This is a genomic window from Companilactobacillus musae, from assembly GCF_003967595.1.
GTDB classification, from domain to species: Bacteria; Bacillota; Bacilli; order Lactobacillales; family Lactobacillaceae; genus Companilactobacillus; species Companilactobacillus musae.
In genome coordinates, this window is record NZ_BIFW01000005.1 from 173,015 (window position 1) to 217,115 (window position 44,101).

Below are 44,101 nucleotides of genomic sequence, written 5' to 3' on the forward strand. Positions count from 1 at the left end.
TCAGGATCGAATTAATAAATTATCGACCACTTTTCTAGTTGCCAGAATTGATGACCAAGTAGCGGGTTTTGTTGTAGGACCAGCAACGAAAGAAAACTACGTTGAAGACTGGATGTACGAAAACACTCCAGATAATTTGCCTGAAGGTGGCAATCAAATAATCTTTACAATTGCAGTGGATCCTAAATATCGAGGACATAGTATTGGTAGTAAATTGCTAGATGCGATTGAACAAAATGCGCGAAAACACCAACGTGAGAGTATTTCTTTGACTAGTTTGGATAGAAACGTACCATTTTATTTAAAAAATGGCTTTGAAAATAAAGGAGTCGCCGATTCTGAACATGCTGATGAAACTTGGTATAATTTGGTTAAGAAATTGGATTAATTATGTCTAACCATAAGCTTTTTATTGAAACTAAGATAAAGTAAAGATTATAATTGATTAGAAGTGTATTAAAAAAAGATTAAAGGGGAACTTATGACTGAAATAACACGTTTTTATGATAAATTTCAACCAAGCCGCTACGATGTCTTTTTAGATATCAATCGTGGTACAAAACAATTTTCTGGTAAGACAGTCATTGATGGTGAAGCTAAAGTACCATCAATTTCAATTCACCAAAAGTATTTGAACATTGAATCTGTTCAAGCTGATGGTAAAGATGTTCCATTCACAACTGATAATGCTAATGACGCAATCAATATTGATTTGCCACAAGCTGGTGAAACAACTTTAACAATTACATATAATGCTAAATTGACTGACTCAATGATGGGTATTTATCCTTCATATTACGAAGTTAATGGTGAAAAGAAACAAATTATTGGAACACAGTTTGAAACAACTTTTGCTCGTCAAGCTTTTCCATGTGTTGATGAACCTGAAGCTAAGGCTAAATTTGACATGGCTATCAAGTTTGATGAAAAACCAGGCGAAACTATTTTAGCTAATATGCCTGAAATCAGAACTGAAAATGGTATTCACTATTTTGATACTACTGTTCGCATGTCAACTTACTTAATTGCCTTTGCATTTGGTGATCTTCAAAGCAAGATCACTAAAACTAAGAGTGGTGTTGAAGTTGGTGTCTTCGCTACTAAAGCTCACAAAGCTAACGAATTAGACTTTGCTTTGGACATTGCTAAACGAGCTATTGAATTTTATGAAGACTTCTATCAAACACCATATCCACTTCCACATTCATGGCAATTGGCACTTCCTGATTTCTCAGCTGGTGCTATGGAAAACTGGGGTCTTGTTACATATCGTGAAGCATATTTGATGGTTGATCCTGACAATACAGCTCTTGATACAAAACAATTAGTTGCCACAGTTATTACTCATGAATTAGCTCACCAATGGTTCGGTGATTTGGTAACTATGAAGTGGTGGGATAATCTCTGGTTGAACGAAAGTTTCGCTAACATGATGGAATATGTTGCAGTTGATGCTATTGAACCAGACTGGCACATTTGGGAAATGTTCCAAACATCAGATGTTCCAGCTGCCTTGCAACGTGATGCAACTGATGGTGTTCAATCGGTTCACGTTCAAGTTAATAATCCTGCTGAAATCGATGCTTTGTTTGATTCAGCTATCGTTTATGCCAAGGGTGCTCGTATGTTAGTTATGGTTCGTGCCTTATTAGGTGACGATAACTTACGTGCTGGTTTGAAGAAGTACTTTGAAGCTCACAAGTATGGCAATGCTGAAGGGGACGACCTTTGGAACGCTTTAGGCGATGCTTCTGGTATTGATGTTGGTTCAATTATGCATTCATGGTTGGAACAACCTGGTTATCCAGTCGTTTCAGCTAGTGTAGTTGATGGCAAGATTCAGTTGTCACAAAAGCAGTTCTTCATCGGTGCTGGTAAAGATGAAGGTCGTCTATGGCAAATTCCTTTGAACAGTAACTATGGTGCTGTTCCTAAGATTATGTCTGAAAAGACAATTACCGTTGGTGATTATGCTGAATTGCACAATGATGCCAAAGTTCCATTCTGCTTAAATGAAGGTAATAATTCTCACTTCATCGTTAAATATGATGAAACTTTATTAAATGATATATTGGATAACATTGATTCAATCAGTGCTATTTCACAATTAGGAATTATTCAAGATCTTCGTCTTTTGGCTGATGCACATGAAATTTCATATGCAGCTATTGTTCCATTATTGACAAGAGTCGCAAATAGTCACTCTAATGTTGTCAATGCAGCTTTGTATCGTGTTGCCAATAATTTGAAGAAGTTCGTAAAGTCTGGTTCTGATGAAGAAAAGGCTTTACGTGAATTCTTTGATAAATTGAGTGCTGCCCAAGTAGAACGCTTAGGCTGGACTGCAAAAGATGGCGAATCAAATGATGATCAATTAACTCGTCCATATGTTTTGAATGCAGCTTTGTATGCTAGAAATTCTAAAGCCATTAGTGATGCGCATGACTTGTTTAACGCTAATAAGGATAATTTAGCTGGATTACCTGCTGATATTCGTTTACTTGTTTTGAGAAATGAAGTAAAGAATTACGGTAGTGTTGAGTTGTTCGACAATCTTTTAGCAGATTATGTTAAGTCATCAGATCCAAGTTATAAGTCCGACCTATCAGTTGCTATCACAAGCACACCTAAGTCAGAATTGATTGCAAAATTAGTAAGACAATTTGAAAATTCGGATGTTATCAAGCCTCAAGATCTACGTTCATGGTATCGTGGCACTTTGGCCAACGACAATGCTCAACAGGCAGCCTGGGACTGGATCAGAAATGATTGGTCATGGCTTGAAGATACCGTTGGTGGTGATATGGAATTCTCAACATATATCACAGTTACATCAATGATTTTCCATACACCAGAACGTTTAGCTGAATTTAAGGCCTTCTTTGAACCAAAGATCAATACACCCGGATTAACTCGTGAGATCAAGATGGACATTAAGATTGTTGAAACTAATGTTAAATTGATTGAAGACGAAAAAGATGCTGTTAATAAAGCTATCGCCGAGAATAAATAGGTTATCTTAAAAATTAAATTTAGAGATTAAATAATCCCCTTATAGTAGCCATTTTTATGGTCACTGTAAGGGGATTTTTTATGGAATAAGAAAATGACAAAAAAAGGAAGAAAACGTAATCACTTTCGGGTGACAATATTAGCCTAAAAATATTAGAATATAAATTAATAAATCAAAAATATATTCGAACTATTTTCAAAATAGAAAACAAAAAATATCTATAGATGAAATTATAAAGAATATTACAGATACTATAATGTATGTATGGACAGGTTAATATTTTAATTATGTTGGGAGTGATTTCTATTATGAAAAAGTGGACGCTATATGCTGGATTCATGCTATGTAGTTTATTACTAGTTATTTCTTTTAGTGTACACAAGACCTATGCTGCTACTGTAGAACAAACAGATATAGGTACAGTATTGAGTAATAATGCCGCTAACGATAGAACCGTTCCAACTGGGTTGAATAATATTGGCCAATGGTTTGTAGTGCCATCACTTACAAATAATAATGCTACTGTAATAAATGCTAATGAAGATAAAAATAAAAGTAACTCAGATGTTATTGCTCTAACACAGCTTAAAAAAACTCATTCAGTTGGTGCAATTTGGGCCGACCGTAGTCAAAGTGATCAAGATAATCGTAATTATATTGATATTGATAAAAGACAAACAATGTCAATGTGGATGTACTTTGGGGGAAGCAGAAGAAGCAACGTAGTAGCTCCTGATCCCGGTGATGGGATGGCTTTTGTATTGCAAAATGTAGGAACAAAAGCTTTTACTACTTTGCCATCTAATAATGTTAATGTTGGTGAAGCTGTAGGTGTTTGGGGTGAAACAAATAATAAGGCAGATACGGCAGAAACAATTGCCAAAAGAGCCATTCAAAATAGCTGGGCTTTAGAATTCGATACTTATCCTAATGGGAATGGTAGTGGGCAAGATAGTAATTTTGATACAGATTTAAATTCAACATACTATAACCATATTGCATATAATTATCCTGCCTTAGCATCTACTTATAGACAAACTAGCAATGGTGCAGCTATGAATCATAAAGGAGTTCAAGGATTGAAATTGGCTGATGACTATTGGCATCACTTATCTTTAATCTGGCATCCGGCAAGTGGTGGAAATAGCGCATACATAGAGTTTCACTTTAATGATAAAACCCTCAGTGGGGAACCTCAAACTGGTATTAGTGAGAATATCCCGATTGATATAAGTAATTTTAATCTTACAAATGGCGAACACAAATTATATTGGGGATTTACAGGTTCAACCGGAGATAGTGCTGAAAATAACTTAATTGTTTTTGAGTCTATTCCAGCAATGGTAGAAGCAGATGCAACTTCAACTATCATTGATGAATCAGCTGGGGATCATATTCTATCTGATCCAACGACTGATGAACCTAATTCTAATGTTGTTCATGAAGGCGATAGTGTCAGTGTTAATTATGATTTGAACTATGTCAGCGGATCAAAACCATGGCAAAAGATTGCTGCCGATATCAAATTGCCTGATAAGATCAATTACAATAGTGCAGTTATTACTTATACTGATAAATCAGGTAACAAATCAACTGAAAATATTGATGAGTTTAATGGTATGACGAATAACGAAATCACTCATACTCTAGCTAAAGCTTTGTACAAAGACGATATTACTTCGGCTAATATTAAGTTTGAAGGTACAGTCAATAGTGGTACGACTGCTACAACAACTAATGTAGCATCAGAACATGCTAGTTTCCGAGGCGATGTGTTGGACAAAGATGTTATGACTACAGCCTTTGTTATCAAACAAGCTAATAAGATGACTTTAACTAAGGAAAGCTCTGATCCAACGATTGGTTTTAGTGCAATAACTAATCTTCAAGGAAAAGTTTCATACAGTGATACTTCAACTACGGTTGATCCTTCTAAATTGAGTGTTGTCGCCAAAGTAAATGACGGTAATGTTACTAAGGTCGACATGAATACGATTGCTAGTGGTGCTACATTCTCATTGCCAATGTCGACTGATTTATTCAGTGACTTGCATGAAGGCACAAATACGGTAACACTATATGTTTACAACAAGGATGACTACAATACTTCTAATACCATTACTTATACAGTAACGGTTCAAAGTACTTTACAAGTAAAGGCTAATCCCACAAGTAGTTTCAATAGCGTGCAAGCTGTTAAGGCAAACCGCTTAATTTCAAGAGCAAACGACTGGTCCGTTGACGTTGTTGATGGTCGAGCTAAAGGTAGCAAGTGGAACTTGTTTGCTGAAGCCACACCAGTCACAAACGGAAGTAAGACTTGGAATGGTGGATTGGTTTACGTTAAGTCAGGAGAAAGTGAACAATCTTTGACTAATAATAAAATTAATATTGATAACGGAACTAAGAGTCAAGATGGTCAGCAAACCTTTGATGTTGACGATAGTTGGACAAAAGATACAGGTGTTTTATTGAGACAAAGTTCTCTAGAGAATACCGGAACATATCATTCGACTATTACTTGGACAGCCCAAGATAGTTTATAAAATATTTTTAATTACCAAGTAATAAAGAATCTCCGTGCAGTGACTATTAAAATGGTTGCTACATGGGGATTTTTTTATGCCAAAAAGTAATTATTAATATTTTTATGTTTACTTGTAAAGATGTATAATGGTAAGCATTGATTTTTTTGATTCAGGAAATTATAAAGAGGTAACTTGTTGGCAAAAAAGCTAAGATTTATTTTGGTAATACTATTTTTTACTATAATTGGAATGTTAAGTGTTTTTCAGAGTACAGAAGTTAAGGCAAATCAAATTGATGCGTTGAGCGAAGCAACGGATGGTTTAAATACAACACCAGATAACATAGGGCTTGATCCAAATCTTTTTACGTTTGGCGATTTTTCTGACTATGGAACTAAAAATATGGCTGTTATGCAAGATGAGAACGGTCGAACAACAGGGAGTTCACTAAAAAAGGCTATTAGAATGACTTATTTTAAAAGTGAAAAGGCGGCTATTTGGTCTAATGTGGCTGGTGGAAATTATGTTGATATTAGAAAAAAGCAAACTTTATCGTTGTGGGTATATTTCGGACCCAAGAAACATAAGACTTTGGGTGATGGCTTTGGTGATGGTATGGCCTTTGTTTTACAAAATTCACCTGCGGGTGTAAAAGCTTTTTCTAACAAGAATGGAGCCATTGGTGGTGGTGAAACTCTAGGTGTCTGGGGGATTGATAACGATGGTGGCGTTAAAGATCCGGCCAAGATAGCTAGTACAGCTATTCAAAATAGTTGGGCTTTGGAATTTGATACCAATTCCAATAATTCAGCTGATCCTGGAGCAGCCAATTCATTTGACGTAGGTAATTCTAGCCAGCAACATATTGCTTACGGATATCCTGGGTATAGTGGTACTTATACGGCAATTAACCCTTTTCTTTCTTCTCAAACATATTTTAAAATGAATCATCAAGGGTTTAATCCGGTAACGTTTAATGATGGACAGTGGCATCATTTGACATTAACATGGAATCCTTTAACCTTTAAAATCACTTATATGTTTAATGATAAGAACCCAGATGGATCAAAGGGTACGAATCCCGTCGTATCAACTTCAAGTAAAGTAGAAGCTGATAGTTTTGGTGGTCACGATAGTATGCCGGATAATAAGTTACGCTGGGGATTTACTTCAACGACAGGGGATTCTTATGAAGCCAATTTAATCGCTTTTGAATCCATCCCTTCTTCAGTAGAAGCCGATATTGATTCTGACATTGAAGATACGACACAGAACAAGACAATTAAAACTGATAGTACGGATAAATCCGTTAATTCAAACGATAATTTAAATATTAATTATAATTTGAAATATGATAGTGGTAAGGATAAATGGGATGGAATCGAGGCTAATTTAACATTGCCAGATAAGATTACCTATACGAACGGTGATTCTAATCAGGTTATCGGTAAAGTGACATATGACGATGGTAGTGCCGACGAACCTATTTATGCTAGTGAACTATCAGGTAATACTGTTAAGCATACTTTGGCAAAAGGTCTATTTACTACAACGCCGACAAATGCCAAAATTACGATTTACGGTAAGGCAAATAATGTTAATTCTGATACAGCGATAGACTCTGTGCGCTCGAACTTTAAAAGCGAAGTATTGATTCAAGACGCTGATACACCAGACTTTACTATCAAGAAGAGTAAGCCAATCAATTTGAGTATTGATCAAAGTAATATTACGGTTAAATCTAGTGAAGATGCTAATATCACTGGTAAAGTGGCTTATATCGATGGCAGTACAGTAACTAATGCGGATGTAAATGTACACGCTACTTTGAATGGCACAGCAATGGATACTTTCCCATTAAGTCAGAATAGTACTGCGAGTGGACAACTTAATTTAACTATTCCTTCTGCTAAGTTAACGCAGGAAAAGAACACTTTAACGGTTTATGTTGAAGATAAAAATGGTAATGTTTCTACTAGTTCCACAGTTTTAATAACCAAAAGTGGTGGCTTAAACTTAAAAGTAGATGATTATTCTTTTGGAGCTATTAACCAAGCAACAAGTTCAATGTTAGTTCCCCGTAGCGGCTTGTGGAATATCATTGTTAATGACAGTCGAGAGGATGACATTAAGTCGCCTTGGTATTTGTCGGTAACAACTTCAGGATTATACAATGGGAGTAATCCTTTTAAAGGTAATGTAATTTATCGTAATTCTAATGGAGTGGAAAATATTATTTCTAATGAGAAATCAGCAATGATTGCCAGTGGTCACAAAACACAAAGTGGTAATCAATCTACCAATGTTGGTCAATCTTGGAATGATGCAGAAGGAATTATGCTTCGAACAAGTGGATTTAATACTCAGGGACTTTACTCTGGTAAAATGAATTGGACTTTGTCAGATACGATTTAATGTTTAAAAATATTGTACTTCGTAACAAATTAGTAACTATAGATAAACAAAAAAAGACTCGAGATCATAGCTATGAGGGCTAGACGATTTCGAGTCTTTTTCTGAATCACATATACTACTACCTAAGATAGAGTAATACAAATTATTAGCCTTTTGTTAGACGTTGCGTCTACTTAAAAGATGGAAATAAAAAAACTCTTCAAGTTGAAATAATTCAGTTTGAAGAGTTTTTCTTTATACTAGTTACTATCACCAAAGATTTGAATAATGCTCATGAACAAGTTAACGAAATCAAGTACTAAACTGACTGAAGCTACTAAGGCAATTGCACCTAAGCTTTCTGAATCAGAATAGTTTTGATAAATACGCTTAATATTTTGTGAGTCAAAAGCAATGTAAAACAAGAATAGGATAATGACGGCGGCACTCGTTAGCATTAATAATGGAGTACTATGGAAAATCAATCCGTTGATAACTTCAACAACGATGATAGCAATTAAACCAGTGAATAAGGTTCTGCTCCAAGTTGTAAGATCCTTCTTAGTTACAAAACCGATTACGGCTGAAATAACGAATGCACCAGCAGTAACAGTCAATGTTTGAACGATGCTTCTAGCTGAGTACATGTAGAAAATTGGAACACCGATAACTGATAGGGTAACGATGAATCCGACGTAACTCAAAAAGGTTAAAAAGTATGACTTTGTTGCCAAACGGCTACATATACTAATGAATGCGAAGGGAATACCGATCATTAGGATCATTGAAATGATACGATGTTGTGCCATTCCTTGGAAAATCACCATGGAAAGAGCTTGATTATTAGCAATTGCTTGAACGCTGATGGTCCAAAGAGCAATACCTAATCCCGTGTAGAGATAAACTAGGGATGTGAACTTTGCCAAACCAGCAGATTTTACTTTATCTATAGTTTGCATTAAATTCCTCCTCAATTATTAACTATATAATAATTGTACAATAGAATAACATTTTTAGACGTTTTAAGGAAATAGTAAGGAGATAAGAAATGGGACAAAGACATGATTTACGTTGCAGTAAATGTGGCTATGAGATTGATGCCATGCTAGGAATTGGAATGTTGTATTCACCAGAAAATATTTTTACTGGTCAGACTCCATTATTGAATGAACTAGTAGATGATCAGTTGACGGTAAAAGAGGCTTTGAAGAGAGTTAAGTTAGGAGAAACGATTGCCGATGATTATGGTCATGCTTTGTATGCGTGTCCGAAAGATTTTTATTTATTTGAGAAATTTTATTTCAAGGTTGGATCATTTGAGCCAAAATATCATTGTCAGTATTGTGATACAGTTTTAGAACAAGTGACTTTTGCTAAGGGAACTGCCGGAACAACGAAATTGAAATTCATTGGGCAAGATAAATTTTGGCAATGTCCACGATGTGGTAATGATGCCATGGTTGAAACTGCATTTGAAAATTGGGATTAAGGGAGAATAGTTGATGGAAAACTTTGCAACATATAATGAGGAGATTGATGAGTTACCGATTATTATTGATTTACCTCACAGCGGAGAAATGATTCCAGATGATATAAAAAAGAAAATGAATCCAGAGTTACCTTTGCCAAATGTAGATTGGTTTTTACCTGATTTATATGATTTTTTGGTACAAAACGGTGTGACAACATTGGAAAATAATCTCCATCGCTATATTGCTGATCCTAATCGTTATGCAGAAATGGTTAATTTAGATGGGGATTATCGCCACGAAGTAGTTTATAGTCGTACGACTTTTGGAAAAGATATTTATCGAAATAATTTATCGGCAAATGAGATACAACAACGTATTCAAACTTTTTATGAACCATACCATCAGCAGTTACAAAGCCTGATTGATAAAAAATTGCAAAAATTTGAGAAAATCTATTTGTTCGATTTACATAGTTTTGCTCAATATCCACACGAAGAGGACTTACCGGTAGCGGATGTAGTTTTGGGCAATAAATCAGATCAAACTTCTACTATCAAATTACGTGAACTTTTAACTGAACAATTTCAAAATAAAGGTTATAGTGTTTCGAATAATTATCCGTTTTCAGGTGGCTACATTACGCAACATTATGGAAAAAATCCTCGAGTAGAGGCAATTCAAATTGAGTTAGCATATCATATGTACATCGAAAATCGTTATTTTGGCGAAGAAGAATTAACTGGTGTGGATGTGGGGACATTTACGACTGCTAAGAATAGTTTGCAAAGTATTTTCCTATCATTATTAAATTATTTAAATTAATGACCACTTAGTTTCTTAAATAGACCACTTAGGCAAATAAGCTATACAAGTTATATAACGATGTGGTGTAATACTTTTAGCGAAGGGGGCGGCAGTGTGAAGGTGAAATTGGAACTTGATTCGAAATATTCAGAAACAGAAGTTGTTGTTAAGGCAGCTCAAAAAAATGCTGAAGTAATTGAAATTTTGAACAAGTTAAATGGAATGAAGAATCAATTCAATCACTTGAATGGTTATCTTGGAGAAACAGTTTATACTTTGGAACTCAAAGATATATTATTTTTTGAAACCAATGATCGAAATGTATATGCTCACACTGCCAATAATGCCTTTTTGATCCATTATCGTTTATATGAGTTGGAAAAGAATTTGCCGGATAACTTTCTGCGTATTTCTAAATCCTCAATTTTGAATGTAGATGAAATTTTATCTTTATCTAGGTCAGTAACGGGCAATCTAGTTAAATTTAAAAATACTTATAAGCAAATCTATGTTTCGAGACGATTTTGGAAGGCTTTAAAAAATAAATTGGATCAAAGGAAGTTATAAAAATGCGGAATAGAAATGGAATTTTCTGGGGGCTATTTTTGTTATTGAGTGCCGGTATTTTGATTGTCAGTCAATTACATTTGATTACATATCAATTTAGTTTTTGGACCATAGTTGCGACAATATTTTTAGTGGCTGTGCTGATTAAGAGTTTGGTTTACTTTGCGGTATCGGGGACAGTTTTTTCGTTAGCCTTTTTAGGAATCTTATACGCTAAGCCATTGGGAATAACGGCACTTGTACCTTGGACAATTTTAGGAGCAGCGTTACTGATCTCAATTGGGTTGTCGATGATCTTTCGTCCCTTATTGGCCAAACATCGTCCATGGATGCGAAAATATTATCATTATGATTGGCATAAGGCTGATTATAACGGTCCAGATGTTAAAACAGTTGATGATCCAGACGTTGTGGTATCAGTAAAAATGGGCAACAGTATCAGATATGTGGAATCAGATGATTTTAAGAACGCTGACGTTTCGGTAAATATGGGTGAAGCAAAGGTTTATTTTGAAAATGTAGTTGTGCAAGATACGGCTAATATTCATGTTGATGTATCGCTTGGCAATATTGAACTATTTCTTCCTCAAAACTGGAATATTGTTAAAGGTATCAATAATCATATGGGAAATATTTCTGAAGTAGGTGTTAGAAGATTGGACGATAATAGTCCTACTGTGACCATTTCAGGATTGGTATCTTTGGGTAATTTGAAGATTACTTATATTTAGATGAAATTTTAATTGCCGTCTTCCGCAACAAAGCTGATTGGGCTGGAACGTAGTGGGCACGAATTTGAACCGATTGAAGTTCCCAATAGTTTCAAATCTCGGCCTTCTACGCCATATAAGGATTTTAAGGGTTACGTTGCTAAAGAGAGTCAGCAGAACCCAGAAGAATATTTTGAAGACGTAGGTATGTACTATCAACATATAATTCAAACGAATCAGAATGTTTTAGCAAAAGAAATCAGAAATTTGCAGCAAGAAAGTGATTTTGATAAAAAATGGACTGATTATAAAGCTAAAAAGACTGAAAACAATCCATTGCGTAAACAATATTATCTATTTTCCTACTATTATTATTTGCTTCGTGATGGAGGTAGTAAAATAGATTTTTATCGAAATTTGCGAAATCAACCGATTGATTATTTTGATAATTTAAAAACCTGTGATTTAGAGCTGTTTCCATATCGAACTGAAAATGCAAAAGGAATTCATTTTCAAAAAGGAAAGTCATTTAAAGATTTAGCATCTTCAAGATATGTTGCTTCACTTATCATAGATCGAGTTTTTGATTTTTCGACTAGTGAGAAACCAGTTTTTATTTTTAGATCGTATAATCAATGGTCAAAAGTTATCATGGAAGTTTTGCGTAGAAGAGCAGAAGTAAATGAGAATGAAGGAGTTGATGAGGAAGAATTGATTGATCAATATAATTTGTTGACAGATTATTTTTATGAATTTACTTCAAATCAGAATGGGGCCATTACTGAAAAAAATATTCATAAAGTTATGAAACTGGGTGAATATGATGAGATTAGAAATTGTATACGATTAGAAAATCAAGAATGAAAAATACTAGGGACTTTAGGATTTATACAATAAAAGAGCCAGAAATCGTAATGATTTCTGACTCTTTTATTAATATATTTTTACAGGGAAGGAACTAAATATTATAGTAAGTGAATACCATTTTCATCACACTTTTTACGTAAGTCTTCAGGCCAAACTGCAGCTTGAACTTCACCGACGTGAGCTTTACCTAGTAGCAACATGCAGAGACGTGATTGTCCGATACCACCACCGATTGTATAAGGAAGTTTGCCAGCTAAAAGCATCTTGTGGAATGGTAGTGAAGCACGATCTTCAGCGTGAGCCATCTTTAGTTGTTCTTTCATTGATTCTTCAGAAACACGAATACCCATACTTGAAATTTCAAGGGCGTGTTGTAAAGGTTCATACCAGAACAAGATATCACCGTTTAGTTTCCAGTCATCGTAATCAGGGGCACGACCGTCATGACGTTTACCACTCTTCATGGGTCCACCGATTTGCATTAAGAAGACAGCACCGTATTCTTTACAGATAGCATCTTCACGTTCTTTAGGTGTCTTATCAGGCCATCTGTCTTCTAGTTCTTGAGTTGTAACGAAGTGAATTTCATCAGGTAAGTGATGAACAGCCTTAGGGAACTTGTACCAAACTTCATGTTCCATATGTTTGATAACTTTGAAGATTTGTTTAACAGTACTTTCCAAAGTTTCAGTTGTACGTTCATCTTTAGCAATGATTTTTTCCCAATCCCATTGGTCAACGTAGATTGAGTGAATGTTATCAAGATCTTCATCTTTTCTGATAGCGTTCATGTTTGTGTAGATACCTTCGTGCATTCCAAAGTCATAACGTTTCAAAGCAAGACGTTTCCATTTAGCTAATGAGTGAACAATTTCGATTGTTTCGCCAGGAATACCCTTCATAGTGAAGGAAACAGGTGATTCAACACCATTAAGGTTATCATTCAAACCAGTACCTTTTTCGACCATCATTGGTGCTGATAGACGAGATAGGTTTAATTCTTTACCAAATTCATCTTGAAAAGTTTCACGGATGTATTGGATAGCCTTTTGTGTTTCTTTAACAGATAGTTTTGGATCGTAGTCCTTAGGTATAATCAAGTCCATAATAATTCTCTCCTTAGTTCCTCTAGCGACTTTGGTCGTTTAGGTATTTTCTTTATGAATGCAAAATAAAAAAGTCTTTCATCTCAGTTATTAAATTAATAATAACTGGGACGAAAGACTTTTCGCGGTACCACCCAAGTTGCCTATATAAAAATAGACCACCTCAACAAGAGCACTGACATGCTCCACCGATGGTAACGTACCGGTTAACGTCTGAACTTACTTTGACCGAAGTCATTTGAGCCAGAAACATAAGAAAGTGTTATTCAGAAATTCCATTTACTAATTGGGTTCTCACCATTCCCAACTCACTGTTAGTGTGGAAAAACTTACTCTTCTTTCTTGTCGTTTTTATCTTGTGACACTTATATTAGCATGTTTTTCAAAAAAGTAAATAATAAAATTTGATTTTTATTAATTTTGGCATTATTTATTAAAACGCCTTTAATGTAGAAACTGTGTAAAAAAATTATAAAAATATGTGTCTTAAAGTATTAATTGATATAGTCTTGAGTCTCGATCAGGGTAGGGATATGAAGCATTGAAATCCTTACTTGAGACTTGTTTAAAACCGTTTTTTTCATAGAAATAATGTGAACGAGTTTCATTTTCCGGCGTATCAAGGACGATTCTTTGAAAGGACTTTTGTTTAGCAAAGGTCAATAATTCTTGGTAAAGTTTTGCACCCAAATGATTAGGCTTTCCTCGATAGTCAGGATAAGTAAAGAGTTTCTTTAAAACAGCAGTTTTAGAATCCAAGGGAAGTAGGGCAATACTACCGACCACATGATTATTTTCGAGAGCAATCCAGAAGTCGCCACCTTTTTGTTGATAGTAAGTATCAATTTGAAAAATATCATTCTGTTCATACATCTTGATATTTAATTTGGCTTCGATATTTTGACAGTAATTAATTAGATCAACTAATTCGGCAAGGTATTGGGGATTATTTTGATAAGAGATTATTTGCATGGTGTTCCTCATTTTATAAACGTTTAATAAAAAGTTTTTACTCAAGCTCGGTTACAGTATAAATTTGCCGTCCTCCGCAACAAAGAAAATTGGGCTGGAACGTAGTGGGCACGAATTTGAACCAATTGAAGTTCACAATTGTTTCAAATATCGGCCTTTATCTAAGTGACTTCGTCACTAAGATAAATTTCACTACTGAGCCCATTTTCTTTGTTGCTCCGGACTAGTGTATTGCTTCGTCTATTAATTATTTTTAAATCCAACTATAAAAAATTCAGAGTATTTATTTGATTATATGAAATTAAAAAAGTTGTAACCGAACTTGAGTAAGGACTAATTAAAGTTTACCGACATTTTATCTATATGTATAATTGATAATGTAAATACTAATTATCAAAATATTTGATAATGTATCAATGATGGGAAACCAGTTAGATATGGATTGTAAAAATTTTGATTGAAATGGGGGAAATATCATGGACCAACAAGGTCTTACTGTAGGTACTTTTGAAGCTAGTATAAATAAAAAAAATGTCAATTTGACGGAGAAGAAAATTAATCCATACTATAAAAAAGGATTCAAGATAAAAGAACGTTATTTATTAACTTGGAATCAAAAATTACATTTGAATGATACTGTTAAAATAAAGTTTCATCCAAGTGTAAAAATTGATTTCTTAGAATTTGATGCGGATGAGTATGAACAATACATATGTTATGAAGATCAAAAACATAATTTTATTATGACTATTTGTGTAAAGGTTGGTCATGATACGGAAGATAAAGACTTACTTGAGTATGGTGGATTAGGTGTAGGTGATTGGGGGACAGAGATAGAAGTAGCACTAAAAGATCAGGAAACTTTGGATCAGGTCGCAAAGGGAATAGGCATCGCTTGGACCCAGTATGAAAATCTTAGTGAAGAAAGATATTCGTCATTGTTAGCACATGTTGATTTTGCCAGTGAATGCCAATAATAGATAGGAAAGATGTCATGGAAATTCGCGAATTACAAACATTTAAGGTTATTTATGAAACAAGAAACTTTTCTAAAGCTGCTGAAATATTAGGCTATACGCAGTCGACGGTTTCAATGCAGATAAAGAATTTGGAAAATGAATTAGGAACTAAACTATTTGAATATAAGAATCGGCAAGTGAATGTTACTGCTGCTGCGATGCAATTGTTGCCTTTGATAAATAAAACTTTGGAGAGTTTTTCTGATATTAAAGAATGGAATCAATCTGGTGAAACAGGAGTCTTGAAAATTGCGGCTCCTGAATCGTTGACCATTTCTTTAGTAGCGCCAATGCTGCCTAAGTTTAAAGAACAATTTCCTCAAGTAGAAATTCAATTACAGAATGCGACATGTTTATATAATGAAGAAGCCTTGTTAAATGGGGAAGTCGATGTTGCCTTTATGATGTGGCCTAGTCGTCCTAGTAAAAAATTGATTGATCATGATCTTGGAGAACAGGAAATGGTTTTAGTTAGTTCGCGTAAACAAACTTTTCAACAAATATTAAATGATCAACAGGTTAATTTTATAATCAATGAGCCGGAATGCAGTTATCGTCATCAGTTTGAAACTGCAGTTTGGGAACAACATCAACGTCAATTTAAAACAATAAGTTTACCAAGTATTGCGGCAATTAAAGCTACTGTTGCAAATGGATTAGGTTTTAGTTATCTTCCATTAAATATGGTTCAGTCAGAAGTTGATTGTGGGGAATTATATATTATTAAAACTGATATCGTTAATCATGTTCATGGACATTTGTTAACGAGAAGTTATAAGGATAAATCTATGTTAATATCTAATTTCGTTAATCTATTCAATTAATAAAGGCATATATATTGAACTTTTATAGAAAGTAATAAAATGATTTATTTCCTGAATTCCTTTAAGATTGTATAAAATCGAGAGGGGACAAGGAGATGAAATGGAAAAAGAAGCTATTAATTGGGGCTTTAGTGAATGTTATTTTGATGGTTATAACTTTAAATATTAATCAGGATAATTTTAATAAGGATTCTGACACTCAAAATATAATTTCTAAACTTGTCCCTGATAATTTAACGGTTAAGGCCGAAGTGACACCATACCATCAACCTACATCCGATCCAATAATATTATTATTTATTTGGTTAACATCCGGTTATAATTTACAACCAGAAAATCAATATACGTACGTCAACAACCCTAAAACTATGTATACAGATTCAGGAAGATCAGTGGTGGACGCTCTTTTAGGATTATTGTCAACGCCACATTATACGTGGTATCAATCGACTGATGGAAAAAATTGGACGCAAATGTCGCAAACGACCAAAGAACTTACAGTGACTCCCAGTAAAGTGGGGACGATTTATTATCAACAGATGACCCGCTGGTATGGGTTAATACCAGGATTATTGGATACAATTGTTTATTCCAAAGTAGCATTTGTAACAGCTTTCCCTAGTCCGATTGAGGCAACTTCTTTGGACGTGATAGCTGAAAGTAATTATTTGTATAATAATCAATCCAGTGTAGACACGACTTATGTTGTAGGAACACCAACACCATACAATGCAACTGGAAATATTACCTGGAAAGTAAACGATACTAGTTTAGCAACAGTTGATACTAGAACAGGTTTGGTGACTGCCAATACAACCGGAAAATCTGGAACAGTAAGGGTAACTGGAACTATGACTAATAGCAATGGAACTAGTGTTAGTAATTATGTGGACATAAAAATTGGTGGGGGATTGGATGATCAAACGGTAGATGAGGGTCAAAAAGCAACTTTTGAGGTTCAAGGGAATTTCGGTGAACCGCCAACAAATGTGGTCTGGCATAAAGTCGATGCTGCTAATAAAGACACGGTGGTAACTAATAGCAGTAGCAATAAATTAATATATACAACACCAAATACAGTTTACGCTACTGATAATGGAACCAAGTATTATGCGGTATTGACGATTACTAGTGGTGATAGTACTACTACTGTAACTACCAATAGAGCTAACTTGAGCGTTAGAAAAAATGTTCTACCATCTTTGACGATTAATAATACGATTTTTAATAATAGTTATGATGATCACAATATTAGTAATACGCTTATTAATAATGTTTCAGAGAACGATCAGGTAAGCTATAAAGTAGATTTGAGCGATAGTAATATTAACTCCTCAATGTCAAAAGTGGATATAAGTTTTAAGCTACCGGCTACTTCAATAATTAACAATCTAAAATTAAATGGGCAGGATTTTGCAGATTATAGTTATACTTCAGATAGCAATGGCAAAAGTTCAACTTTGGTTGTGAAGAATATTAATTTTTCTACTATTAAGAAATATTCCTTAGAGGTGAACTCAACTATTGGGGAAAATGATGATCCGTTGTTTTCTACAACAACTACTGTAGTAGGTTATGATGCTAATAATAGTGTAATTGGTAATTATAATGTCGGTGAATTGACTATGAATTTTGCTGCCAACAGTATTAGTATGAAAGCCCAAGATTGGGACTATGGAAGTATCAATTCATATAATTCTAAGATTTTGTTAGATAGAAAAAAGATTGAAAATGATCATTTAGAAGTAACTGATAATCGTCGTGAGAAAAAAGCTCTAAAATTATATTTAGCACAAAGTAATCCGTTTAAGTCAGGTGAAAATGTATTGCCTTCAGAAATGAGATATTACCAAAAAGATGGAGGCTATAGTGTTCTTGATAGTACTGGAACTTTAGTTTCTGAAACTATTGAGGGCCAAACCTTAGGTTCAATAATGTGGTCAGATGATGAGGGACCAAAATTGTTTATTATGGATGGAATTTCTCAGGCTGGTAATTATAGTACAACTTTGGAGTGGTCATTAGTGGAATCAATTTAATTAAAATAAGCGCCTATAAGAGATCTGATATGTGTATCAGGATTTCTTATAGGCGCTTATTTTTACGTTTAAATTTTCTTGAGATCAGTGAATCAATAAGTATATGAAATTAATTAATAGTTTTCCACCATACAAAATAATGATGACACCACAAACTAAATTGATGATACGTAAGATTTTTGCGTTAAATTTATCTTTGAATTTGGAAACAATCAAACTTAAGAGAATAAACCATAATGCGGAAGCAATTCCTACACCTGCAATAAATATCGGATAACTATAAGTAGGTAAGGTAACTTGAAACGCTCCTAACATCATTGAACCGTCGATGATTGCTTGAGGATTGAACCAGATAACGACAAATGCTGATGAAATGGTTTTTAGAAGTGTCATTTCAGTGTCGGTTCCACTAATATCAGTCGTTTGGGATCGTAGTAGATTGATGCCCATATAAATTACAATTAAACTTCCGACCAAAAGAATCACTAATTGTAACCACTCAAATTTTTTCATGATGGCGCCGATACCGAAGAAACAGGCAAAAGCTAAAGTGACATCGAAAAAAGTAATAATAAGAGCGGTTAAAAATGACTTACGTTTTGTTTGCGTTAGAGCAGCGTTGATGACAAATAAATTTGCCAAACCGATTGGAGCATCGTATGCAATTCCCATTGTTAATCCTTGTAGAAAAAATCCCATGATAATAATTCCCCTTTAATAGTCTCAAATTAAACTGAAAGAATTAGTCTTCTGTCAAAAAACGGTACAATCCCAAGTCAACTTCATGTTCCAATCGCAAAACAAATTCAACTAGCTTAGTTGGCTTTCCATCAACATTTTCTTCCATAATATCCTTTGCACTAAGAACACGGGCAGATCCAAGGTAGTAGAAATCTTTACCATCAATTCTGTCATCGTTAGATTTTCGCACGAATAATTGGATCATCCCGAATTCTTTGTGATTGAGAATTTCACTCTCCACTGTGCTAGAAGTGGAACGACCACTTTTGGAGAACAAAGGTAAGGTCGAACGGTCCAAAAAAGTATTTTTATAAACCATCTTATTTTGAATTTTTTCAGTCTTCTTTAATGATATAAAGACAGGGAGAAAACGTCCGTCATCTCGCAATCCGTAACCACCAATATTGATGTAATTGGGCTCATGTTTCCAATTTAACATCTTAATAATATCGGGACGATAATACTTTTCACCAATAGTAAATCTATTGTGATAGGTATCTGGATTCTGAGATATATTCCAAAGATTAGCGTCAAGTGCATCTTCAAAATAGATTTTAAATATCGGTGATTGTAGGAATTGTTGGAATTCAGAAGTGAATTTCCAGCTGTGTTCATCATGGTTGATCAATACCATTTGACCATACTTCTTTTGTTTTACTTTAGAAAAGTAAGTGAAATCTAGTACGGATGCCACGTTATCCAGAGTTTCCCCATCACAGAAAATCTTCTGATCTTTCAGTTCTGATAAAATTTCATCATCGGTCAAGGTTTGCTTATCTAACAGTTGCTTTAATACCCAAGCTTCTACCGGACGTTTAGATACAGTGATTTCTGCAGAAATGAATTTCAAAAATGAGTGCTGTTTCTCTGTAATTGAATTTGAAAAATCATCTTCAAATTTATTTTGCATATCATAAAGGGTCTCAAATTTATCGATTATATCGGGAACGTCAATACTGCCCATTTTGGCAAAATCCAATAGCATTGGCATACGAAGACCAATCTTATCTTTGAGACTTTGATAAGCAGCCTTGAAACGTTTCATATCATTCAAACGAGCCTTTGAGACAGAATCTAGAATTCTCTTGCGAGCGACTTCCTCAAAATGAATCGTTGAAACGCCGGAGATACTGGGACTAATGATTTGTTGGCGAATTTTTTCTTTATTATTAGTGTGCGAACGGTCAAATGCCATGGGAATCATATAATTCTCGTCATAATTACCGATAAAGTCTAAAATCGTAACATATTCTTTATTGGCAAATTTACGTAGACCACGTCCTAATTGTTGTAAAAATATGATGCTGGATTTGGTTGGACGCATCATAACAATTTGATTGAGAATCGGAATATCGACACCTTCATTAAAAATATCAACGGTTATGATATATTGCAGTTCACCCTTAGTTAATCGGTGAACTGCTTTTTCACGTGCCTCAACCGTGTCTTCGGCGGAAACAAATTGTGCCGTGATGCCTTTGTTCGTAAGCTTTGCAGCTAGTTCACGTCCTTCAGCAATTCGACTGACGAAAATCAAACCATGAACGGCATCATTTCTAGGACCATAGTAATTAGTTTTAGCGATTATATAATTGACCCGTTCGTCAGATATCAGGTATTTCAAACTAGTTTTATCATCAATTACTTCGCCGTCCTTTTCGTAATCAGTGACACCAATATAGTGAAAAGGCGTCAGCAGGTCATGATCTAATGAATCTAATAGTGAAATTTCATAAGCTAGATTATAATCAAAGTATTCGTAAACATTGGTTCCATCGGTTCGTTCAGGAGTGGCAGTCATTCCTAGCATAAATTGCGGTTTGTAAAAGTTCATCAACCGTTGATACATGGTCTCTTTTTCGTCAAGATTGTTTTGACCAACTCGATGAGCCTCATCAATAATAATGTAGTCGAAAGCATCGGCACCTAGTTGTTCGCAAATTGATTTTTTAGAAACCATGTTGATTGTGGCAAAAAGATAGCGAGCATTTAAATTCTTTTGATTACCACTAAGAATGCCATAATCACTATCAGGTCCACCTAAAATTTCTTGAAAACTGGACATAGCTTTGCGCAGGATTTGTTCTCGATGGACGACAAATAACAGCCGTTTAGGTTGGAATTGTTGAACATCAAATGCTGCCAAATAAGTTTTTCCAGTTCCAGTTGCCGCAACGACCAATCCTTTTTTAGCATGTTGAACATCTCGGAGATGTTTTAGGGCTTGCAAAGCAGGTTCTTGCATTTGGTTAGGAATAATTTGACCTAGTTTATTAGTTCTCTTCTTTTTGGAAGTTGGGTAGTTTGGCTGCCAATCGCTACGATATTCGTCGATCCACGATTTAGTCAAAGGAGTTGCTTGTTGCCAAAGGTTGTCTAACTCACTTTTGACGTTGCAAACTATTTCGCCACGATCAGTTGAAGTTACCCGTAGATTCCATTCAAAGTTCTTCTTCAAAGCATTCTGAGTTAAATTGGCGCTACCAATTACCAAGCTTTGATAGTCGTCGTGGTTAAAATAGTATGCTTTAGTGTGGAAACCATCTTGGTCTAAAATTCTGACATCAAGATTAGGAATCTGTAGTAGATCCTCAAAAACGCCAGGATTGTTAAAGCCAAGATAGGTTGAAGTGATGAGTTTTCCATGAACACCACGGGTGGCAATGTCAGCAAGCGTGCTCTTGAGATCCAACAGTCCACCCGAAGTGACAAAAGCTACTGCAATCGTAAATGAAGTTGCATTACGCAATTCGTCTTCTAATGTTTCGAGAACCGTGCCGTTTTGATTGGTTACCAACGCTGGTTGATAACGTGATAGTGATTGAATTGAGTTGTCAATAAAACCAAAGTTTATGCCTTGGTTGATTTCGTGATTAATATTCATAAGGTACTTCCGTTGGTAATTGATTTGATGTGATTAGTATAACAGAAGTAAAATCGAGAAAAATCATGGAGATTTTTACAATCTTAATCCATGTTTTTTATTTGAGAAAAATGCTTGATAACAGATTATTGATACGATTTAATAGCAGACTACCTCCTTGAAAAAAATGAATTTTTGAATAAATTCTATATCATATTAATCAGTTTAAGGATTTTTCAGCACAATCAATCGTAAAATTTGAATCGACCTAATTGAATTATTTTTGCCGGTAGTCTAAATAATTTGTGATCTTAGAGTTTTTGAATTTGCTAGCGACTTTCCAGTTTATACACTTTGTATTATTTTGGAATTTAAAGTACTCAACATAGTTCTAGGAGAATCTACTTGAAATTTGTTACTATTTCTGATTATTTCTCACTTAAAAAGTATGACAAAACTGAGCAATATTTTTTTCTTGTTAAAAAATTTAATGTCGAATCATTTTATAGAAAATTAGTTACAGAATTATTTTCATAAATTATTCATGAAGATAGTAGAATTATAAAGTCAGAATTATAAAATCCAAAAAATCGTCAAAAATTTCTAAAGTAAAGATACTATAGAAATTTCTGGCGATTTTAGGAAGTAACAAGATGTGAATAATTTTTTTTAGGGCTGTGAGTACATTCCATTTAATATATTAGAGCAAATCTTTTTTGCTAAAAGTGAAGGTACTGCATTTCCAATTTGCTGAAAAGCAGCAGTTCTAGAATTTTCGAAGAAGTAATTATCTGGGAAGGTTTGAATTCTTGCAGCTTCCCTAACAGTTATGGACCTGTTTTGTTTAACGTCGGGATGAATATAGTAATGACCATCCTTAGCAATGTGAGCAACCACAGTATGTGATTGGCTATTGCCATTAATGGCTTTAAATCTATCTAAGAATATTTGGGTTTTCTTATGAGTTTTTAAACGGGATGGCAAATCTGAATACTTTATATTTTTTCCATCCAATTTTGCCGAAGCAACTATTTTATATATTTCTAAATCAGTTTTGTTATTTGGTCTAGAAATATTTTGGGATAGAGGTGTTGATGTATTTCTAATATGTTTTTTCACAAATTCTACAGGAGCAATATCTGAATAATTATTATTTATTTCTCCGGCAGACATGGTAGGTAAATCTTTGAAAAGCATATTTACTGTTGGCGGAGACGCTTTGAACTTTTGAAAATTTTCAAAAAAATTGAAATCAAAATGTTTCTTATGACCAAAAATGAATAATCGTTGTCTTTTTTGAGGAATACCATATTCAGAAGCATCTATAATCTTATGATCAACAATGTAGGGTGAGGTACTATTGATAGTTTCAAATTCTTTTAAGATTTTTGGTAGCAATTTTTTACCATCTAAATCCCTGAATGATTGAAGCCCTTTTACATTTTCTAAGATAAAGAAGTCCGGGTCGTACTTCTTTAAAAATTTTATATAGTGCTTGTATAAATATATACGAACATCATCGTTTTTCTTCTTTTCATTTTGAGCTCTTCCAATTGTTGAATAAGCTTGACATGGAGGACCTCCAATAATACCCTGTATTTTTTTTTGATCTATTTTTTTATCAATATTTTTAAAAATAATTGGAATAGTTTTATCTGAAATTTCTTCATTTATGGTTCTGTTTAGTATTGAAGAAGGTATATTTTTTAATAAATCTGTAAAACTAATATTATTAGTCAAGTAACTATTATAAATTTGTATTTTTTTATGTTTTTTTAAATAATAATAAGAATCTCTTAGTTGCAAAGTTTTGCAAGCATTCTTATCCATTTCAACATGAGCAATAATATTTGTTTGTGGAGATCTAAAGCCTTCGGTCAATCCTCCTCCACCTGAAAAAAGGTCAATTATGTTTATAGTCATGATTTTACCTCTGAACAATTATACCAGGTATTTGTCTTAAGTGATATTTTTTATGCCAAATTAGATTATTTAGTTTCTCAAAATAATTATTGTTAGAAACAAATAATTCCTTGATTTAAGAATCGGAATTCAAGGTATACTTTAATTAGAAAATGGTCAATAAATGAGGAAACATATATGAATAATAGTAATGAATTAATTTCTACAAATGAACCATTTGGAACTCTTACCAGAAGTGATAAAAAAGATATTGCTCAAATATATTCTGATAGGAATAGCAATCAATTATTTCATAATTATTTGTGCTTTGGAAATGAAAACATAAAAGAGCTATTTTTACAAATATGCCTGATGACAATTGAAGATAATATTTCAGAAAGTGATAATAGGAAGCTATCATCTTTAAAAAAAGGTATGTTTTTAAAAAAAGTTAATGCCTCAGAAAATGAAATACCCTACTTTAAATTTAAGGGACTAACTGAAGACACTGTTCAATTGGAAAAATTATATGAAGATAAAAAGGATAAATACGATGTTTCTTATATGAAAAATAAGGCTGAGCAAATACTAAAACCAATTGAATTATATGAAAATCGTTTACAAAATAGATATAATGCTGCTTCTGTTGAAAATTATCGAAAAAATTTGGCTAGTGTGTTATCAATTAAAATACAGAGCTATTGGAATACAAAAAAGAGTGTGATTCTTGTTCCAAATAAATTAATCAAAAATGTAGTTAAGTTTGAATTTGATTTTCGAGGAAAAAAATATAAATTAGGACAGTTGTGCAATTGTTGGCGCATAGATGATAATGGAGATCTAAATAAGATGCCTTATTCTAATGGTTATGAGTATCCAAGTGTTATTTTAGCCAGTAATTTAGAAGGGATTCAAAATTATTTGTATAGCCAAAAAAATGCTAAAAATGTTTCTGTTTATGTATTAGGTGATAATTGGTATAGAAATAATAATGAATATGAATTTAGAAGTTTAATAGATCTTTGCAAGAATAGATTCAAACTGAATGTAATTTCTAATATGTACTCTAGTTTTGAATCAAAACATTTAGATCTTTTTAATTATGAATCTGTAGTTAAAATTTTTGAAAATAATAAAAATATAACTAAATATGGTCTAAGGGCCATTAGATGTAATGATCAATTAAAACAATTATTAATGGAATTGAGTGAAATAAGTGATTACATCGATTCCAATCCAAGGTATTTGGGCCTATCTGTTCAATTGAAACAAATTGTTGGATTATTATATGGACAAGTAGATAAGAATTCTGATTTTATTAATCGAAAAATTCAAGAGATTGATTATTTGAGTAGTGATTTGAATTTTAAAAATGGTGATAAATTAAATGAAATACTATTAAAGCTTTTAAATAATAGATATGGTAGTCAAGCAAAAAAAGAAATAAAGAAAATCATTTCAAATAATAATAGTAAAATCTTGATGGTAGTGCATGATGATCTCTTGGGAGAAGCGAATAAAGAATATACACAATATAAGAATGTAGATTGCGTTTCAATTAAAAGTAAACCAAGTAATATTTCAAACTATGACAAAATAGTTTTGATTTCACCATATACTAAGGACAGACGGAGATGGATGTATTCAAAACTAAATTGTGAGTTTTGTTTTATAATTCCAGAAATCAACGTGGAATTTTGGAAAAGAGCCTTAAAAAAAGATAAAAGAATAATAACTAAAATTAGTAAAGTAACAGAGAATTCAGACTATTCTGATCAAGAATTGGATAGGATAGAAGAGCTTTTAATGAATATTTCCTTTTATGAAAAAAAGAAAAATAAGAATGAATCTGAATATCATTTAGATAAGATAGATGAGAATTTCTATTCAAGTATAAAAGAATCAGAGCAAATTCATTCGGCGACTTCAGAAGTAGATACATCAAATACAGTTTCTGTCAGTTATAAAGTAAAATTGATTTCTGGTAAAGAAATTCTGGGAACCGAGTACGGTACCATTTACAAAATGGAAAATGATGGAAGATGTAAGAAAGTGTTAATATCCAATTTGTCGGTAAATGATAGAATTCTAGATTTTTCAATACCTTATTCGGATGAAGTATATAGGTTTAAGTTAAAAAGAAAAATGAAAAAGTACAAGAATGAAAGCTTTCATAATATACAGAATATTCAAGACATGGATTTTTACTGGAAACATGAGTTAATTGAATATGTGAAAGAGAGAAATTTATCAACATTTCAAATCAAGGAAACTTTTGATAAATTAGGATATGACAAAAAAACCATTGGCTTTTATAGTGCATGGCTAGATTTGAATAGAATACCGATAGCACCAAGAGAACCCGATTTTATTAAATATATTGGATTATTAATAAATAATGATGAATTATTAAAGAAGTACGAAAATTATTACAAAGCCAGCAAAGAAGTAAGAAGTAAACTTCGGGAAAAAAGAGAAGAAAAAAGAGACATCTTTGAAGGTTACACATTAAAAGAAATACAAGAAAGTAAAGTTAAAAGTTATACAGATAGAGTTAGAAATATAGAGAATCTAACCGACTCTGCTGAAATTGTAGATAGAAATGATGCAAACAGAATTATTTAAATGGGGGGATTAAAGTAGATATGAAGAAGTATGAGAATCAATATCAAATAAGATCTAAATTTAACGATTCGATAAAAAGAAAAATTCTCGGTCCGGGTTCCGAGAATATTAGTTTTTTCGACGATTATGAAATAATAACGGAAAATCCTGAAAGTAGGTATACTACGGGGATACTTTATCCGATGGGGAAAAGCCATGATTTATCTGGCGAAGTTGATAGTGTTGCGTATCCTGATGAAGAATCGACCAATGTGGACAATAGTTTTTTGCCATCGTCTATAGGAATGACTTTCTATTGCTTAATGAAAAATAGTAAGTTAAAAGTTAATATAAATTCATCTTATTACGAAACAGAAAATAATCCAAAACTAAAATTAAATGATGATCAATTTCATTTAATTGAAAATGCAATTAATGATTCTGAAATAAAAAAATATTTTAATTTCGACATAGATGGAAAAACTATTCAGTTTGTGGATGATTTTGTAAATGAAGGAGGAGAAGAAGAAAAAAATAAAAAAATATATGAAATTCTTAATACTAGTTTGAAATCCTTGGGAGTTGACAACTCCAAAACTGAATTAAGTTCAGTTATTGATAGTCTAATTAAAATTTTAAATAATATTCAATATAACAATAAAAAAATGTATTGTAGAATACCTTTAAATGATAGTTTAAATATTGAATTTACTGGAAGTATACTTAGGACTAAAGTTTTTAAGGGAGATCTCAGCGAAAGTACTTCTATGGAATTATTTGCTAAAAGGCAAAAAATAGAGAATCTTAATGGCGAAGTGATTTATGCTGTAACCCTTGTGTTAAGAAATCTTAGTAAAGGAAAAAGAGCAAAATCTTTTTTCCAAACGCAAATTGAGGTACCAAGTCAAGATTGTATTGACTTTAAATCATCAGAAGATATAGATATAAAGCAAATTAGTAAAATGGCTTATGATGATAAAATGAATTTGTTTTTATATAAACGCAAAAAAACCTACGTCTTTGGTAAAGGTATTTCTGCTGAATGGATTATTAGTAATAATAAGATTCAATATGTTAGAACAACTTACCTTCCAAAATATGAAGTATTACCTATGTCATTTGACATTCCCACTTTGAAAGATGACATTCTACAAGCAGACTCTTATATTGAAGGAAATAATGATTCAGATATTTTCAAGAGATTAGAGGCTTTTACGGATGAATATAAAAAATGGATAGATAATATATCAACTATTGAAGTTGACGAAGAATTTGATTCTTTGAAGAATGATAATATAAAAAAATGTATCGAATGTTTTAAGAGAATGAAGTTGTCCATTGAATATTTAAAAAATAATTCTAAGGCTCTTAGAGCTTTTAAATTAGCTAATGAAGCAATGATACTACAGAGAAATAATGATGTGAAAAAAAACGATGCTGAAATGAAGGTAAATTGTTTTAAGAAACACGACTATACATCAATGCGTGAAAATTTTAAGTGGAGGCCCTTTCAATTGGCGTTTATATTAGATTCGTTAGAATCGGTATTAAATGACAAAAGTAAAGATAGAAAAAAATTAAATCTTATTTGGGTAAGTACAGGTGGTGGAAAAACTGAAGCGTATTTATTTGCCATTGCATTAACTATTATATTTAGAAGACTAGCACATCCTAGCAGTTATCATGGAGTGAATGCCATTATGAGATATACGTTGAGACTACTAACGGCTCAACAATTTGAGCGAGCCTCTAAATTGATAGTTTCCTTAGAATTTATGAGAAGACAATACGAAAAATTACAAATAAATGATTTAGGTACAGAGGAAATAAGCATCGGCCTTTGGATAGGACAAAGTACTGAGTACACGTTAAAGGGTGCTAAAAAAACATTAAAAAAAATGATGGATTCAAATTCTGTTTTAAGTGCAAAGAAAAAAAATAAATTTCAAGTACTAAATTGTCCTTGGTGTGGATACAGTTTAATTCCAAAGAAGGAAAATTTGGATTTGTCTAGAGAATGGGGATATTATCCTATAGGAACTAGAAAGCCAAAATATAATCTTTGCTGTGTGAATAAAAATTGTGAATTTTATGGTGCCTATAATCCTCAAAATGGATTACCTGTATTTGTTGTTGATGAAACAGTATATAAAAAGAGACCAAGCTTATTGTTTGGGACTGTAGACAAATTTGCACAAGCACCATTAAAAGAAGAAGTGCAGAATCTTTTTGGATCTGATGATGTCAAAAAGTATAGGAGACCTGATTTGGTAATACAGGATGAATTGCACCTGATTTCTGGACCATTGGGAAGTATTGTTGGATTGTATGAAGCGGGATTTGATTATATTTTTAAGAAAAATTCTAATAACTTAGGGCCAAAATATATTGCGTCTACGGCAACAATCAAAAATGCTGATGATCAAGTTAAAAATATTTTTAATAGAAAAGTAGTGCAATTTCCTCCTTCAGGTATAGATGCTTCGGATAACTTTTTTGTTAAAGAACAATCAAAAGATGAAGCATATGGTAGAAAATACATAGGAGTTATGGCAACAGGTAAAACTCAAGTTACCGCAGAAGTAAGATTAATGTCTGCAATGTTACAAGCATCTAAAGAATTGAACGTTAGTGACGAAGAAAAAGATATTTATTGGACTACGACTGGATATTTCAACAGTATAAGGGAACTTGGAAAAGCAGCAGGACTTATCAGTGATGATGTTAGAGAATATTTGAAGAGACTAGAAAAACAGACGGGGGTAAGTGCACGATATTTATCTTCAGATGGTAGTAAGAATGTAGAGCTAACTTCTAGAGTCGAAAGTAGTGATATTCCAGAAATATTGAAACGACTAAAAAGTAAATATAGTTCTGATATTAAAAGTAATAAATCAATTGATACATTAATTGCCTCTAACATGTTGTCAGTTGGAATTGATATAGATAGATTGAACTCCATGTTTGTTGTGGGACAGCCCAAACTAAATTCTGAATATATTCAGGCCACTAGTCGTGTTGGAAGAAAATCGCTTGGTAATGTATTTACATTATACAATTCAACAAGAAGTAGAGACCGTTCACACTATGAAACATTCCAGTCTTATCATCAAAATCTTTACAAATTTGTTGAGTCAAGTAGTGTGACGCCTTATTCTGCACCAGCTTTAAAAAAAGCTGTGGCTGCAGTAATTGTAATGATGTTACGAAATACGGTAGAAGATCTATCAGGAGATTCTTCTGCTATAGAAGTTAGTGATAAAGAATTACTTGGTATAAAAAATGAAATACTTGAAATAATAAAAAAATCTTCAGATGCAGATTTGTATATAAAAGATGCCGATAAAATAATTTCGAATTTTATAAATAAATGGAAATATCTGCGTGATATAACAAAAGAAAAAGAAGGAAATTTATTTTATTATAAAAATAGTACTGAAACGGCAAAAATGGAAAATAATGATAAAGATAGTATTTTATTAAAATCTTTTGAGGATCATAATGAAATAAATAATTCTGATAAGGTAACTAATGTTATGAATTCCATGAGAAATGTAGAAAATAGCTCTTATTTATCAAAAAATGAATAGCGGGAGCAAAAGATTATGGTAAAAAATGAATTTCAAATTAGACAATCTCAATTAATAACTCCATTTGGAATTGGATCACTTGTAAATGTTAATAATCAATCCTTGATGATTAAGGATTCTCAATTTTGGAATTTTGATAATTGTAAAATATTTCATGATATTAGACTAGAAAAAGTAATGAATTCAAATGGGTTCATTGAACCGCCGGTAATGGATAATGAATCTTATGGCAGTGAATCTTATGTTCCATGTGTTAATTTCCCACAATGGTATTTTTCACCTACTGATCACCAGTTAAAAAGATATCGTGCATGGAAAGAATTGGCGGGAACAGGAAATGAAAATTCATTTAAATATTGGCCATTTAAAAAAAATTCTAAGAGAAGAAGAGTTGAGTTAATACCCGTTAGAATTATATGTGTATGTCCTAAAGGACATGTTCAGGATTTTCCATGGATAGAATGGGTCCATCAGAATGATGATCCTCAGAATGACAACCATGAATTGGAATTATACAGTACTGGGTATAGCGGTGGAATTGATGATTTATCTGTTAAATGTACTACTTGTAATAAAAAAAGAAGTCTTAGAGGTATATTTTCAGATAAATTTAATAAAAAACTGGAACAAATGCATGTTAGCTGTAATGGAAAGTATTTGTGGAAAAAAGATGATATTGGTAGTGAATGCAAAGAGCCATTAACCGCTATATTGAAGAATGCATCTAATTTTTATTTTCCAAATATTTCTGTTTCGGTAAATATTCCTTTCGAGAATGATGAAACAATTGAAATTATAAAAAATGACGAAGATTTCAAAGTAGTAATGGATAAAGTCCATAAAAAAAATCTATCAAAAAGTGAAGCTAGTGAAAAACTAGATATGTTTTTGGAAGATATAGCATCACGAGTTGGAAAATCGAAGGACAAAGTCGTAGATGTAATTTTTGACAATATTCTTAATGAATCTGAAAGTAATGATATTTCTGATCAGATTATGGATTATCGCAGAGCTGAATTTGAAGTCTTATCTGGAAAACGTGATTTTGATAAAGAATCTGGAAGATTAAATATATTAGAATATGACGATCATGATTTAAAAGGTAATGGTTTTGACTATTCTAATATCATTTCAGGGGTCACATTGGTAAAACAACTGGAAGTTGTTAATGTACTACGTAGTTTTAGTAGAATAAGATCAACTGATACTGATTCTATGAAAGAGAACTTAGAAACAACTGGAGATGAAGCTGAAGTAAAAGAAGTTTCTTTAAAGAGAGTTCAAACTGATGGTAAGTACGTTGGCATGAGATTTTTAGGGGAAGGAATATTTATTTCTTTCAAAAAAGAATCTATTAATAAATGGGCAAATAAAGTAAAAAATACGAATATTGGTAAGAATATATATAATAAAAAAGTTAGATTTGAAGATGATAGAAAATATTTGAATCCTTCCTATTACATGATTCATACGTTTTCACATATTCTAATTAAAGAATTAAATAATTCATGTGGATATTCTTCTTCCGCGTTGAAGGAAAGACTCTATTTTTCAGAAAGTGAAGGAGAAGAAATGTATGGAATATTAATATATACTTCTAGTTCGGATTCTGAAGGTACCTTAGGCGGTTTGGTTAAACAAGGTTCGCCAGTGACTAACTCTTGTTGTAATTGAGCAATCATTAATTTTTGGCGGTTACTTTTTTGTGCTTCATAGTCGATCTGCAAGTTATTGAGTAATTCGGATTTTTGTTTGAAATCTGAATTCAACTTATCCAAATCTATTTTAGTTTTATCAACTTGCTTTTTTAAAGTATTTTGGGAGTTTTCAAGTGGAGATAAAGCATCAATCGTAGAATCTCGTTCGAGAATTAAATTATCCTTTTTAGTTTGTAACTCATCTAAGGAAACTACTTTTTGACTTTTCTCATCGATATCTTTTTGAAGTTTATTGATTGCTTCAGTTTCTGATTGAATCGTTTGTTTTAGAGAGTCTAGTTGAGGTTTTAATTGGTTCAAATCAGTTTTGATTTTTTCTACACGTTGAACTTTTGGAATCAGAATAGATAGGTCTTTAGACTGTTGTTGCTGATTTTTAAAGTCATCAGTTTTAGAAGTTAGTTGATTGATTTTTTCTTTAGCTGAATCATATTTTTGCTGTGCTTCAGTCAATTTGTCAGTTGCTACTTGCTGATTTTGTAAGATATCTTTTTGTGAATTGTTAGCTTTATCAAGGTCTCTGACGATATCTTTTAAAGGTTGGGCCCAGTCCAATTCAGCTATATGAATATTTTTAGCGTCTATTTCGTCTGATTTGTCCAAAATTTGAGTTTGATATTTATGTTCATTGGCCGCTAGATCATCAAATTGTTTTTGAATGGTCATGGCCGATTGATATTCTTGATTAGCTTTATCCCAAGAAAAATTAGCTTGAGTCTCCTTGGAATGGGCTGCTTCTGAATTATGTTGACGGTTTTCTAGATGCTGTTCCAAAACTGTTATTTTTTGATCGTCATTGGCTTTGATCAAAGAGTCTTTTTCGTCGTCAGACCAAATTGGGGAAGTATATTGACTATTTAGGGCGGACTCATACTCAGAATTAGTTTGTTTGGCTTTGTCAAAACGAACTTTTAATTTAGCTACGAAGTCAGTGAAAATTTGTGTACCAAAAATCTTCTTTAAGATTTCTTCTTTTTCACTAGTTTCGGATTTCAAAAATTCAGAAAAATCATTTTGAGGTAGTAGAATTATTTTCTTAAATTGCTCAGCGGATAATTTTAATATTTCATCGATGTCACTACCAACATCACGTGGGAGAGTGGCTAAACTTTCAATTTCGACACCATCAACATCATCGACAACTGCTAGTGAAGCGGTTGGTTTACGTTCAACTAGTCCCGTACCACGTACTTTGGCTAGGTATTGACTAGGTGTTCTTTCGACTTTATAGATTTTTCCATTTTGTTCGAAGTAGAAAGTAACTTTAGTTGGTTTATTGTCGGGAGCAAATTGACTACGCATTTCTTTAGCTTCACGATTACCAGTAGTGGTAGAAAAGAGGGCAAAGGTCATGGCGTCAAAAATGGTTGATTTACCAGCACCAGTATCGCCACCAATTAGGAAGATTGGGGATTCTTCAAGTTTACGAAAATCAATTATCGAATGTTCATGTGGTCCAAAATAATTCATTTCTAAATAGACTGGTTTCATTTGTTTTCCCTCTCTACTTCGTTGAAGACGGAATCAACGAGTTTCTTTTGTCTGGATGACAATGGTTTGTTGGTGATTGTTTGGAAGAACTTGCTGACAGTTTCTTCCGGACTTATTTGAGTAATATCGGTTGTTTGAATATTTTGCTCAGAAGTGTTGGCAAGATTTTCGTAATTTAGTTCTATGACAGTACCATAACGTTTTTCCAATTCAGCTCGAGTATTAACACGGGTGTATTGGCTACGGTCAAAATCTTTAACAGTAATAGCAAACCAGGCATCATGTGTTGGTTGTTTTTTATAGAATTCTTCATCACAAAGTGTTTCCCAAGTTTCCTCTAGAACAATTAGATCAGTTTGAGGGGTAAGAGGTTTGAATTCACGATTAATACCATCATTATCGATGGTCACAATATCGACACCTTTACCTTGATTTTTCATGCGAGCTTCTTTGACGTTAAATTTAACAGGACTTCCTGAATAACGCACAGTGTCACTTGGAGAGGCAAAACGAGTATGAATATGTCCCATCATTACATAATCAAAATCTTTGAAATTATCGGTTGTTAAAGTAGCTAGTCCACCGACTTGAGAGGTCGTCTCACTAGTTAATTCGATATCTTCGTCCTTTTTAGCTGAGACAGCAAAGTGAGTAATTAAAATATGTTTTTTGTCAGTCTTAAATTTCTTTACCATATCGGAAACGACTAAATTCATGGCATCACCAATAGAAGTGAGCTTTTTGATACTTTCTTTATCGGATACCCTTTCTTGGTAATAAACTCTAGCATCTAGGGGATCGAAAAATGGCAACATGAAAATTTGTGCATCATCAGTTTCAATTGGTGTAAAAGCTTCTTTTAAAAGGGTATTTAAATAGAAAGATGTATTTTGCATCCACTCACGTCCGTAATTCAAACGGGTAGCACTATCATGATTTCCAGAAATGGCGTAAATAGGAAAATGATTCTCTAAGTTGATTTCTTTAAACATTTCATTCAAAGCTGTAACAGCTTCGGGACTAGGGACGGCTCGATCATAAATATCTCCAGCAATAACAATACCGTCAACTTTTTCATCTTTAGCAATCTGTAGTATTTGTTTAAAAGCGTACTTTTGTTCATCTAAAAGTGAATATCCATTTAGTGTTCGACCGATATGCCAATCGGCGGTGTGTAGTAGTTTCATTAATAATCCCCTCCAGTTGTTTTCATTGTAGCAGAGTGACACGACACTATTTGTCTTTTATTTGATAAAAGCATATCACTTTTTAAGAACATATGTTTGCATAAATAGCAAATAAAAAAGCAAATTCATAATTAGTGAATTTGCTTCAGAGAGATATCAGATTAATTTAAGATTAAGTCCTTAGGAATCTTAACAACAACTTTCTTAATAGGAACAGTTCCATCAAGATTCAAACCAGGTTCGTGAGCATCTTCAGCGAAGAATACACAAACATCGCCAGTTGTTAAATGCATTTTAGTAACTGGTTCGTAGAATTTCTTGTAGAAAAGAGCATCGTTTTCTTTTAACTTGTCTTCATCGAGCGTCAAGTTATCTTTATTAGTTGTTAGATCTAATTCATCACCGGATACAATAAATTGAACATCAATGTATGCTTGATGGCTTTCCCAACGACCTTCTTTTTCGGGCTTTGTGTCATAACTTTGAACAAGTGCGAATACACCGTCGTCTAGGTCATATTTGCCATTTTCTTTATTGATAAGATCCTTATCATCTAAGAAGTCTAGGACCATTTTAAAGGTCTTATTCTTTTTCATAAGTGATGCAGTTACGTCTTTAAGATTTGTATAGATCATGAATGCTTTCCCCCTTAATGTATAAGGATATCTTAGCACTAAATGTAAGGGCTTACAAAGATATTTGGGGATTATTTAGTCATTTTAACTAAATAATTGATTGTGAAATTAATCATTTCTAAATAGGAAAATTTTGATGCGAAATGAAGGTAAATTATGTGTTATTGAAGGATGTCGTCCTCCACAACAAGAAAATTTGGCTGGAACGTAGTGGGCACGAATTTGAACCATTCCTACGAAATGTTTCAAATCTCGGCCTTCTACTAAATCCGCAAAGTACGCGAATTAAGTAGAATTTCACTACTGAGCCAATTTTCTTGTTGCTCCGGACTGGTGATATCTTGCTAATTAATAATTTTTAAAGCTGAATACAAAAAAGAACAGTATCCATTAAGCGGCATTCAGGTAGACAAATGCCTGAAGTCCTTAATAGAGCTGTTCTTCTTTGTCTGAAAATCAAAAAATCTATATTTGATTGTATCAAACTAAAAAATTAGTCGTTCAAATTGTAACGAAGTTTCATATGTTCAGAACCCATAGTTACCATATCACCAAGTAATTTAGTTTGAAGTTCGAAGGCAGTATCAGCTAGTTTTTCATTGGCTTCTTCCAAGTACTTCTTAACTTTCTTTTGATCCTTAATGGCAGCGTCAGTTTCGTTTTGAATCTTACGATATGCACTCATGGCGTCTAGTTCATAGTCATTTCTCATATCAACGTATAGGTCGTAGTCAGTATCGCCGAGTAAAGCGGTTGTACAACTTAACCAGTACATATTATTCATATCGAATTTGCCAGTAGCATTTTTGTATTGAGCGGGTGTGTCTTTGACATTAGTGTAGAAAGGCACAACGGTATTAAAGGTATTGGCACCATAAGCTAACCAATGGATTCCGGCAATTTCATCGGGAACGTTATTTCTGATTTGAAGAATATGAACGTTATGATTTCTGTTGATACCAATTGGGCGGAAGAGTTTCTTTTCAGCTTCGGTACCATTTCCATAAACGTCATACTTAGTATTCTCAAAGTGAGAACTCAAAACAAATTTAACATCTTCAACTGAGATTTTACGGTTGGCGTGACAAATGAATGGTAGATCTTGTTCCATTGGATCATCAGTTGTGTCGTCAGGGCTGAAGAACTTTTGACCATACCAAGTACGAGGATTGTTGTAAACAGTATCTTTAATGGATGAACTACCGAAGATATGTCTCAAATTGTACTTGTCAAAATCAGGATTCAAATTATTGTTTTCAATCATGGCTTTTAAATCAGCTGAACAAAGAGTGTCATCTGAATCAAAATCGAAGTCATCAATGTTCATACGGTTAGGTGCGACAACATAAGCATCGTCAGGAATGCGAACGGCAGCCCAGTGATGTCCGCCGATTGTTTCCAACCACCAAACTTCATTATGATCGGCAAAAGAAATACCATTTGGTTCGTAAGTACCATATTTTTCTAATAAAGCGCCGAGACGTTTTACACCTTCACGGGCAGTTTTAGCATAGGGAAGAACGACAGTAACTAAATCTTCCTCACCAAGTCCGTTTTCAACAAATGGATCTAAGCCGAGAACACGAGAATTAGTTGTAATAGTTTCTGTAGCAGACATTGCAACATTTTCACTGTTGATTCCGGCAGCAGGCCAGATTCCGTTAGTCAAAATTGAGTTAGGCATTGATGTGTAACGTAGAGCCTTGTCAGGTAGGTCAACTTTCACCTTGCTAATAACTGAAGTATAAGTCTTTGGTTGATCTTCTGGGTTAACGACTACAAAACGTTGAGGGTCAAGGGCTTCGTGACCATCATCATTTCTTGAAATCATAGTTGAACCATCAATTGAAGCCTTTTTACCAACTAGAATTGAGGTACATGAACCTTTAATGCGTTTTTCCATTATTATAGAACTCCTTTGTAATCTCTAATGGTTTAATTATATCTGTTCTAATTAAGTTAGCCAAATTGTAAACAACAAAAAAATATTTTAAAAAAAGTAATTGACCTAGACCACACTCTAAGTATTATTCTTTAGTCGTTGAGAAATAAGAAAGGAATTTGATATTTATGAAACAACTAAATATTGGTAATACAAACTGGACTGCATCTGCAGTTGCACTTGGTATCATGCGTATGGAAGCTTTATCAACAAAAGATGCTGCTAAAGCCCTTGAAGCTGCTGTTGATACTGGAATAAATTATATCGACTCAGCCGACATTTATGGTATGGGTAACTCCGAAAAAGTATTCGGTGAAGCAATGAAGGAAGCAAACATCTCACGTGATGATGTTTATATCCAATCAAAGGGTGGAATCGTCTTTGATCCAGCCAGAAGTCATGGAAGTTTTGTTTTTGGCAAACGCTATGACTTTTCAAAGAAGCACATCATTGAAGCAGTTGATGGAATTCTTGATCGTATGCAAATTGATTATTTGGATTCATTCCTCTTGCATCGTCCAGATCCATTGATGGAACCAGAAGAAGTTGCAGCAGCTTTTGATGAATTACAAAAAGATGGTAAGGTCAGACACTTCGGTGTTTCAAACTTTAATCCACAACAATTTCAATTGATTCAAGAAGCAATTGACCAAAAACTTTTGATCAATCAACTTCAATTCAGTATTGCTCATACTGGCATGATCGATTACGGCATGCACACTAATATGACTGATGCACGTTCAATTAATCATGATGGTGGATTACTAGAATTTTCTAGACGTATGGGTACAACTATTCAAGCTTGGTCACCATTCCAATATGGTATGTTTGAAGGAACTTTCATTGGCAGTGATAAGTTCCCAGAATTAAATCAAAAATTACAAGAATTGGCTGATAAATATGGCGTAAGCAAGAACGCTATTGCAACAGCTTGGATTTTGAGACATCCTGCAAATATTCAAGTAATTATTGGAACAATGAATCCAGAACATATCGTTGATAGTGCCAAAGGTGCTGATGTCGAATTGACTAAGCAAGAATGGTATGACGTATACTTTGCAGCAGGCAACGATTTGCCATAAAGAATCAGAGAACTATATATGACTCATTTAGAAACAAACTCTTTAAACACACACCTATAAAATAAAACTGCCTTAATCATCGACAAAGCCGAGATCAAGGCAGTTGACAAAATCTATATTCCGAAAAGAAATAAGCAGGTTGATTTTGCGGCCAACCGTACAACTTATTTCACCATACTCCTTATAAAAAAAAGGGTCCCTTTAACTCAACTCTAGTTAAAGGGACCCTTTTGTGTTTTATTTTGGTAAATTAATTTGGGCATCTTTGATAGCAGTTAAATATTTTTCTAAAAGTACGTTTCGTACGTGGTATTGAGCTCCTGGTTTAGTATATGCAGCAACTTGAAGTACTAGTGTTCCATCATTTTGATTTGAAAATCCTACTATATAGGGTCTTTTAGTGATTTGTAGTTTAGTTAGATCAATATTTTTATTGATATCACTGATGATTCTGGTGATGTCATCAAAAGGAGCATCACTAGCAATGGGGATTTCCATCAAGGCTTGCATATTATTACGTGATTTGTTGCTAACGACGGTGATATTACGATTAGGAATGTAATTAAGAGTTCCATCGATACTTTGAATTTGAGTTGTTCGAATACCAACATAAGTAACTTGGCCTTCAATACCATTGACGCTGATCATGTCACCAACGCTGATTTGTTGCTCCAGCAAAATGAAAAAGCCGTTGACCATATCGGAAACAAAACCTTGAGCTCCAAGACCAATTGCCAAACTGAAAATTCCGGCACCGGCTATTAATGTTCCGACGGGAATACCGATAGCTGAAAGAATGGCATAGATCCAAAAGAACATTAGAATGTATTTGAAAATATTGAGTACCAACGTATAAATGGTATCTAGTTTTTTAGGAGAGATGGTAGCCTTGGTACCACGCAAACCAGTTTTGAAAATATGACGGATGATTTTTTTACCGATCCAGTTGATCAATAAAAGAACCACGGTTAATAAAATTAATTGGAAAACGACTGAAGCAACGTGCTGTAAGACGGATTCCCAATCAACCTTTAAAAATATATTTTTAATTAAGGTGTTAAAGTTCAGAGATGATTTCAAAATAACAATTCCTTTCAAAATTAGCGCTGAAACAATATTATCACAAAATGAAAAGGGATAATTAAATGGTAAAGGGTTCTTACTAGAAGCTATTTGCAGTGTAGACTTGTCGTCCTCCGCAACAAAGAAAATTGGGGCTGGAACGTAGTGGGCACGACTTGAAGCCTTTTGGCTTTGCCAAAAGGCTTCAAGCTCGACCTTCTACTAACCTCACTTTGTGAGCTAAGTAGAATTTCACTACTGAGCCCATTTTCTTTGTTACTCCGGACTAGTGTGTTATTTTTTATTAGTTATTTTTAAATCTGAGCAATGAAAAAGAACAGTATCCATTTAAATATTCAAGGCATGTAGATGTACCTGAATTCTTAAGATACTGCTCAATTTTTTAGCATATAATTTTTATTTGACTAGTTATCTCTTTTATTATTGCATGTAACTTTTAGGAACAAAATCTTCTACGGCAACGTATAAACGGTCGGATAGATTTTTGTATAAATCATGTTCACCTGTTAGTAATGTGAAGTTTAGATTGTCGCACGATTCGATTAATTTAATTGCGGCAGCAATTTTTAAATCGTCATGAGAATAGTCAATGTCGCTTTTACCAGTAATAGTAATGTCTAATTCGGGAGTGTCTTTTCCCAAAGTGTAGTCTTGAATGTTTTCTGTAATCAATTTTAAATCACCTCAAATTTGAATGAACTCATAAACTAACATATTTTTATATATAATGATATATAAAAAGACAAACTGTCTAGTGAAACAAAGAAGAAGTATCCAATCCTTTAAATGGCAAACGTTTGGCTTATGAATTAAATATGGTAAAGTAAGTTTACTTATACAAGAAGGGGAATACAAAATGACTTATCCACAATTAGATTTAGAAAATGCTACGGGTAGTGTAGCTACTATTAAAACCAATCATGGTGAAATTAAAATTCAATTATTCGATGAATTAGTTCCTAAAACAATTAAGAACTTTATCGGCTTAGCTGAAAAAGGATACTATAATGGGGTTATTTTTCACCGTGTAATTCCTGATTTTATGATTCAAGGTGGCGATCCTACTGGAACAGGTATGGGTGGCGAAAGTATTTATGGCGATAGTTTTGAAGATGAATTTACTGACCAACTATTTAATTTGGATGGTGCTTTATCAATGGCCAATGCTGGTCCTAATACTAATGGTAGTCAATTCTTCATCGTTTCTAATCAGAATATGCCTAAGCGTATGATCAAGGAAATGGCTGGAGCAGGCTATCCAGAAGAAATTATTGCTGCCTATAAGAACGGTGGTACTCCTTGGTTGGATCATCGTCATACCGTATTTGGTCAAGTAATAGATGGGATGGACGTTGTTCGTGAAATTGCTCGTGTTAAGCGAGATGGCAATGATAAGCCTAAAGAAGACGTAATTATGGAAAGTGTTGAAATTAGTAAGTAAAATAAAACGTGAGTTACTTCAAAATTAGAAGCAACTCACGTTTTTTATATCAAGGAGGGAAACGAATGAAAGGTATCAAAGAATTCTTTATTTTGACACAGATCTATTCAGTTGTAACTTCAGCAATGCCTGCTTTATTAGGGATGATGTTTGTTGGATTGTACTATAAGCAGTTTGACCTTGGATTAAGTATTTTGCTTTTTGTAGCAGTTGTCTTATTTCATTTGGCAGTCAATGTTCATAATCAGTATGTTGATTATAACAAGTATAAGAGTCAGCCTGATGTTTTCAAAAATAGTGTTAATAATACTTTGAAGGTCAATCAGATTGCTCCTGTAAAGGCAGTTCGATTGACGATTGTTTTAACATTGATTTCTGCTTTGATTGGCTTGTATTTAGTTTTTAAAACTGGAATTTTTGTTCTTATTGTTGGTATTATTAGTTTTTTAATTGGTTATTTATATTCTGGTGGTTTTAAGTCAATTTCTTATAGTCCATTTGGAGAATTGGTTTCAGGATTAACAATGGGTTACAACATAACGTTATTGTCTGTTTATGTTAATTTGGAAAATACTCCAGCATTTGAATGGAACTTTATTTTGAAAACAGCGTTAGTTTCGTTAGTAGCTGTTTTTGCTATTAGTAATATTATGTTAGCTAATAATATTTCTGATGAAAAAGAGGATCTAAAAGTTGGGCGAAAGACATTGGTGGCATATATAGGTCGTCAAAAATCTTTATTAGTTTGGATAATTAGTTACGCTCTGGGATATTTAGCAGTGATACTATCTGTCTTATTAGGATACTTGCCAGTTTATTCCCTATTGATCTTAGTTGTGACATTGCCTTTAGTGGTTATTAATAGTATTAAATTTATTAAGAAACCTAGTAAGGTATTAACTTTTGTTAATTCAGTTAAGAATGCACAGATTTTATTAGTTTCGGTAATTATTGGTGGAATTATTAGTTTGATTTAAAAATGATTCAGTAATCTCTTGATAGATATTTTTGAAATACGAATTTTTGAGAAAGACTAAATTGATAGGGTGTTCTATTTCAAAGCCCTTGAGATTTAGTTTTTTTAATTGTCCAGAATTTATTTCAGGTTTAATCAGGGATTCGTACATAAAACTAATACCAGAGTTTTGTTTGAGCAATTCAATAATAGTAGAAGGACTAGCAATTTCAGTTACATTTTTGAAATCGTTGAAATTATAGTTTTGAGTAGCCAACCAATTTTCAAAGATATTCCGTGTTCCAGAGCCGACTTCACGAATTAACAAGGGTTGATTGAAAAGATCTTCAATGGAATTGATAACTAGATCGTCATGAGAAACACAAATGAATTTTTCTTTTTTCACAAAAAAGGAATCAAATTCTTCTTTATTGAAATTGCCTTCAACTAAACCAAAATCAACTTTACCATCACGAATTTCCTGAAGAATGTGTTGAGTATTGTTGATTTTGGTTGTAGATATTTTTGTTCGAGTAGAAAGATGATGAATAAATTGCGGTAGTAAGGTTGAACTTAATGAAAGGGTACAACCCATTTTGAAGTTATCAGTATTGTTTTGCAGTGAACGGATGACTTTAGTGCTTTCAAGTTCAACCTGTTTGGCAAATTTAACTAATTCATTACCAGCCGTGGTCAATCGGATATGACCGTGTTCACGAATGACCAATTTGAGTTGTAATTCATTCTCTAGAGAACTGACTTGTTGAGAAACTGCAGGTTGAGTTATAAAAAGTTGGTTAGCAGTTTGAGTAAAAGATGAAGTTTTAGAAAGAACAATCAAGGTATCGTAACGTTTATCAAGCATGGCACACTCCTATATAAATTTTACTTATATATATCAAATAAATACTAATTTTTACTTATGATAATTCTATATTATCATCTAGTTCATGGAGGAATTAGTATGTATTCAAAATTTTTCGAGCGTAGTTTCTATTATGCTTTTGCAATGACGCTACTTTGCTCAATTATTGGAAGTTTCTTAGGGGGCCTTCCATACTTAACTATTATTGGAGCTTTAGTAATATCATTGATTCTGGGGATGCTATTTCAAATGTATCGACCAGCTATTGATCAAGCTAAAGTAGGTATTGGATTTATTTCCAATAAGTTTTTACGTTTAGGAATTATTTTATTAGGATTTAAACTTAATTTGATTGATTTAGCTCATGCAGGAGTTAAAACGATTTTGTTTGCGGTTTGTATTGTTACTGGAGTTATTATCTTAACTTATAATCTGGCTAGAAAATTAGGTGTTAATAAGAGATTAGCTATTTTAACTGCCAGTGGAACGGGAATTTGCGGAGCTGCGGCAGTAATGGGTATCTCACCACAAATCAAAGTTTCTAAGGAAGATGAAGCAGCTAAACATAATGAAGAAGTTTTAGCAGTAGCAATAGTCGCTATTCTAGGAACTGTCTTTACATTGATAGAGATTGCAATCAAACCACTATTGCATATGTCATCAATGCAGTTTGGAGTTATGGCAGGCGGATCATTACATGAAATTGCTCATGCGATTGCAACAGGTGGTGCTGGTGGATCGGTCAGTTTAAGTGCGGCTATCATAACTAAGTTATCGCGTGTACTTCTTTTAGCCCCAGCTGCTTTGATTATTGGTATTTGGTACCAACATCAAGAAAAGATCGAGGGTGGGGAAAAAGAAAAATTACCGATTCCTTGGTTCATGGCAGGGTTCTTACTAGCAAGTGTGATTGGAACATTCGTACCTATGCCTAGTGGTATTCTAGATTTACTAGTTAAACTAGCGTATTTAGTATTAGGGATGGCAATGGCTGCCTTAGGGATGAGTGTAAATTTCAAGGCTTTTCTAAGTAGTGGACGTAATGCAGTAATTGCTGCATTGTCTTCCTCGGTAGTATTATTGATTTTCACTATTATAGTAAGTAAGACTTTCTTTTAATATAAAGATATCTATTGTTTCTTGATAACAATGGGTATCTTTTTGTTTTTACAAGATGTCATGATGATTGAAAAGATCAAAAAGGGTGGTATAGTAATAGCCATAAAGATATGGGTGATTTTAGCCGTAGCTAATTTTTTAGACAACTAATAGGAAGAAACTTTTGCCAAAATAGTTAAGTTAATTAATTTGAAAAAAATATAAAAAAAGACTTGCATCGACTTATCTTTAACGGTAATATATTACCTGTTGTCACGACAGATGTAACAACGTCAACGGTTTGAAGATTTCTTCTTTCCAAGACGCTTCAAATTATTTTAAAAAAGTTCTTGACTTGATCTTGTAACTTCGGTAAGATAATTAAGTTGTCTGTTAGACATCACCTAACTTTTTATCATTTACTTGATATCTTGTTAGTAAAATTATTTTAAAAAGTTCTTGACATGTTATTGTCAGCTTGATAAAATAATTAAGTCGCTGATGAGCGTAAGCGCTTAATCAGCTGGTAGACCTTTGAAAACTGAACAAAGTTTTAACACTAAATTGTGTAGGCCAACATTTATTTGTT

At 33.3% G+C, this 44,101-nt stretch carries 31 protein-coding genes, 1 pseudogene and 1 other annotated feature (1 of these 33 only partly in view); of the genes and pseudogenes, 19 read left to right on the forward strand and 13 right to left on the reverse strand.

The genetic code is table 11. From position 1 onward, the window contains the following. The 4 genes from LAB100_RS08595 to LAB100_RS08610 all read left to right on the forward strand — a co-directional run. On the forward strand, positions 1-388 hold the 3' portion of the coding sequence (locus LAB100_RS08595) for a GNAT family N-acetyltransferase (RefSeq protein ID WP_119326769.1). Its footprint begins 98 nt before the window's first position; only the last 388 of its 486 coding nucleotides appear in the window; its start codon lies beyond the left edge, outside the window; the stop codon is at positions 386-388. Positions 389-481: 93 nt separating this feature from the next. Further along, a complete protein-coding gene (locus LAB100_RS08600) occupies positions 482-3,013 on the forward strand; it encodes a M1 family metallopeptidase (protein ID WP_119326770.1) in 2,532 nt (843 codons plus the stop codon). A 308-nt stretch (positions 3,014-3,321) separates the two neighbouring features. Next, entirely contained in the window at positions 3,322-5,559 is a 2,238-nt protein-coding gene (locus tag LAB100_RS08605; RefSeq protein WP_119326771.1) for a hypothetical protein, read from the forward strand. A 177-nt stretch (positions 5,560-5,736) separates the two neighbouring features. After that, a complete protein-coding gene (locus LAB100_RS08610) occupies positions 5,737-7,956 on the forward strand; it encodes an L-type lectin family protein (RefSeq protein ID WP_119326772.1) in 2,220 nt (739 codons plus the stop codon). Positions 7,957-8,195: 239 nt separating this feature from the next. Here the strand turns inward: LAB100_RS08610 and LAB100_RS08615 are convergent, their stop codons facing one another. Then, a complete protein-coding gene (locus tag LAB100_RS08615; RefSeq protein WP_119326773.1) occupies positions 8,196-8,894 on the reverse strand; it encodes a Bax inhibitor-1/YccA family protein in 699 nt (232 codons plus the stop codon). An 89-nt stretch (positions 8,895-8,983) separates the two neighbouring features. Here LAB100_RS08615 and LAB100_RS08620 point away from each other — a divergent pair, with 89 nt between their 5' ends. The 5 genes from LAB100_RS08620 (at position 8,984) to LAB100_RS08640 (ending at position 12,352) form a co-directional block, all read left to right on the forward strand. Then, entirely contained in the window at positions 8,984-9,424 is a 441-nt protein-coding gene (locus LAB100_RS08620; protein WP_119326774.1) for a hypothetical protein, read from the forward strand. Between the two features lie 13 nt (positions 9,425-9,437). After that, positions 9,438-10,229, forward strand: a complete 792-nt coding sequence (locus LAB100_RS08625; RefSeq protein WP_119326775.1) for an N-formylglutamate amidohydrolase — start codon at positions 9,438-9,440, stop codon at positions 10,227-10,229. A 96-nt stretch (positions 10,230-10,325) separates the two neighbouring features. Continuing rightward, positions 10,326-10,778 (forward strand): LytTR family DNA-binding domain-containing protein, encoded by a 453-nt coding sequence (locus LAB100_RS08630; protein WP_162894230.1) that lies wholly within the window; start codon positions 10,326-10,328, stop codon positions 10,776-10,778. A gap of 2 nt (positions 10,779-10,780) precedes the next feature. Continuing rightward, the gene (locus tag LAB100_RS08635; RefSeq protein ID WP_119326777.1) at positions 10,781-11,509 is read left to right on the forward strand and encodes a LiaF transmembrane domain-containing protein; all 729 of its coding nucleotides are present in this window, start codon (positions 10,781-10,783) and stop codon (positions 11,507-11,509) included. A 12-nt stretch (positions 11,510-11,521) separates the two neighbouring features. Next, positions 11,522-12,352, forward strand: coding sequence for a hypothetical protein (locus tag LAB100_RS08640; protein ID WP_119326778.1), 831 nt, complete (start codon positions 11,522-11,524; stop codon positions 12,350-12,352). A gap of 101 nt (positions 12,353-12,453) precedes the next feature. Here LAB100_RS08640 and asnA read toward each other — a convergent pair whose 3' ends face one another. Together asnA and LAB100_RS08650 are read right to left on the reverse strand one after the other, a co-directional pair. Further along, positions 12,454-13,461 carry an aspartate--ammonia ligase gene (gene asnA, locus LAB100_RS08645; protein ID WP_119326779.1) on the reverse strand — a complete coding sequence of 336 codons (1,008 nt, stop codon included), beginning with the start codon at positions 13,459-13,461 and terminating at the stop codon, positions 12,454-12,456. A 103-nt stretch (positions 13,462-13,564) separates the two neighbouring features. Further along, positions 13,565-13,816: a binding site (T-box leader), on the reverse strand. 131 nt (positions 13,817-13,947) lie between these two features. Further along, positions 13,948-14,433, reverse strand: coding sequence for a GNAT family N-acetyltransferase (locus LAB100_RS08650; protein ID WP_119326780.1), 486 nt, complete (start codon positions 14,431-14,433; stop codon positions 13,948-13,950). A gap of 476 nt (positions 14,434-14,909) precedes the next feature. On the opposite strand from LAB100_RS08650, the gene LAB100_RS08655 reads away from it, so the two are divergent. The 3 genes from LAB100_RS08655 (at position 14,910) to LAB100_RS08665 (ending at position 18,315) form a co-directional block, all read left to right on the forward strand. Continuing rightward, entirely contained in the window at positions 14,910-15,410 is a 501-nt protein-coding gene (locus LAB100_RS08655; RefSeq protein WP_119326781.1) for a hypothetical protein, read from the forward strand. Positions 15,411-15,427: 17 nt separating this feature from the next. Further along, the gene (locus LAB100_RS08660; protein ID WP_162894231.1) at positions 15,428-16,276 is read left to right on the forward strand and encodes a LysR family transcriptional regulator; all 849 of its coding nucleotides are present in this window, start codon (positions 15,428-15,430) and stop codon (positions 16,274-16,276) included. A gap of 95 nt (positions 16,277-16,371) precedes the next feature. Continuing rightward, a complete protein-coding gene (locus LAB100_RS08665; protein ID WP_119326783.1) occupies positions 16,372-18,315 on the forward strand; it encodes a hypothetical protein in 1,944 nt (647 codons plus the stop codon). 84 nt (positions 18,316-18,399) lie between these two features. Here LAB100_RS08665 and LAB100_RS08670 read toward each other — a convergent pair whose 3' ends face one another. The 3 genes from LAB100_RS08670 to LAB100_RS08680 form a co-directional block, all read right to left on the reverse strand. Further along, positions 18,400-19,014: a LysE/ArgO family amino acid transporter gene (locus LAB100_RS08670; protein WP_119326784.1), complete on the reverse strand. Its 615-nt coding sequence runs from the start codon at positions 19,012-19,014 to the stop codon at positions 18,400-18,402. Between the two features lie 43 nt (positions 19,015-19,057). Beyond that, a complete protein-coding gene (locus LAB100_RS08675) occupies positions 19,058-21,940 on the reverse strand; it encodes a DEAD/DEAH box helicase (RefSeq protein WP_119326785.1) in 2,883 nt (960 codons plus the stop codon). 648 nt (positions 21,941-22,588) lie between these two features. Further along, positions 22,589-23,842, reverse strand: a complete 1,254-nt coding sequence (locus tag LAB100_RS08680; protein ID WP_119326786.1) for a DNA (cytosine-5-)-methyltransferase — start codon at positions 23,840-23,842, stop codon at positions 22,589-22,591. A 177-nt stretch (positions 23,843-24,019) separates the two neighbouring features. Between LAB100_RS08680 and LAB100_RS08685 the strand changes: the two genes are divergently transcribed. Genes LAB100_RS08685 through drmB form a run of 3 tightly spaced genes read left to right on the forward strand, consistent with a single transcriptional unit; the run spans position 24,020 to position 31,689 of the window. Continuing rightward, the gene (locus tag LAB100_RS08685; protein WP_119326787.1) at positions 24,020-26,446 is read left to right on the forward strand and encodes a DISARM anti-phage system protein DrmE domain-containing protein; all 2,427 of its coding nucleotides are present in this window, start codon (positions 24,020-24,022) and stop codon (positions 26,444-26,446) included. Positions 26,447-26,466: 20 nt separating this feature from the next. Further along, positions 26,467-30,015 (forward strand): helicase-related protein, encoded by a 3,549-nt coding sequence (locus LAB100_RS08690; protein WP_119326788.1) that lies wholly within the window; start codon positions 26,467-26,469, stop codon positions 30,013-30,015. Positions 30,016-30,030: 15 nt separating this feature from the next. Further along, a complete protein-coding gene (gene drmB / locus LAB100_RS11710; protein ID WP_246001320.1) occupies positions 30,031-31,689 on the forward strand; it encodes an MrfA Zn-binding domain-containing protein in 1,659 nt (552 codons plus the stop codon). A gap of 968 nt (positions 31,690-32,657) precedes the next feature. Here the strand turns inward: drmB and LAB100_RS11715 are convergent. The 4 genes and pseudogenes from LAB100_RS11715 to LAB100_RS08710 form a co-directional block, all read right to left on the reverse strand. Beyond that, positions 32,658-33,224 (reverse strand): annotated as a pseudogene (locus tag LAB100_RS11715) (AAA family ATPase); the annotation flags it as partial. Next, on the reverse strand, positions 33,221-34,411 hold the full coding sequence (locus LAB100_RS08700) for an exonuclease SbcCD subunit D (protein WP_119326790.1): 1,191 nt from the start codon (positions 34,409-34,411) through the stop codon (positions 33,221-33,223). The gene LAB100_RS08700 and the pseudogene LAB100_RS11715, both read right to left, overlap by 4 nt. Positions 34,412-34,572: 161 nt before the next feature. Next, positions 34,573-35,046 carry a NanQ anomerase/TabA/YiaL family protein gene (locus LAB100_RS08705; protein ID WP_119326791.1) on the reverse strand — a complete coding sequence of 158 codons (474 nt, stop codon included), beginning with the start codon at positions 35,044-35,046 and terminating at the stop codon, positions 34,573-34,575. Between the two features lie 493 nt (positions 35,047-35,539). Next, positions 35,540-36,949: a C69 family dipeptidase gene (locus tag LAB100_RS08710; protein WP_119326792.1), complete on the reverse strand. Its 1,410-nt coding sequence runs from the start codon at positions 36,947-36,949 to the stop codon at positions 35,540-35,542. A 167-nt stretch (positions 36,950-37,116) separates the two neighbouring features. Here LAB100_RS08710 and LAB100_RS08715 point away from each other — a divergent pair, with 167 nt between their 5' ends. After that, complete coding sequence (locus tag LAB100_RS08715; protein ID WP_119326793.1) at positions 37,117-38,070, forward strand: aldo/keto reductase; 954 nt, start codon at positions 37,117-37,119, stop codon at positions 38,068-38,070. Between the two features lie 237 nt (positions 38,071-38,307). Here LAB100_RS08715 and LAB100_RS08720 read toward each other — a convergent pair whose 3' ends face one another. Further along, positions 38,308-39,150 (reverse strand): mechanosensitive ion channel family protein, encoded by an 843-nt coding sequence (locus LAB100_RS08720; RefSeq protein ID WP_119326794.1) that lies wholly within the window; start codon positions 39,148-39,150, stop codon positions 38,308-38,310. Positions 39,151-39,573: 423 nt separating this feature from the next. Beyond that, positions 39,574-39,825: a hypothetical protein gene (locus tag LAB100_RS08725; RefSeq protein WP_119326795.1), complete on the reverse strand. Its 252-nt coding sequence runs from the start codon at positions 39,823-39,825 to the stop codon at positions 39,574-39,576. Positions 39,826-40,009: 184 nt separating this feature from the next. Here LAB100_RS08725 and LAB100_RS08730 point away from each other — a divergent pair, with 184 nt between their 5' ends. Continuing rightward, positions 40,010-40,594 carry a peptidylprolyl isomerase gene (locus LAB100_RS08730; protein ID WP_119326796.1) on the forward strand — a complete coding sequence of 195 codons (585 nt, stop codon included), beginning with the start codon at positions 40,010-40,012 and terminating at the stop codon, positions 40,592-40,594. Positions 40,595-40,659: 65 nt separating this feature from the next. Further along, entirely contained in the window at positions 40,660-41,571 is a 912-nt protein-coding gene (locus tag LAB100_RS08735) for a prenyltransferase (RefSeq protein WP_119326797.1), read from the forward strand. On the opposite strand, the gene LAB100_RS08740 is transcribed toward LAB100_RS08735, so the two are convergent. Further along, on the reverse strand, positions 41,530-42,414 hold the full coding sequence (locus tag LAB100_RS08740) for a LysR substrate-binding domain-containing protein (protein WP_119326798.1): 885 nt from the start codon (positions 42,412-42,414) through the stop codon (positions 41,530-41,532). The genes LAB100_RS08735 and LAB100_RS08740 overlap by 42 nt on opposite strands. Positions 42,415-42,513: 99 nt before the next feature. Between LAB100_RS08740 and LAB100_RS08745 the strand changes: the two genes are divergently transcribed. After that, the gene (locus LAB100_RS08745; protein ID WP_119326799.1) at positions 42,514-43,533 is read left to right on the forward strand and encodes a YeiH family protein; all 1,020 of its coding nucleotides are present in this window, start codon (positions 42,514-42,516) and stop codon (positions 43,531-43,533) included. The last annotated feature ends 568 nt before the right edge of the window (positions 43,534-44,101 follow it).

Coding starts and splice junctions, on each gene's coding strand:
- LAB100_RS08745 (WP_119326799.1), top strand. CDS start 42,514: ATGTATTCAAAATTTTTCGAGCGTAGTTTCTATTATGCTTTTGCAATG.
- LAB100_RS08710 (WP_119326792.1), bottom strand. CDS start 36,949: ATGGAAAAACGCATTAAAGGTTCATGTACCTCAATTCTAGTTGGTAAA.
- LAB100_RS08615 (WP_119326773.1), bottom strand. CDS start 8,894: ATGCAAACTATAGATAAAGTAAAATCTGCTGGTTTGGCAAAGTTCACA.
- LAB100_RS08730 (WP_119326796.1), top strand. CDS start 40,010: ATGACTTATCCACAATTAGATTTAGAAAATGCTACGGGTAGTGTAGCT.
- LAB100_RS08690 (WP_119326788.1), top strand. CDS start 26,467: ATGAAGAAGTATGAGAATCAATATCAAATAAGATCTAAATTTAACGAT.
- LAB100_RS08700 (WP_119326790.1), bottom strand. CDS start 34,411: ATGAAACTACTACACACCGCCGATTGGCATATCGGTCGAACACTAAAT.
- LAB100_RS08655 (WP_119326781.1), top strand. CDS start 14,910: ATGGACCAACAAGGTCTTACTGTAGGTACTTTTGAAGCTAGTATAAAT.
- LAB100_RS08650 (WP_119326780.1), bottom strand. CDS start 14,433: ATGCAAATAATCTCTTATCAAAATAATCCCCAATACCTTGCCGAATTA.
- LAB100_RS08675 (WP_119326785.1), bottom strand. CDS start 21,940: ATGAATATTAATCACGAAATCAACCAAGGCATAAACTTTGGTTTTATT.
- LAB100_RS08625 (WP_119326775.1), top strand. CDS start 9,438: ATGGAAAACTTTGCAACATATAATGAGGAGATTGATGAGTTACCGATT.
- LAB100_RS08740 (WP_119326798.1), bottom strand. CDS start 42,414: ATGCTTGATAAACGTTACGATACCTTGATTGTTCTTTCTAAAACTTCA.
- LAB100_RS08600 (WP_119326770.1), top strand. CDS start 482: ATGACTGAAATAACACGTTTTTATGATAAATTTCAACCAAGCCGCTAC.
- LAB100_RS08665 (WP_119326783.1), top strand. CDS start 16,372: ATGAAATGGAAAAAGAAGCTATTAATTGGGGCTTTAGTGAATGTTATT.
- LAB100_RS08680 (WP_119326786.1), bottom strand. CDS start 23,842: ATGACTATAAACATAATTGACCTTTTTTCAGGTGGAGGAGGATTGACC.
- drmB (WP_246001320.1), top strand. CDS start 30,031: ATGGTAAAAAATGAATTTCAAATTAGACAATCTCAATTAATAACTCCA.
- LAB100_RS08620 (WP_119326774.1), top strand. CDS start 8,984: ATGGGACAAAGACATGATTTACGTTGCAGTAAATGTGGCTATGAGATT.
- LAB100_RS08605 (WP_119326771.1), top strand. CDS start 3,322: ATGAAAAAGTGGACGCTATATGCTGGATTCATGCTATGTAGTTTATTA.
- LAB100_RS08670 (WP_119326784.1), bottom strand. CDS start 19,014: ATGGGATTTTTTCTACAAGGATTAACAATGGGAATTGCATACGATGCT.
- LAB100_RS08635 (WP_119326777.1), top strand. CDS start 10,781: ATGCGGAATAGAAATGGAATTTTCTGGGGGCTATTTTTGTTATTGAGT.
- LAB100_RS08660 (WP_162894231.1), top strand. CDS start 15,428: ATGGAAATTCGCGAATTACAAACATTTAAGGTTATTTATGAAACAAGA.
- LAB100_RS08715 (WP_119326793.1), top strand. CDS start 37,117: ATGAAACAACTAAATATTGGTAATACAAACTGGACTGCATCTGCAGTT.
- LAB100_RS08705 (WP_119326791.1), bottom strand. CDS start 35,046: ATGATCTATACAAATCTTAAAGACGTAACTGCATCACTTATGAAAAAG.
- asnA (WP_119326779.1), bottom strand. CDS start 13,461: ATGGACTTGATTATACCTAAGGACTACGATCCAAAACTATCTGTTAAA.
- LAB100_RS08735 (WP_119326797.1), top strand. CDS start 40,660: ATGAAAGGTATCAAAGAATTCTTTATTTTGACACAGATCTATTCAGTT.
- LAB100_RS08685 (WP_119326787.1), top strand. CDS start 24,020: ATGAATAATAGTAATGAATTAATTTCTACAAATGAACCATTTGGAACT.